The organism is Serratia sp. H1w (assembly GCF_000633355.1).
Lineage (GTDB): Bacteria > Pseudomonadota > Gammaproteobacteria > Enterobacterales > Enterobacteriaceae > Chania.
On record NZ_AYMQ01000031.1, the window covers coordinates 57672 to 102392 of the forward strand.

Sequence of the window (44721 nt, forward strand, 5' to 3'; positions counted from 1 at the left end):
CCTCGTCCCCAGGTGATGTAGCGCATGGCTGGCATCTGATTGGGACGAATAGCATCCAAAAAGTATCCGGAGTTGATGAACACTTCATCACAGTTGGATACTAGGCGGTGCCTCACTCCACGTGTCGCCCGATGCTTGATAAAGTCGCTTGCGCGTCTGTTATCGGTTTGGTTGGACGATAGGCACCATTTCTTAGGCATCATTCGGAGGCTTATGAGGCGCTGTTCCGTCTAAGACGTGGCCAATCATAAAAAGGTGAATGAGCAACTGATAGACATAATGCACCATCCGTGCCAACTTTATAATTAAATTTTCAATTTACTGATTTATAACATAAATTAATTTTAAAGCAGTTTATTCCCCTTAACTAACTCGGCTGCCTATGGGCAATAATCCGCCTTACCGTCGTCAAATCACGACAACTTAATTCAAACGTTTTAACTACCATAAAAATCAACGAGTTAAATGTCACTTTTTAGAGACATGCAATATAGCGTTTGTCTCAAAACACCGACATAGACACTAACCAATTAAAAAATAAAGAAATAAAAAAGGGCACCCACAAGGTGCCCCAGTAAAATAGACATCAACTTCAGGTCAAATCACCCCAGTTGCTTGCGAGCGTTGCGGAACATGCGCACCCAAGGGCTATCCTCGCCCCACTCCTCTGGATGCCAGGAGTTACTGACGGTACGGAATACGCGTTCAGGATGCGGCATCATGACGGTGGCGCGGCCATTGCTGCTGGTCACCGCCGTAATGCCGTTCGGGGAGCCATTCGGGTTGGCAGGATAGGCTTCGGTCACCTGGCCATGATTATCGACAAAGCGCAACGCCACCAGGCCATGATGTTCCAGCGCCGCCAGATGCGCGGCATCACGCACTTCCACATGGCCTTCACCATGAGAAACCGCAATTGGCATCCGCGAGCCGGCCATACCCTGCATAAACAGCGACGGACTGCTGGCAACTTCCACCAGGCTGAAGCGCGCCTCGAAGCGATCCGACAGGTTGCGCACAAAGCGCGGCCAATGTTCCGCCCCCGGGATCAGTTCACGCAGGTTGGACATCATCTGACAACCGTTGCAAACGCCCAGCGCCAAAGTCTGTGGACGATGGAAGAAATCAGCAAACTCATCGCGTACGCGCTCGTTGAACAGAATCGATTTCGCCCAGCCTTCTCCCGCGCCCAATACGTCGCCGTAGGAGAAGCCACCACAAGCCACCAACGTGTGGAACTCTTGCAGATCGCGACGGCCAGCCAGCAGATCGCTCATGTGCACGTCAACCGCATCGAAACCGGCACGGTGGAACGCCGCCGCCATCTCAACGTGGGAGTTAACGCCTTGCTCACGCAATACCGCCACCTTAGGACGTGCGCCCTTGGCGATATATGGTGCCGCGATGTCGTCATCCGTTGCGAAGGTCAGCTTGACGTTCAGACCCGGATCGCGTTCATCCTGCTTGGCCTGATGCTCCTGATCGGCACACTCCGGGTTATCCCGCAGGCGCTGCATCTGCCAGGTGGTTTCAGCCCACCAGGTACGCAGGGTGCTGCGGCTTTCGCTGTACACCGGTTTACCAGCGCTGGTGATAACAAAACGATCGCCATTCAGCGCCTGGCCGAGATGATGTACGTTATCCGTCAGGCCATGTTGGGCAAACACTTGCTGTACGGCAGCCAACTGCGCGGCTGGCACCTGGATCACCGCCCCCAGCTCTTCGTTGAACAAGGCAGCCAAAGCGTCAGTACCCAGCGCCTGAATATCCACTTCTACGCCGCAATGGCCAGCAAACGCCATCTCGGCCAAGGTAACCAACAGGCCGCCATCGGAACGGTCGTGATAGGCCAACAGCGCCCCATCAGCAACCAGTTGCTGCATCGCGTTGAAGAAACCGGCCAGTTGCTCCACGTTGCGCACATCCGCTGGCTTGTCACCCAGTTGACGATAGACCTGGGCCAGCGCCGTTGCGCCCAAGGCATTGTGGCCATTGCCCAGATCGATCAGTAACAGTGCACTATCACCCTTATCGGTACGCAGTTGCGGCGTCACGGTGTGGCGCACATCTTCGACGCGGGCAAACGCGGTGATCACCAGCGACAGCGGTGACGTCATTTCCCGTTGTTCATTGCCTTCCTGCCAGCAGGTTTTCATCGACATGGAGTCTTTGCCCACCGGAATAGTGATACCCAATGCAGGGCAAAGTTCTTCGCCTACCGCCTTCACCGCTTCATACAAGCCGGCATCTTCCCCTGGGTGACCCGCCGCGGCCATCCAGTTGGCGGAAAGTTTCACTCGCTTGAGCGAACCAATTTCCACTGCTGCCAGGTTGGTCAGCGCTTCTCCAACCGCCAGGCGGCCAGAGGCGGCAAAGTCCAGCAAGGCGACGGGAGCACGCTCACCAATCGACATAGCTTCGGCATAATAGCTGTCCAGGCTGGCGGTGGTGACCGCACAGTCGGCAACCGGGATTTGCCACGGGCCAACCATCTGATCGCGTGCAACCATGCCGGTGACGGTACGGTCACCAATGGTGATCAGGAAGGTTTTCTCCGCTACAGCTGGCAGATGCAGCACACGCTTGACCGCATCGGCAATGGTGATACCGGCACGCTGCAACACTTCGCCACTTGCCTGTTGACGTTTCACGTCGCGAGTCATTTTTGGCGTTTTGCCCAGCAGCACTTCCAGCGGCATGTCGATCGGCTGATTGTCAAAGTGACGATCGTTAAGCGTCAAATGCAGCTCTTCCGTCGCTTCGCCAATCACCGCAAAAGGGGCGCGCTCACGGCGGCAGATCTCTTCAAAGGTCGCCATCTGCTCAGGCGCTACCGCCATCACATAGCGCTCTTGGGATTCGTTACACCAGACTTCCAGCGGGCTCATGCCCGGCTCGTCGTTCAGAATGTCACGCAATTCGAAACGGCCACCACGGCCACCATCACTAACCAGTTCTGGCATCGCGTTCGACAGGCCACCCGCTCCCACATCGTGAATAAACAGGATCGGGTTGCTCTCGCCCATCTGCCAGCAGCGGTCGATGACTTCCTGACAGCGGCGTTCCATTTCCGGGTTATCACGCTGTACCGAAGCAAAATCGAGATCGGCGTCAGACTGGCCAGAAGCCATTGATGAAGCAGCCCCGCCGCCCAAACCGATGTTCATCGCTGGGCCACCAAGCACCACCAGCTTGGCACCTACGGTGATTTCACCTTTTTGCACGTGGTCGGCGCGGATATTACCCAGGCCACCAGCCAACATGATCGGCTTATGGTAGCCACGCAGCTCAACGCCGTTATGGCTGTTGACGCGTTCTTCATAGGTGCGGAAGTAACCGACCAGCGCCGGACGACCAAATTCGTTGTTGAACGCCGCGCCACCCAATGGGCCTTCGGTCATGATATCCAGCGCGGTGACGATGCGATCCGGTTTGCCAAAATCCTGCTCCCAAGGCTGTTCAAAGCCCGGAATACGCAGGTTGGAAACCGAGAATCCGACCAGGCCGGCTTTCGGCTTCGCGCCTCGACCCGTGGCACCTTCGTCGCGGATCTCACCGCCAGACCCCGTCGCCGCACCTGGCCAAGGCGAGATCGCCGTTGGATGGTTGTGCGTTTCCACCTTCATCAGGATATGTGCCTCTTCCTGATGATAGTCATACAGACCGCTTTGCGGCTCGGCAAAGAAACGCCCAACCTGTGAGCCCTCCATCACCGCTGCGTTGTCTTTATAAGCAGAAAGGACGTAGTCCGGCGTCTGCTCAAAGGTGTTTTTGATCATTTTGAACAGCGACTTCGGCTGCTGTTCGCCGTCGATGATCCAGTCGGCATTGAAAATCTTGTGGCGGCAATGTTCGGAGTTGGCCTGAGCGAACATATACAGCTCAATATCCGTTGGGTTGCGCCCCAACTCGCTAAAGGCAGCCAGCAGGTAGTCGATCTCATCCTGTGCCAGCGCCAGCCCAAGTTTGGTGTTGGCCTGTTCCAGCGCGCTGCGGCCCTGCGCCAGGATATCTACCGTCTGATACGGGGCAGGTTGATGATGAGAGAACAGTTTTTCTGCCTGTTGCAGCTCGCTGAACACCGTTTCCATCATGCGATCGTGCAGCAGGGTGGCAAGCTGTTGCCACTGGACTTCGGTCAGCGTCGACGCAGTGACATAAAATGCCAGGCCACGCTCAAGACGGATCACCTGCGTCAGACCACAGTTATGGGCGATATCGGTGGCTTTGGAAGACCAAGGCGAAATGGTACCCGGACGCGGCGTGACCAACAGCAGGCGGCCTTGCGGAGCATGTTCAGCGAGAGAAGGGCCGTATTTGAGCAACCGTTGCAGCTTGGCCTGCTCTTCGGCGCTTAACGGTGCGCTGACATCGGCAAAGTGAACGTACTCGGCATAGATATCGCCGATCGGGAGTTGGGCATCCTGGCAGCGGGACAGTAGTTTGGTAATACGAAAAGCCGACAAAGCGGGCGAACCACGCAGTATTTCCATAATCAAAGTTCTCTCGTCTTCGAAGCAACTGGGTTCAGCACTTCATTGGGCGCAACAGGGGAAAACGCGCGCCATTATAGAGAATCCGCGCCGCCGACGAAACCGTTTGCGTAGCTATTATTGATAAAAGCTTTTTCGGCAGCCGGATCTTCATAACGTATCAATAAAGTTGCGCGCTGGCGTAATGTTGCGCAAAATGCCCCGGCACTGGTGATTTAACCATGAAAAAAACCTTATTGCGGTCAACATAAAGTGTGCATCTATTTGAGATAACTATTTGAAACGCCTAAAAGTAAATTACATTCTGATCGGTGTTGTGGCCTTGCTGCTGGCGCTTGCCCTGTGGCCCAATATCGCCTGGCGTGCTGGGGAAGGAGGCCAACTCGAGGCGATCAAATCGCGGGGCGAACTGCGTGTCAGCACGTTAAATTCACCGCTAACCTATTTCACGACTCCGCAGGGGCCGAGTGGCCTTGACTACGAATTGGCCAAAAGCTTTGCCAACTACCTGGGGGTCAAGCTGGTGGTGATCCCGCACCAGAATATCAACGACCTGTTTGACGATCTGGATGATGACAATGCCGATCTGCTCGCCGCCGGGTTGATCTACAACTCGGATCGCCTCAGCCGTGCCAGCACCGGCCCGGCGTATTATTCCGTTTCCCAACAGTTGGTTTACCGGCTGGGCACCACGCGGCCAAAAACCTTTGCCGATATCAAAGGCAAACTGGCTGTGGCCTCCGGCTCGGCGCACGTCAGCACGCTAAAGCAGCTCAAGCAAAGCAAATACCCCGACCTCAGTTGGGAAGCGTCAAGCGATCAGACCTCTAAAGAGCTGCTGGAGCAGGTGGCCGATGGCAAGCTGGATTACACCATTGGGGATTCCGTCACCATTGCTCTGTTACAGCGTATCCATCCACAACTGGCCGTCGCGTTTGACATTACCGATGAAGAGCCGGTGACCTGGTACCTGAAGCGCAGCAACGACGATAGCCTGTACGCAGCGCTGCTGGATTTTTATAGCCAGAGAGTAGAAGACGGTACGCTAGCGCGGTTGGAGGAGAAATATCTGGGGCACGTGGGCAGTTTTGACTACGTCGATACCAAGACTTTCCTGTCCGCCATCGACTCGGTGTTGCCCACTTTCCGCTCGCTGTTTGAAAAGTACGCCAGCGAGATTGACTGGAAGCTGCTGGCCGCCATTGCCTACCAGGAATCCCACTGGAACCCGCAGGCCACCTCCCCTACCGGCGTCCGTGGGCTGATGATGCTGACCAGGGCCACTGCCGATGGCCTGGGCGTCACCGACAGGCTCGATCCGGAACAGAGTATTCAAGGCGGGGCGCTGTATCTGCAACGTCTGATGGATAAGGTGCCAGACACGGTGCCGGAAGATGAGCGGATCTGGTTCGCACTGGCCGCCTATAACATGGGCTGGGGCCATATGCTGGACGCACGTAAACTCACCAAAAACCAGCAAGGCAATCCCGATAGTTGGGTCGATGTGAAACAGCGCCTGCCGATGCTTAGCCAGAAGCGCTACTACCCGTCACTCACCTATGGCTATGCCCGTGGCCGCGAAGCTTATAACTACGTGGAGAACATCCGTCGTTATCAGGTCAGCCTGGTGGGTTATCTGTTGGAAAAAGAGAAGAAGGCGGCAGAGGCGATGAAACAGGCCGAACTGGCGCAAGGCTATCCGGCCGTCGAGGCCAAGCTGGCGCTTGCCCAGTGATTATTGCGGGTCTTTGCCAGCCCGCTGTGCCAACTTCAGTGCTTTTTTCTGATCGCGCCGCATACGGAAAAAGTTGCTGAGGGTAGCGGCGCACTCTTCAGCCAATACCCCCGACACGATCTCTACCTGATGATTCATACCCGGATGGCGCAGAATATCCACCAGCGAACCGACCGCCCCGGTTTTTTCATCGGCCGCGCCGTAAACCAAACGACGGATGCGGCTATGCACCATGGCCCCGGCACACATTACGCAAGGCTCCAGGGTGACATACAGCGTGGCATTCAGCAGGCGGTAATTCTGTAATACCGCCCCCCCCTGCCGCAGCGCCATGATTTCAGCATGGGCAGTGGGATCGTGGCGGCCAATCGGTCGGTTCCAACCTTCGCCAATCACCTGATTGTCCAGCACCAGCAGCGCACCGACCGGCACCTCACCTTCTTCCTGCGCACGCAGAGCCAGGCTTAACGCCTGACGCATCCAATACTCGTCATTATATTCATTCACCACATCAATCCTCGTGCGCATCGCGGCGGGCATTATACACAGTAGCTCCTTTTGCCGCAGCCACTCGGCCATGTTGCTGCAAATAAGCTTGAAAAACCGATAACCGACCATGACTGTCGGCCGCTTAAAACTCCACCAACAAACCCATAACATCACTATTAGTGATGATTAAATTTTACTCACTCCTTATGATTTCAGAAAAATGTTATAAATCGCTGTAAAATCAAGCTGTAAAATTAAGCAAATTTTTCCTAGCTAAATTGTGATAGATCATATTCCCTTAAGCATTAGCGCAGTAAGGTTTACCTCACGCGAAAAGCCTTTATAAGGAGTAGGTTATGGCTGCCTCAACATTCTTTATCCCTTCCATCAACATGATTGGTTCCGGTTGCCTGGAAGACGCGGCAAAAACCATGCAAGAGCATGGTCTGCGTCACGCCCTGATCGTAACCGACAAGGTTCTGAACGGCATTGGCGTCGTGGCTCAGGTACAAGCCCTGTTAGCGGCACAGAACATTGAAAGCTGCGTCTATGACGGCACGCATCCCAACCCGACCACGGAAAACGTGAAGCAGGGTCTGGCACTGTTGCGCGAACATCACTGCGACTGTGTCGTCTCTCTGGGCGGTGGTTCACCGCATGACTGTGCGAAAGGGATTGCTCTGGTTGCCGCCAACGGCGGGGAAATCAAAGACTATGAAGGGGTGGATCGCTCCGCCAAGCCGCAACTGCCGGTAGTCGCCATCAACACTACCGCAGGCACCGCTTCGGAAATGACGCGTTTTTGTATCATTACCGACGAAGCGCGCCACATCAAAATGGCCATTGTCGATAAGCACGTTACCCCGATCCTGTCGGTCAACGATCCTCATCTGATGGCCGGTATGCCAAAAGGCCTGACCGCCGCCACCGGTATGGATGCCCTGACCCACGCTATCGAAGCCTATGTCTCCAGCGCCGCCAACCCAATCACCGATGCCTGTGCGCTGAAAGCCGCCACCATGATTGCCGAGTCGTTACGCGATGCGGTCAACGATGGGCAAAACATGCAGGCGCGTGAGAACATGGCCTATGCCCAGTTCCTGGCCGGTATGGCCTTTAATAACGCTTCATTGGGTTACGTGCATGCGATGGCACACCAGTTGGGTGGCTTCTACAACCTGCCGCATGGCGTCTGTAACGCCGTGCTGCTGCCGCACGTGCAGGAGTTCAATACTCAGGTTGCCGCAGGCCGTCTGAAAGATATTGCCGCTGCGATGGGGGTAAATGTTGCTGGCCTTAACGATGAGCAAGGCGCTGCCGCTTGTATCGCCGCCATTCGTCAACTGGCGAAGGATGTGGGCATACCTGCCGGTTTACGCGATCTGCAGGTCAAGGAAGAAGACTTTGCAACGTTAGCGACTAACGCCCTGAACGATGCCTGTGGATTCACCAATCCAATCCAGGCCAGCCATGAGCAGATCGTGGCGATCTTTAAAGCGGCGATGTAACCGCCTGCAGGCTCCCTCTTTGTTGGAGGGAGCCGCTACTTAATCCAACTGTTGTAACTCGCCTTCTTTACCCACCCGCCAGCGATGCTCGCAAAAATAGAGCAAGGGGTTATCCTGCTTGCTGTCGCTGTAGCCACTAAACAGTTTCAATGGCACACCAAGACGCTGCTCCAGCTGCACCACCTTTTGCACGCCAAGACAGCGCATGGGCAATACCCATCCCCCGTTGCGACGCTCAATGCGGCTACCGACCAGCCGTACCCGTGGCAAGAACGCCGAGTCCCGATAAACCTGCTCCACCAGCCGCTCCGGCGAACCGGTGATCAGCCAGACCTGAGCATCCTGGGCATCCAGATATTGGCGCAGACGCATCTGCACCACCGGAAACGCGGTAACCTTACGGCGAAAATAGTCGACAAATTTCGCCTCCAGCGCTTTCAGCCGGGCCTCCGAACGGCCAAAGGTCATTGCCCACAATAGCAGGCTCATGGGCCAACGCGTCGCGCGCCCACCGATCAACATGCCCAATCCGATAATGGGCAACAGCGGTACGACCAGCACCAGGTTCAGCGGCAGATGTCGTAGCAAATAGCGCAGGAAACTGCCAAACATGTCTTCCTGGTGCAAAGTGCCGTCCAGATCGAAAAACACTACGCGCTGGGCCTGTGCAACCGGTTTGTCAGTCAAGCGTTACTCCTCAGGATCGTTGATCCATATTAAGCGGCGTCCGGTGATACACCACCACCTTACCCGATCTCACAAAATTATCACTGCGCGTTTTGCCCACTGGCGTGGCAGAATGCTGGCTGGCTCAAAGGAAAACACTTATGAGTACCCTTCTTCGCATTCGTCAGATATACCCTACGCTGGCGCAAAACGATCGCAAGCTGGCAAACTTCCTGCTGAACAACGCTGAGCAGGTCAGCCACCTCAGTTCACCAAAGCTGGCTCAGTTGGCCGGTGTCAGCCAATCAAGCGTCGTCAAATTCTCCCAGAAGCTTGGATATAAGGGCTTCCCAGCGCTAAAACAAGCGTTGGGAGAGACACTGGCCCAGCCACAGGTGGAGCCAGTGGTAACCGTGCATAACCAAATCCTGAGCAGCGATCCGCTCAAGGCCGTCGGTGAGAAGCTGCTGGTGGAAAAGCAGGCTGCATTGCGAGCCACGCTGGATATCAACAGCGAACAACGACTGCATACCGCCCTGGAGATGATACGTACAGCACGGCGGGTGATCTTGGTTGGCATTGGTGCTTCCGGGCTGGTGGCCAAAGATTTTGCCTTCAAGCTGATGAAAATTGGGGTGATGGCGGTGGCGGAGGCAGATATGTACGTTCAGTTGGCCACCATACAGGCGATGAGCAAAGAAGACCTGCTGCTGGCAATTTCATTTAGTGGTGAGCGGCGTGAGATCAACCTGGCCGCCGAAGAAGCACGCATTGCCGGGGCCAGAGTGTTGGCGCTGACCAGCTTCTCTCCCAACGGCTTGCAACAGCGCGCCGATCACAGCCTGTATACGATTGCGGAAGAACCCAATATCCACAGCACCGCGATCTCTTCCAGCACGGCGCAGTTCGCCCTGACCGATCTGCTGTTTATGGCGTTGATCCAACACGATCTTGCTCGCGATCGCCTCCGCCGGAGCGAACAGTTAGTGAAAAAGATGGTGTAAGGCGTATAATCTGCGCTCCGCAAAATGCCCCTGTAAATAATGAGAGAGTTGCCATGGCCCTGCTAATCACACGCAAATGTATCAACTGCGATATGTGCGAGCCGGAATGCCCGAACCAGGCGATTTCGATGGGGGATGAGATTTACCAGATCGATGCCAATCGCTGCACTGAATGCGTGGGGCATTACGAAACCCCAACCTGCCAGCAGGTGTGCCCGATCGATAACACCATCATTACCGATCCGCAGCACACAGAAAACCAGGAACAGCTGTGGGACAAGTTTGTCGTGCTACATCACGCCGATAGCCTGTAACGCCACTAACCCTCTCCCACAGGATGAGGGGAATGAATGTGCTACATAATTAACGGGCGCAGCATGCGGCGCCCCTACGCAGATACCTGACTCCAGTACTGTGCCAGCCCCCTCTTCATATTGGAGAGAGGGGAAATGTCACCCTTCGATAATCACCGTGGCACAGGCATAGCGACGCTCATCGGCGAGAGAAACGTGGATCGACGTCACCCCCATCTCCTGCGCCAGTTCAGCGGCGCGTCCATGCAGGCGGATATTAGGTTTCCCCAGCCCATCATTGAACACTTCGAACTGATTGAACGCCAGGCCGTTGCGAATACCGGTGCCGAACGCCTTGGCGGCAGCCTCTTTAACCGCAAAGCGTTTCGCCAGGAAGCGTACCGGCTGCTGATGTTGCTGATACACTTCCCATTCCGCCGAGCTCAACACCCGACGAGCCAGACGGTCGCCACTGCGTTCCACCACCGCTTCGATGCGTGCCATCTCTACGATGTCAGTCCCCAAGCCCAGTACCGCCATTAGCGACGCGCTTCCCGCATCAGCAGTTTCATATCCGCCACCGCAGCCGGTAAGCCGTTCATCACCGCCTGGCCGATAATGGCATGGCCGATGTTCAGCTCATGCATCTCTGGCAGCGCAGCGATCGGCTGCACATTATGATAGGTCAAACCGTGGCCCGCATTCACCTTCAGACCTTTACTGGCCGCGTAGGTTGCCGCTTTGGCAATGCGCTTGAGTTCGGTTTGAATGGCCAGATCGCCCTGCGCTTCAGCATAGGCACCGGTGTGGATCTCGATATAAGGTGCACCGACGGCTACCGCCGCGTCGATCTGGCGATGATCGGCATCGATAAACAACGAAACCAAAATCCCCGCCTGTGCCAGACGTTCAACCGCCACCGCCATTTTGTCCTGCTGCCCGGCCACGTCCAGCCCGCCTTCGGTGGTCACTTCCTGACGCTTTTCCGGCACCAGGCAACAGAAGTGGGGTTTCAGCTCAATGGCGATATCCAGCATTTCATCGGTCACGGCCATTTCCAGATTCATCCGTGTCTGGATGGTTTGACGCAGGATACGCACGTCGCGGTCGGTGATATGACGGCGATCTTCACGCAGGTGAACGGTGATACCATCGGCCCCCGCCTGCTCGGCAATAAATGCCGCCTGCACCGGATCCGGGTAGTTGGTTCCACGCGCGTTACGTAACGTGGCAATATGATCGATATTGACGCCCAACAGTAAATCAGCCATGACAACCCTCTACTCAAACATTTTCAGTAGCAGCAGTTTACACGGGCTGGCAAAACGGCAAAAGCAGAAACCGCTTAGGCTTCGTCGACGGGGGTATCGGGTTGTTTGCGTACGAACTGGCGAAACAGCTCGCGGCTCTTGATCGGCTTACCGCCGAGATAGGGTTTTAGCGCCATGCGAGTGAAGCGCTTGGCTGCGCGCAGAGTGTCTGCATCAGGGAATTGGCGTTCATCCAGTGCACGGAGTTCACGGCCGGTAAAACTGTAGTGATCTACCACCAGGCTGGCGATAAAGCCTTTCTCCTCGCGATAGCGATAGGTCATGCCATCATCCACCGGTTCACCGCTGCCAGCACAATGGAGGAAATCCAAGCCGTAACCCAGATGCCCCAACAGCGCCAACTCAAACTGCCGTAAAGCATGTTCCGGGGAACTGTCTTCCGCAGCTAATGCCTGCAAGCATTGCAGATAATCGAAGAACAGAACCGAATAGTTGCCTTCCTGCTCCAGCACCCGTGACAACAACTCATTCACGTAAAGGCCGCTGTAAAGCATCATGCCACTGAGTGGTAAACCGAGGGAAACCGCTTCAGCGCCGCGCAGCGTTTTAACTTCACCACGACCGCCCCAGCGTACTAACAGAGGAGTAAAGGGTTGCAAGCAACCCTTTAGATTGGAACGGCGACTACGCGCGCCTTTCGCCAGCAAGCGCACCCGCCCATGGCCTTCCGTGAACAGATCCAGCATCAGGCTGGTTTCACTAAAGGGCCGTCCATGCAGGACGAAAGCGCGCTCCCAACCATCCATAGGTGGTATTATTTCAGGTCGTCGGTATAGCCCAGGCTTCGCAGCGCACGTTCATCGTCCGCCCAGCCCGATTTCACTTTCACCCACAGTTCCAGATGCACTTTAGCTTCAAACATCTGTTCCATGTCTTGGCGGGCTTCAGTACCAATGGTCTTGATCTTCGACCCTTTGTTGCCGATCACCATCTTCTTCTGGCCTTCACGCTCAACCAGGATCAGACCATGTATGTTATAGCCGCCGCGCTCGTTCGGTACAAACTGTTCGATCTCGACCGTCACCGAGTAAGGCAGTTCCTCACCCAGGAAACGCATCAGCTTTTCACGGATGATTTCCGACGCCATAAAGCGCTGGGAACGGTCGGTGATGTAATCGTCCGGGAAGTGGTGTTCCGCTTCCGGCAACACTTTGCGTGCGATAGCCGCGATAGTATCCACGTTCATGCCTTTTTCGGCAGAGATCGGCACCACATCGAGGAAATTCATCTGCTGGCTGAGGAACGCAATGTGCGGCAACAGCTTGGATTTGTCGGTAACGTTATCCACTTTGTTGATCGCCAACAGTACCGGGCATTTCAGGCTGCGCAGCTTGTTGACCACCATTTCATCATCGGCAGTCCAGTTCGTGCCTTCCACTACAAAGATCACCAACTCGACGTCGCCGATTGAGCTGCTGGCAGCTCGGTTCATCAAACGGTTGATGGCGCGCTTTTCTTCGATATGCAGACCCGGGGTGTCGACGTAAATGGCCTGATAAGCGCCATCGGTATCAATACCCATAATGCGGTGACGGGTCGTCTGTGGTTTACGCGAGGTGATGGAGACTTTTTGCCCCAGCAGTTGGTTCAGCAACGTGGATTTGCCCACGTTGGGACGACCTACGATCGCAATAAAACCGCAGTATTGTTTCTCTTCGCTCATTCAAGCTCCAGCTTTTTCAGCGCTTGTTCCGCTGCCGCCTGTTCGGCTTTACGGCGGCTTGAACCGGTGCCCACCACGGGCTCGCTCAAACCACTCACCTGACAGTGGATAGTAAACTCCTGATCGTGCGCCTCACCGCGAACTTGCACCACCAGATATGAAGGCAATGGCAGATGGCGACCTTGTAAAAACTCCTGCAAGCGGGTTTTCGGGTCTTTCTGCTTATCACCGGGGCTGATTTCGTCCAACCGGCTACGATACCAGTCCAAAATCAGGCGCTCGACGTTTTGAATATCGCTATCCAGGAACACACCGCCAATCAGTGCCTCCACCGTATCCGCCAGGATCGACTCGCGGCGGAATCCACCACTTTTCAGCTCGCCCGGCCCAAGGCGCAAACACTCGCCCAGATCGAACTCGCGGGCCATCTCAGCCAACGTATTGCCTCGCACCAGCGTGGCACGCATGCGGCTCATATCTCCCTCGTCTACGCGAGGAAAACGCTGGTAGAGCGCATTGGCGATGACAAAACTAAGGATCGAATCACCCAGAAACTCGAGACGTTCATTATGTTTACTGCTGGCGCTACGGTGAGTTAACGCTTGCAGTAAGAGCTCCTGCTGTTGAAAAGTGTAGCCCAGCTTCCGCTGCAGCCTGTTTATTACGATGGGGTTCATGAGTTACCAATAGATCAAGAATGCGTCAAAAACTTGCAGCATACGGAACAGGCCTGCTTTGCCAAAAGCCAATCCAAAGCTGTTTCGTTTGCAGTGGCGCCATAAGGGGCCAACTTTTTATCGCTCGAGGGGCTATTCTACAACGAGTGGAAATATAATGCTGCGTTTTTCCCGTCGTCTTTCAAGCTGCAGCGTTGTTACCTGCACTATCTCACCCCAGTCACTTACCCAAAAGTAAGCTCCTGGGGATGAGATAGCTTGTTGCCTAGCTGCAGCTCGAAATCCATAGGGAACTTCGCCATATAAACTGCAGTTTGCAAAATACTATTAGTGAATACCACCAATACGGCTCAATCTGACGCCCGTTGGCCATTCACCTTCCTGCTTTTCAAAACTCATCCAGATCGCCGTGGCTTTACCTACCAGATTCTTCTCAGGTACGAAACCCCAATAACGGCTGTCGGCGCTGTTATCGCGGTTATCACCCATCATGAAGTAATGGCCTGCTGGCACTACCCACTCGGCCAACTGCTGGCCTGCCTGCTGATAGTAAGCACCGACCTGATCTTGTGCGCCCGGCACGGTCAGAATACGGTGAGTCACGTTACCCAGAGTTTCCTTACGTTCAGCCAGACGAACACCACCCTGTGGTACGTTTTCGTCCAATGGCATCTGGAAGAAGCCATTGCTGGTCTCGCCCATACCGCTGCGGGTAAACATCTGGACAAAATCGCTCGGTTGCATATCGCTGTAAGTGACTGCCAATGCAGTATCGCACGCTTGGCCGCTATTACAGTTTTCTTGCACCGTTACACGCTTATTCACCGGATCATAGGTCACGCGATCGCCCGGCAGGCCAATCACGCGTTTGATATAATCCAGTTTGGTGTCGCGTGGATATTTAAATACCGCAATATCGCCGCGCTTGGGATGACCGGTTTCAATTAGCGTAGTCTGGGTGATCGGATCCTTTATGCCGTAGGCAAATTTTTCCACCAGAATGAAGTCACCAATCAACAGCGTCGGCATCATCGAGCCTGAAGGGATCTGGAACGGCTCGTAAATAAACGAACGCACCACAAACACCAACAGCAATACCGGGAACACCGAAGCCCCGGTTTCAACCCAACCCGGCTGCCTGGCCACTTTCGCCAAGGCGGCTTCGTCGACCGTACCGGTCGCCTGTGCATTGACCGCCGCGATTTTCGCCCGACGTGCCGGCGCCCATTTAAAGCGCTCAAAGCACCAGATGATCCCGGTTACCAATGTGGCTAATGCCAGGATCAAGGCAAACATATTCGCCATGCAAACTCCCTAGTTACACGAGCTTTCGCTCTTACTTACCGTCTTTACCCACGTGCAGAATGGCCAGGAATGCTTCCTGCGGCAACTCAACGTTACCCACCTGCTTCATGCGTTTTTTACCGTCTTTCTGCTTCTGCAACAGTTTCTTCTTACGGCTGACGTCGCCGCCGTAGCACTTGGCCAAGACGTTTTTACGCAGCTGTTTTACCGTTGAACGCGCGATAATATGCGTGCCGATCGCCGCCTGGATCGCAATGTCGAATTGCTGGCGTGGGATCAGTTCTTTCATTTTCTCGACCAGATCACGGCCACGATACTGTGCGTTATCACGGTGAGTGATCAGCGCCAGTGCATCGACACGTTCGTTGTTGATCAACACGTCAACACGCACCATGTCCGAGGTCTGGAAACGCTTGAAGTTATAATCCAGCGACGCATAACCGCGCGAGGTGGATTTCAGACGGTCAAAGAAGTCTAGCACCACTTCGGCCATCGGGATTTCGTAAGTCAGCGCCACCTGGTTACCGTGGTAAACCATGTTGGTCTGTACGCCACGCTTCTCGATACACAGCGTGATCACGTTGCCCAGATATTCCTGTGGCATCAGCATGTGACACTCGGCAATCGGCTCACGCAGTTCAGCGATGTTATTCAACGGCGGCAGCTTGGATGGGCTGTCGACGTAGATGGTTTCGTTGCCGGTGGTTTCGACTTCGTACACTACCGTTGGTGCCGTAGTGATCAGCTCCAGATCGTATTCACGCTCCAGACGCTCCTGAATGATCTCCATGTGCAGCAGACCCAGGAAGCCACAGCGGAAGCCGAAGCCCAACGCGGTAGAGCTTTCTGGCTCATAGAACAGGGAGGCGTCGTTCAGGCTCAGCTTGCCCAGCGCATCGCGGAAGGCTTCATAGTCGTCGGAACTGATCGGGAACAGACCAGCATACACCTGTGGCTTCACTTTTTTGAAGCCTGGCAGCATTTTGTCTGCTGGCTGACGAGCCAACGTCAAGGTATCGCCCACTGGCGCACCGAGGATATCTTTAATCGCGCAGACCAACCAACCCACTTCGCCGCAGTTCAGCACATCGCGATCGACACGTTTCGGGGTGAAAATCCCCAGACGGTCGGCGTTATAGGTTTGGCCGGTACTCATGACCTTAACTTTATCGCCTTTACGCAGGGTACCGTTTTTCACCCGGATCAGGGAGACAACGCCGAGGTAGTTATCAAACCAGGAGTCGATGATCAGCGCTTGCAACGGTGCATCACCATCGCCTTCTGGCGGTGGGATATCACGCACCAGACGTTCCAGCACTTCTGGCACGCCAACGCCGGTTTTAGCCGAGCAGCGCACCGCATCCGTGGCATCAATACCCACGATATCTTCGATTTCCTGTGCGGCGCGATCCGGATCGGCAGCTGGCAGGTCAATCTTGTTCAACACCGGCACCACTTCCAGATCCATGTCCAGCGCGGTATAGCAGTTGGCCAGGGTCTGAGCTTCTACGCCCTGCCCGGCATCCACCACCAGCAATGCGCCTTCACAGGCGGCCAGTGAGCGGGAAACCTCATAGGAGAAGTCAACGTGCCCAGGGGTGTCGATAAAGTTGAGGTGGTAAACCTGACCATCAAGGGCTTTATAATCGAGCGTCACGCTCTGCGCTTTGATGGTAATACCACGTTCGCGTTCCAGATCCATCGAATCCAGCACCTGTGCGGCCATTTCACGTTCGGTCAGGCCGCCGCAGATTTGGATAATACGGTCAGACAGCGTCGACTTGCCGTGGTCAATGTGGGCAATGATAGAAAAATTTCTTATGTGTTTCATTTAATTAGTTTTTCTGCCTTGGTATTTCTGAATTACTCGCCTATGGAACCCGCATGGACATAAAGCGACGGTGAATGGGTCGGCTATTTTTCGCCTGAATCGCAGCATTCTACATGCCACAACCCTGAAAACCTAGCGATCGGTGCAGTGAAGCTATTCGATTATACGTAGTTTAGTGTTGCAGAGCGTCGCAGTTGATGAAAGCAGATATTAACGCGGCCTAAGCCCGATAAAAATTGTGGATTAATAGCGCCAACCATCTTGCCCAGGTCACATTTACCCGCTGGTAATACATATTGCGCGATTACGCAATAAACCCAATCTTAATTATCTGATAAATAATATTTTTATCAATAACTTACATTTACGCCGCCACACCTCCGCTTTAGGAAAAGCCCCATATACGCCTCTGGTTCCCCTCGGTTACAAGTGGCAGGAACTTTGGATAAAAATAGACTTCAGGGCACTACGACATCGGCAAGCCCACCAGAGTTCACCAGCATCTCCTCTGAACATTGATTAGAAGGTTTACCATGATCGATAAAGGGCAAATGCTGAGCCGGCACGATTTTTCCAAGGTCAACTGGGGCATTTTGGCAGCGGTAGCGCTGCTGTTCACTCTCGGTGCGGCGCTGTTATTAATGCCGTTATTGAGCAACATGGAAGACCGAAACGTTCTGACCTTACTACAAACCGGCGCGGCTATCATTCTGTTGGGCAGTATTTTGCTGGCATTGCGCCAGTACCTGCGGCCAATGCTGACCTATCGTCTGTATGAGCACGGCGTACGCGTGCTGGATCACCGCAGCCATAAAGAACGGTTTATTGCGTTTGAAAAGATTGCCGATATCTACCGCTCTCACGGTAGCAGGCTGCTTGGGGGGCTGAGCGACACCATGGCGTTTCGCACCACGGAGGCGGCGTTCTGGTACAGCATCAAGAGCAATGTTTCACACTCCCAGCAACTGATTGAAATGCTGATCCAACGACAGATCCAGCAACGTGGGCCGCAGGCATTAAATTCGCTCTATCAAGGGGAGAAGTTGACGTTTGGCTATCTCAATAGCGGCAGGCGTTGGCTTGAGCCGTGGCGGGTGAAGCCGATTCAAACATTACGGCTTAGCGCGACAACGCTGAGTACCTCTCAGACGCAGGTGCAGATCGAAAAGATCCACCGGCTGGAGAAAAATGCGCAACGGGGTACCCTTCGCCTGTTCGATTTACAAGGCAACGAGCTGTTTTCGCTGTGCTATTACTCGCTGTTCAGCGCCGATCTGTTTATTGCGCTGATGGAGCATATGATCGGCAACCGCATCCCCGCCTACAACAACCCAGCGATGACGCGGCCACCCTATTAAATCGGGGATTCGGTTTCGGTATGTAAACGCAAGGCACCGGGCGGCAAACCGATTTGCAGCACCACGGGTTGGTAATTGGCCTGTTCACCAAGGCGTTTTGCCAAGCTACGTGCAATCAGGAAGGCTAGGCCACCCCCTAAAATTGCACCGAGCGCTGCGGCAGCGTCGCTACCCAAAAACCATTGCAACAGACCACCGCCGAGCATCATACCAAATAGCGGGGTCAAATAGACCAACATTGCCGAGCGTAACAGGCTGCCTTCGGCGATACCGACTTCAACGCGCTGGCCGGGCTCAAGAGGCTGGGCGATGGCCACCTGCAAGTGATGTTCACTTTCAGGCACCAGCTCATCGAAGGCACGAGCACCACAGCCAGAGCGCGCGGTACAGCTGCCACAGCCAGCTTTAGGCTCACAACGTAGCTGCGCCACGCCCTGTTGCCACGAGATCACCGTGGCCCACTCTTTCATCATTGTGGCGCTACCTTGAAAGTAATGCTGTCGGCAATGCGTTTGGCCGTTGAGGGCGGTAATTCCCCGACCACGGTAATTTCATTGCCATTACGAATTTCGGTTTGGATGGTACGGCGGCCCTGACGATAAAACTGTTGGCTGGCATTGCTGCCCGAAGGGCTGATATTGACCGAGAAGCTGAACAAGCCATCGCTATACAGGCGTGATTCAACGGGTACCGCTACATTCGGCAATTTGCGGCGATTGCGCGCCACCTCATTCACGCCAGCAGGCAACCAACCGGCCTTCCAGGCCAGCTTGACGTCCTCAGCCGCAGGCAAGGTTAATAGCGGTGGCAGATTAGCCTTGAGCAAAGGCTGCATGACAGTCTTCACCTGATCGCCCACGACGACCGAGATAACCCGATACTGCTCCAGCGTTTCGCCATCGCGATCGAGCAGATCGACCCGCAGCGGCAGCTTGGTTTCCATATCCATCCACACCACGTAGCTGTAACGGGAGCCGTCACGAGACACAACGCGGTAGACGTCACAGGCCCGATCGGAAATGCGGGTGCGGCCAACGGAGATGAAATCGTAGTATTTCGCCAGATAGTCGAAATCGGCAAACACGATGGCGGGCAAGGCGTCGACGATATGATCGCCAGACAGCGTGAACGGTTCCAGACCAGGCTCAAAATAGCTGATCCCACCACCACGTTGCAGCACTTCCCGGCGCGGGCCATCCATATGCAGCAACTGCCCCAACGGCTGTTGGTCGATCACCGCATGGCGATAGCGTAACGACTCTATCCCCTGCTTGCTGATGCTGATATAGGCGAGTTCGTAGTTGAGTGAACGGCTGGCACTGCTCATTTGTTGCAATAACGCCCCGGACGCAGGTTCCTGCGCCGAGGCGATATTTGCATTGAGCAGGCTGCCCGTTAAAAGACAAACGGAGAACCAGATTTGCTTCATTACTGCTGTTGCATTCCTAAAGACTGAGTTCCAGGAACCTGAATAGCCGCCTGCTGAGGCCTGCTTTGTTCAAGTTGCAGTTGATCGGAGTGCAAACGACGTTGCAGCTCATAATCCTGCAGCATGGCATTGATGCGTTTGCGCTGTTCCTGCACCTGCTGCTGTTGACCACTGCCGGTGGAGAAACTGTCTGCCGGGACGCCCAGGCTGACCGGGGAGGCTGCCCCCATGATCGGCATAGTGTTAAACGCAGGGCCTTCAGCAACGCCTGACTGTACAGCAGGCTGATTGTACTGTTGTACACCCACGATCACTGCCAGAGAAACACAAGCGGCCACGCCGACCTGCGTTAGCTGACTAGCCCAAGGACGCACCTTGTGCCAGAACGGCAGTTTACCCCAGGTATGAGGTTGCGGTTGAGATTCGGGGATTGCCGAAGGAACCAGACGAGCGGGCTCTTTTTCCAATGCGGCAGCAACACGGTCTGCGATATCGAAATGCATGACTTGTCCGATATTACCCCGTAACGTGTCACGGATCAGGTGATAGCTCTGCCAGCTTTGCTGAAGTGCTTTATCTTTACCCAATGAACTCAGCAGCTCATTGTCGAGCATTTCACCATCCATCAGAGCGGAAAGCTTTTCTTTCTGCATGCCTAAGTACCCTTCCAGTGTCCGCTATCGCTAACGTTGGATCAGCGGTTGAACTTTATTATCGATAGCCTCCCGAGCACGGAAAATACGTGACCGTACGGTTCCGACCGGGCAATCCATGATGGCGGCTATCTCTTCGTAGCTTAGACCATCCAACTCCCGCAGGGTAATCGCCATGCGAAGATCCTCTGGGAGTGACTCAATGGTACGGAAAACTATCTGTCTCAGTTCTTCTGACAACATTAAGTTCTCAGGGTTCGAAATTTCTTTCAGTGCACCCGCACTTTCGTAATTTTCGGCATCATTGGCATCCACATCGCTTGATGGTGGGCGCCGCCCCTGAGCAACCAGGTAATTTTTTGCTGTATTGACAGCAATTCGATACAACCAGGTGTAAAAGGCGCTATCACCACGGAATGACTCCAGTGCGCGATAAGCTTTAATAAACGACTCCTGCACCACATCCGGCACGTCGCCCTGTGGTACGTAGCGCGAAACGAGACTCGCCACTTTATGCTGGTAACGAATCACCAGTAAGTTAAACGATTTCTGATCGCCCTTTTGGACCCGCTCAACCAGAACCTGATCCGTTAACTGCTCGCTCATCCGAGGTAAACTCTCCCCAAATCTATCTCCACGCGTGAAATTGTACCGCCAGCCATACATTATTTTCCTGAGCAAGCACTCGCTTGGAGTTCATACGGAACGCTAAGTTCCATATCGCCATTGTTTTTTTGTTGATGTCACCTTGTCCGTGGCTTTTGCCCGGACAAGTAGGCTAACATGAATTTCACTCTTCTTCTGCACACATCATACGTTATGCAACCATCATCTGAACATGTTAGCGATGTACTGATTGTCGGCAGCGGTGCTGCCGGCTTGTCCCTGGCGTTGCGTTTGGCGCAACATTGCAAGGTTACTGTACTCAGCAAAGGTCCGCTCAATGAAGGCGCCACCTTTTATGCCCAAGGCGGGATTGCCGCGGTGTTTGATGAAACGGACAGCATCGCCTCGCACGTTGATGACACGCTGATCGCCGGTGCCGGCCTGTGTGATAAAGACGCCGTCGAGTTTATTGCCGGCAATGCGCGCCACTGCGTGCAATGGCTGATCGATCAGGGCGTCCTGTTCGACACCGAAACCAATTCCCAGGGTGAAGAACGCTATCACCTAACGCGCGAAGGTGGCCACAGCCATCGGCGCATCCTGCACGCCGCCGACGCCACAGGCAAAGAAGTAGAGACTACCCTGGTAGCGAAAGCAAGTGCTCACCCCAATATTTGTGTGATGGAACGGCGCAATGCGGTCGACCTGATCACCTCCAACAAGATCGGCTTGCCGGGCACCAAGCGCGTAGTGGGCGCTTACGTCTGGAACCGTGAGCGGGAGCAGGTGGAAACCTATCGCGCCAAAACGGTGGTGCTGGCTACCGGCGGAGCGGCCAAGGTTTATCAATATACCACCAACCCGGATATCTCTTCGGGTGACGGCATCGCCATGGCCTGGCGCGCAGGTTGCCGGGTCGCCAACCTGGAGTTCAACCAATTCCATCCAACTTGTCTGTTCCATCCACAGGCGCGTAACTTCCTGCTGACCGAAGCCCTGCGCGGCGAAGGTGCCCATCTGAAACGCCCGGACGGCAGCCGCTTTATGCCAGACTTTGATCCGCGTGGCGAACTGGCTCCGCGCGATATCGTCGCCCGCGCCATTGACCATGAGATGAAGCGCCTGGGTGCGGACTGCATGTATCTGGATATCAGCCACAAACCGGCGGAATTCATCACGCAACACTTCCCGATGATCCACGAAAAGCTGATGACGCTGGGCTTTGACCTGACCAAACAGCCAATCCCAATCGTACCTGCCGCGCATTACACCTGTGGTGGCGTGATGGTCGATCAACATGGTCGCACCGATCTGGATGGGCTATATGCCATCGGCGAGGTCAGCTACACCGGCCTGCACGGCGCCAACCGTATGGCGTCCAACTCACTGCTGGAATGCCTGGTTTATGGCTGGTCCGCCGCCGAAGATATTCTGACGCGACTCCCCGCCATCAAACTGGCCAAACAGTTACCGCAATGGGATGAAAGCCGGGTGGATGACTCGGATGAACGCGTGGTGATCCAGCATAACTGGCACGAACTGCGGCTGTTCATGTGGGACTACGTCGGTATCGTGCGCACCACCAAACGGCTGGAGCGGGCACTGCGCCGCATCAATACGTTGCAGCAGGAGATCGACGAGTATTACGCCAACTTCCGTATCTCCAACAACCTGCTGGAACTACGTAATCTGGTGCAGGTGGCGGAACTGATTGTGCGCAGCGCGATGGAGCGCAAGGAAAGTCGTGGGTTGCATTACACGCTTGATTACCCAGACATGTTGCCCGAGCCGAAACCCACTATCCTGCAACCCTGAAGGCTTAGTAGTTCAGATAGAAATCGGTAATCAACTGGCGGAACTCGGTGGTGTAGCTGCCATCCGCCAGTTTTATTGCCAATTCAGCCTCTTGTTTCACCATCGGCTGACGAGCTAATGCCAGCATCATACGATGTTTTGGCGTATCGGCCCGGTCACTGATATTCAGCCGCCGTGCGGTGTGCCAGCCACGTTGGTGGGCATTCACTTCAAAATCTTCACCGATCGCATAAGGCAGCACCACGCAGAACTGCCCCTCCGCCACGATCAGCCGTTCAGCGCTATCCAGCAAGGCATCGTGAGTCAGGGTTTCGGTATAGCGGGCGTTGGTACGGGCCAAATCGCGACAGGCAACGGAAGGCTCAAAATACGGCGGATTGCTGACGATCAGATCGTAACAATGCGCATGTTGCTGGGCAAAATGATGGATATCCTGGGCATAGACCTGAATTTTTTGCGGCCAAGGTGATTCCAGCACGTTATCACGCGCCTGCAAGGCGGCATCGTTGTCCAGTTCGACTGCATCAATAGCGACCTCGCCGGCTGTTCGCTGCGCCAACATCAGAGCAATCAGTCCACTACCGCAGCCAATATCCAGCACTCGCTGCACGTTATCCACGGCAGCCCAGGCACCGAGTAACACCGCATCGGTTCCCACCTTCATCGCGCAACGATCGTGGGCAACAAAGAACTGCTTAAAGGTAAAACCGCCGCGACGCGGGGTCGATTTCGTTTTAATTTGATTACTCACAATAGCCACCAGCAGACAAAACTGGCGTAGCATAAGGCAATCTGATTTAGGGTAAAAGTTAAAAAGGGTGAACCCTGCGGCCATCCCGTCTATAATCGGCGCCCCAAGTAGAGGTAGATAATGACAGCAACCAATTTTTCCGAACTCGAACTCGATGAGCGCCTGATCCTCGCTTTGCGTGATAAAGGCTACGATCGCCCCACCGCTATCCAGGCCGAGGCGATCCCGCCAGCCATGGACGGGCGCGACGTATTAGGTTCGGCACCGACCGGTACGGGCAAAACCGCCGCATTCTTGCTGCCGGTTCTGCAGCACCTGCTGGATTTCCCACGTAAGAAATCGGGCCCACCGCGCGTGTTGATCCTCACCCCGACGCGTGAGCTGGCTATGCAGGTGGCCGATCAGGCACGTGAATTGGCTGCGCATACCTCGCTCGATATCGCCACCATCACCGGCGGTGTGGCTTATATGAACCACGCCGAAGTCTTCAGCGAAAACCAGGACGTGGTCGTTGCCACCACTGGCCGCCTGCTGCAATACATCAAAGAAGAAAACTTTGACTGCCGCGCGGTAGAAACGCTGATCCTGGACGAAGCCGACCGCATGCTCGATATGGGCTTTGCGCAAGACATCGAAACCATCTCGGCCGAAACCCGCTGGCGTACCCAGACGTTGCTGTTCTCCGCAACGTTGGAAGGCGAAGCCATCCGCGAGTTTGCCGAACGCATCCTGAAAGATCCGGTTGAAGTTGAAGCCGATCCGTCACGCCGCGAACGTAAAAAAATCCTGCAATGGTATTACCGCGCCGATGACGTGAAGCATAAAACCGCCCTGCTGGTGCATTTGCTGCAACAGCCGGACGTGCAGAAGTCGGTGATCTTTGTACGTAAGCGTGAGCGCGTGCATGAGCTGGCAGCCTGGCTGCGTGAAGCGGGCATCAACACCTGCTATCTCGAAGGCGAGATGGTGCAGGCCAAGCGTAACGAAGCGGTAAAACGCATGATGGATGGCCGCGTTAACGTACTGGTCGCCACCGACGTTGCGGCACGCGGGCTGGATATTCTGGATATCACCCACGTGTTCAACTTCGATATGCCACGCACTGCCGACACCTATCTGCACCGTATTGGCCGTACTGGCCGTGCCGGGCGCAAAGGTACCGCTATTTCGCTGGTAGAGGCGCATGACCATCTGCTGCTGGGCAAAGTAGGCCGTTACCTCAATGAGCCACTGAAAGCCCGCGTGATTGAGGAGCTGCGTCCTTCCACCAAGGTACCTAGCGAGAAGAGCAACGGGAAACCTTCGAAGAAAGTGTTAGCTAAACGCGTTGAAGACAAGCTGAAGAACAAAGAGAAGGTCAAGGTGAAGGTACGCCATCGCGACGCGAAAAACGTCGGTAAGCGCCGCCAGCCGAAAGCCAAGCCAGAGGCTTAATTCCTACGTTGCAATCCCCTCTCCCTAACCCTCTCCCACAGGGAGAGGGGACTGAACGTGCCACATCTTAACGACAGTATTCATCCTCGACGCCCCCCTGCTACAGATTAGCTTCCGTACCTAACCACAACACCGGACTGGCTCCCTCTCCCCTGAACAAGTACCCATGTGATCCCCATTTCGTACCGTGGGAGAGGGTTGGGGTGAGGGGCGATCAAGAATTTTAACCATAGAAAAAGGGAGCCGAAGCTCCCTTTTGTTTACCTCACCTGAAATTACAGGCTTTCGGTAAAGGTACGTGCGATAACGTCACGCTGTTGCTCAGGCGTCAGTGAGTTGAAACGCACCGCATAGCCAGACACACGAATGGTCAGCTGTGGGTATTTTTCCGGGTTCTTGACCGCATCTTCCAACGTTTCGCGACGCAGCACGTTTACGTTCAGGTGCTGACCACCTTCAACGCGCACGGTAGGTTGCATTTCCATCGGCACTTCACGGTACTCGATCTGGCCCAGTTCGCTGACAGGCACGATCTGATCTTCCGCATAATCCGCTTTGGCACACACACAGCGCGCTTCTGATTTCTCATCATCCAGCAGCCAGAAAGAGTTCACCAGTGCTTGATTGTTCGCTTTAGTGATTTGAATACCAGTAATCATTTTGTTGCCTCCGTAACAGGGAGAAAAATTTCTACGTTGCCGGAAAACTCGGTTTGGCTTCCGGCCATTTGGTAAAACCAATGTTGTCTTGTTGTTCTGTATACCAGTCAAACCGGGTCGATTCTTTGACTAAAATCAATTTTTAAGGGGCATCCAAATGAACGCCAGAGGCAAATTTATGTTTTATATCAATTTTACCCTTTTGTTCCTTAAAATTATTTTTGTAAATTTTAAAAAATATTTGTAATCCTCGCTCACCATAGCGATCGAAAAAGCGGGTTTCGCCGAGCGGAGGTTAACGGTAAGCTATGCGCAATGAATTGCTAACAAAAACAAAGGAGAGTGCTTATGTCTACCTCCCTCACCTGGCATGACGTCATCGGCAAAGAGAAAGAGCAGCCCTACTTTCTGGATACACTCGCCTTTGTTGCCAACGAGCGCCAGGCTGGTAAGACCATTTATCCACCACAGAAGGACGTGTTTAACGCTTTCCGCTTTACCGAATTGGCGGACGTCAAAGTGGTGATCCTCGGGCAAGATCCCTATCACGGCCCGAACCAGGCTCATGGCCTGTCGTTTTCCGTGCTCCCAGGCATCCCTGCGCCGCCTTCACTGGTCAATATGTATAAAGAGCTGGTAACGGATATCCCCGGCTTTGAACGCCCGACACACGGTTGCCTGCAAAGCTGGGCCGAGCAAGGCGTACTGCTGCTCAATACCGTGTTAACCGTTGAGGGTGGCCGGGCGCATTCTCACGCCAACCTGGGCTGGGAAACCTTTACCGACAAGGTCATAGCCGCACTAAATGAAAACCGCGAGGGCGTGGTGTTCCTGCTATGGGGTTCGCACGCACAAAAGAAAGGGAGTTTTATCGATCGTCAGCGCCATCATGTGTTGAAAGCGCCGCATCCCTCTCCGCTTTCTGCCCATCGCGGTTTCCTGGGTTGTCACCACTTTTCACAAACCAATCAGCTACTGGAACAACAAGGGTTGGCACCGATTGACTGGGTGCCGCACCTGCCGCAAGCCTGATCCAGGCGTGAAAAAGGCACCCGCGGGTGCCTTTTTCCTTCACCAGGTCTTATCAAGACTTGGCTTTGGAAACCGCTACCATCGCCGGGCGCAGCAGGCGGCCATTCAGCGTATAGCCTTTCTGCATCACCATCATGACATGGTTCGGCTGATGGTCGGCTGATTCCATCAGGCTCATCGCCTGGTGCACGTCCGGGTTGAATGGCACGTTGAGTTCACCCACCACTTCGATACCATACTTGCGTACCGCGTCAAGCAGTGACTTCAGCGTCAGCTCAATCCCTTCGATCATCGCGACCAGTTCAGGGTTGTTCTTGTCCGCCAGCTCCAGCGCACGCTCCAGGTTGTCGATCACCGGCAGCAAATCGCCTGAGAATTTTTCCAGCGCGAAGCGGTGTGCCTTCTCAACGTCCAGCTCGCTACGACGGCGAACGTTTTCCATTTCGGCTTTGGCACGCAGCAGGCTATCACGCTCGCGTTGCTGAGCTTCGGCCAGTTGGGTTTCCAGCTCGGCAATGCGTTCATCGCGCAGATCGGCGCCGGCCGCCATGGCTTCTTCGTGCTGTGCTTGCTGTTCCATTTCTTCCGAGGCTTGCTCGTTTGGCGTCTTCTGTTCTTTACTACTCATGAATATCTCCGCGTTTTAGCATTAATCTCGCAACTTGGCTTATTATGGGGATCAAAACCGGGGTTTCAAGTCAACCGGTCACAATGTGGGGCATAAACCGTCCCTGGTGAGGAAAATGGCAGCAATGAATAAAAAATTTGCATGTATTGGCATTGTTGGGCACCCGCGTCACCCTTCTGCTCTGGCCACCCATGAGATGTTATACGAATGGTTGGTTGCCCGTGGCTACTCGGTGATCCTTGAACGCCAGATTGCCCACGACTTAGGCATGAAAGACGCCGACACCGGCAGCCTGGCAGAGATTGGTCTGCGGGCGGATCTCGCCGTCGTGGTCGGTGGTGATGGCAATATGCTGGGCGCCGCACGCGTATTGGCGCGTTATGACATCAAAGTGATCGGGGTTAACCGTGGCAATCTCGGTTTTCTGACCGATCTCGACCCGGATAACGCGCTCCAGCAATTGGCGGACGTGCTGGAAGGGGAATATATCGACGAGAAGCGCTTCCTGTTGGAAACCATCGTCCATAAAGAGCACCAGCAATGCCGCGTTAGCACCGCGATTAACGAGGTCGTGTTACACCCCGGCAAGGTGGCACATATGATCGAGTTTGAAGTCTACATTGACGATCGCTTCGCCTTCTCGCAGCGTTCCGACGGCCTGATCATCGCCACACCAACCGGCTCCACCGCCTACTCGCTTTCCGCAGGCGGCCCCATTTTGACCCCGTCGCTGGAAGCCATTGCGCTGGTGCCGATGTTCCCGCACACGCTTTCCGCCCGGCCGCTGGTGATTAACGGTGACAGCACGATCCGCCTGAAGTTTTCCCATATCGGCAGCGATCTGGAAATCAGCTGTGACAGCCAGATCGCCCTGCCTATCCAGGAAGGCGAAGAGGTTCTGATCCGGCGCAGCGACTTCCACCTAAACCTGATCCACCCCAAGGATTACAGCTATTTCAATACGTTGAGTACCAAATTGGGCTGGTCAAAAAAATTATTCTAAAAATAGCGCCAACCGCTTTACTGTATATAAAACCAGTTTATACTGTATGAAATCACAGCTATGTGTTTATGAACAGGAAGGTCCCTATGTTGGCGCAATTAACCATCAGCAATTTTGCTATCGTTCGTGAGTTGGAGATCGACTTTCAAGCGGGTATGACGGCGATCACCGGTGAAACCGGTGCCGGTAAGTCGATTGCTATTGATGCGTTAGGCCTCTGCCTCGGTAATCGCGCCGACGGCAACGTGGTTCGTCTGGGGGCCTCCCGTGCCGATATCTGTGCCCGCTTCTCACTGGCTGATACCCCATCCGCCCGCGAATGGCTGGAACAGAATCAGCTGGATGACAGCAACGAGTGCCTGCTGCGCCGCGTCATCGGTACAGACGGCCGTTCGCGTGGCTTTATCAACGGCACCGCCGTCCCGCTTTCCCAACTGCGGGAACTGGGACAACGGCTGATCCAGATCCACGGCCAGCATGCCCACCAACTGCTGCTCAAACCCGAACACCAAAAACAGCTGCTGGATGCCTATGCGGGCGAACCCGCTTTACAGGCGGCCATGCACCAGGCCTACCACCAATGGCACCAAAGCTGCCGGGAGCTGGCACACCATCAGCAGCAATCTCTCGAGCGCGATGCCCGCAAGCAACTGCTGCAATACCAATTGAAAGAGCTGAACGAGTTCGCCCCTCAAGCCGGTGAATTTGAGCAGATCGATAGCGAATACAAACGCCTGGCTAACAGCGGCCAGTTGCTGACCCTCAGCCAGCAAGCGTTGCAATTGCTCGCCGACGATGAACAACACAACATGCTCAGCCAGCTCTACACCACCAAGCACCTGCTGCTGGATCTGATCGGTATGGATGAGAAACTCAGCGGCCTGCTGGATATGCTGGAAGAAGCCTCGATCCAAATCAGCGAGGCCAGTGACGAGCTGCGCCATTACGCAGACCGCATGGATCTCGATCCTAATCGCCTGCATGAGCTGGAACAGCGCCTGTCACGCCAGATAGGCCTGGCACGTAAGCACCATGTTTCACCAGAAGAGTTACCCGTCCTGCATCAACAACTGCTGGACGAGCAACAACTGCTGTCCCAACAGGCCAGCGATCAGCAACACCTGAGCGAAGCCGTCAATCTGCATCATCAACAGGCGCTGGCTCTGGCTGAACAGCTGCACCAGAAACGTCAGCACTACGCGGCCGAGTTAACCACCCTGATCACCGAAAGCATGAATGCGCTCTCGATGCCGCACGGCAAATTTAATATCGATGTACGCTTTGAACCGGAATACCTGAGCAGCGAGGGGGCCAGCCGCGTTGAGTTCTGCGTCTCCACCAACCCAGGGCAACCGTTGCAACCGCTGGCAAAAGTGGCCTCCGGTGGCGAGCTATCGCGCATCGCATTGGCGATCCAGGTCATTACCGCACGTAAAATGGAGACCCCGGCGCTCATCTTCGATGAAGTGGACGTCGGCATCAGTGGCCCAACGGCAGCCATCGTTGGCCGCCTGCTGCGCCAGCTTGGGGAATCAACCCAGGTGATGTGCGTGACTCACTTACCGCAGGTTGCCGGTTGTGGTCACCAACATTTCTATGTCAGCAAGCAAACCGACGGCACGGTAACCGAAACCCAGATGTCGCCATTGGATAAACGAGCACGTCTGCAAGAGTTGGCGCGGCTGCTCGGCGGTAGCGAAGTCACAAAAAATACGCTGGCAAACGCAAAAGAATTGCTGGCCGCATAACTTTTTTACTTTCCTGAGGTCATATTGGAGCCCTGTAAAGGTTCCCAACTGCTGCAAGGTCTATTATCATCGGCATCCTATGCCCTAAAGGAATGTGATTACTATGCGCTGTAAAATGCTGACAGCTGCCGCTGTGGTTCTTGTGATGCTGACCGCAGGCTGTTCTACTTTCGAGAAGATCGTTTACCGGCCGGATATCAACCAGGGTAACTACCTGACACCTACCGACGTGGCAAAAATCCACAAGGGAATGACGCAACAACAGGTTGCTTACACATTGGGCACACCAATGATGCAGGATCCGTTTGGCACTCAGACGTGGTTCTACGTGTTCCGCCAAGAGCCAGGCCACGAGAAGATCACGCAGCAAACGCTGACGTTGACGTTCGACAGCGCAGGCGTGTTGACGGATATGCAGAATAAACCGGCGTTGACAGATCAGTAAGCCGTGCCGGAGCTGTCATCCGGCCCGTGAGGAAGAGTGAAATCCTCCACGACAGTCGTAGGCTGCAACTCGGAAGACAACATTCTGATGAAGATAAGGCGCATTAAGCGCCTTATTTTTTTGCCTTTTCCGCGCGCTGGCGACGCAGCTCCTTCGGATCGGCCAGCAATGGCCGGTAAATCTCTACCCTGTCACCGTCATTAAGCACATCGCCCAACTTGGCTGGTCGGCTGTAGATGCCTACCTTGTTGCTGGCCAGATCGATATCGCTACGTAGCTCTAGCAGCCCAGAAGCGAGGATAGCCTGCTCAACGCTGCTGCCTGCAGCCAGCTTAACCTGGCGCACGTACTGACGTTCAGGTAACGCATAGACCACCTCAACGCGTATCTCAGACACTGTAGACCTCTTTGGCGCGCTGGGTGAACGCTTGCACCATATTGCCGGCCAACTCTTTAAACACTTTACCGAAGGCCAATTCGATCAGCTTGTTGGTGAACTCAAAATCCAGGTGCAGCTCAACCTTGCACGCCTCGGGGCTTAGCGCGGTGAACTGCCAACCGCCCATCAGCTTGCGGAACGGGCCATCAACCAGTTGCATGTTGATACTTTGGTTGTCCAGCAGCGTATTGCGCGTGGTGAAGGTTTTGCTGATACCGGCTTTTGCCACCTCCACCGCGGCGGTCATTTCATTAGGGGAAGCGGCTATCACCCGGCTGCCGGTACATCCTGGCAGGAAATCGGGGTAAGAATGAACATCATTAACCAACTGATACATCTGCTCGGCGCTGAATGGCACCAATGCAGATCGACTGATCTGGGGCATAACATTTCCTGAGAGGCAAAAAACGTACAGATAATACCATTTATCTGGCGTCAGACAAAAAATCTGCTACGCGCTGACGTGGCTAAAAAATGCGAGAAATTGCGCAGGTGCTGAGTGGGAAAGGATTTCTTTCGCTGCGCCATCCAGTATAATGACCGCACTATGACAAAGAAAAAAGCATACAAACCCGGTTCCGCGACCATTGCACAAAACAAGCGAGCACGTTTCGAATACTCCATTGAAGAGGAAATCGAGGCGGGTTTGGCGCTGCAAGGTTGGGAAGTAAAATCACTGCGTGCTGGCAAAGCTAACATCAGCGACAGTTATGTGATGTTCCGCGACGGTGAAGCCTATCTGTTTGGCGCCACCATTTCGCCGCTGAACGTCGCTTCGACTCATGTGGTATGCGATCCAACACGTTCCCGTAAACTGCTGCTGAAAAAACGTGAGCTAGACTCACTGATTGGCCGCGTAACCCGCGATGGTTATACCGTGGTTGCCCTCTCCATGTATTGGAAAAATGCCTGGAGCAAGGTGAAGATCGGCGTAGCCAAAGGCAAGAAAGAACACGATAAGCGCGATGACATCAAAGATCGTGAATGGCAGACGGCGAAAGCCCGTATCATGAAGCATGCCAATCGTTAAGCCGCTGGCTTAACAGGGTAATCTTCTGGTATACTGCACACAGTACTTGGGGCTGATTCTGGATTCGACGGGATTTGCGAAGCCCTAGGAGCATGCCGAGGGGCGGTTTGCCTCGTAAAAAGCCGCAAAAAAATAGTCGCAAACGACGAAAACTACGCACTAGCAGCTTAATACCCTGCATAGAGCCCTCTCTCCCTAGCTTCCGCTCTTAAGACGGGGATAAAGAGAGGTCAAACCCAAAAGAGATCGCATGGAAGTCCTGCCTGGGGCTGAAGTGCTAAAATTAATCAGGCTAGTTTGTTAGTGGCGTGTCCATCCGCAGCTGACCGGCGAATGTAAAGATTGGACTAAGCATGTAGTGCCGACGGTGTAGTAATTTCGGACGGGGGTTCAAATCCCCCCAGCTCCACCAAATAATGATCCGGGTATTACCAGATAAGTCCGGAGAAGTACGGAAAGCCCGCATCCCACCTAGGTTTGCGGGCTTTTTTGTGTCTGTAGTAGTCCGAGGATATCCGGCTGAATCCGGTATTTATTGGTATACGTTTAGGTATACGCTAAAATGTATGCCAATAACGTATACCAATAGACGGAAGAACCCACGCATGGCGCGCACTACACGCCCCCTCACGCATACCGAAGTACAAAAAGCCAAAGCCACTGAGAAAGACCTAACCCTACATGACGGTGACGGTTTGTTCCTGCTAGTCAAAACCTCCGGAAAGAAACTCTGGCGTTTCCGTTACCTTCGCCCTGGCACCAGCTCACGCACTATGATCGGCATCGGTGCATACCCTGCCCTTTCCCTAGCCGATGCCCGGCAGATCCGCGCAGAGAAACTCGCCATACTGGCAAAAGGGATTGACCCACAGGCCAAAGAAGCCGAAGAGGTAGAACAGCAACAGATCGCCCAAGAGAGCATTTTCCTTAACGTGGCAAAGCAGTGGTTTGCATTGAAGCAAGCCCACGTGAGCGCGGATCACGCGAAAGATATCTGGCGTTCCATTGAGAAAGATATTTTGCCCTCCCTGGAGAATGTCCCTGTTCAGGAAATTAAGGCTCGCTTGCTGATCCAGGTGCTGGAACCTATCAAGGCTCGAGGCGCACTAGAGACTGTTCGCCGATTAGTACAGCGTATCAACGAAATCATGATCTACTCCGTCAACACCGGCTTGATTGAGGCTAACCCAGCCTCTGGTATTGGTAATGCATTTGAACGCCCTAAAAAGCAGCATATGCCGACTATACGCCCCGAAGAACTGCCTAAGCTGATGCGAACTATCTCGATGAGTAATCTATCGATACCAACGCGCTGTTTGCTGGAATGGCAATTGCTAACGCTGATACGGCCTGCAGAAGCCTCGGCAACCGCCTGGGCCGAGATCGATATAGAGAAAAGGGAGTGGTGCATACCGGCAGAACGTATGAAGGCAAAGCGCGATCATATCGTTCCACTCTCAGACCAAGCGTTAGAGATACTCGAAATCATGCACCCTATCAGCGGTAGGCGTGAGCATGTGTTCCCAAGCCGCAACGATCCACGCAAGCCGATGAACAGCCAGACGGCAAATGCAGCCTTAAAGCGTATTGGCTATGGCGGCAAGCTTGTGGCTCATGGGTTACGGTCTATCGCTAGCACGGCTATGAATGAGGCTGAGTTTAATGCTGATGTGATTGAGTCAGCGCTAGCCCATTGTGATAAGAATGAGGTTCGCCGGGCCTATAATCGTTCTACATACCTTGAGCAACGGCGGGAATTGATGAATTGGTGGGGAAAAGAGGTATACGCCAAAAATTAAATCATAAAATATTTATTAAACCACCAGAGTGCTCTCTGGTGGCCATTATTTATGCCACCCAATTATTTTTAACTTCATCAAATTCATCTGATGAGTTGCATATTAACTTCCAATCAAGAATAACCTCAGGAATTATTTCACCTTTGTCTACAAGATAACGATGAATATGCGAAGCAAGTTTTGCTGCGCTAACACGTTTTTCAAGCCTAGCCACCTCTGTCTCCATATTTATATCTTCATGCATAATTTTCTCTAACCCAATTACTAGAGAGTCCATTAGGATTCTACTTTTAACAACAGAGCTTTCAGCTATATATTCAGCTATGAAAATAATGCAGTCAGACAAGCATGGCCCACAGTTCCATTTTATCTTTTCTACCAAGCAATCTATAATTTTATCGTAATAGATACTATTATCATGAAGGATATATAAGGATCTAATTGCACCTTGAATTATTTTTTCTTCAGTGGAGATAATTGCATCACAAACATCATCAATCATAGCAATGCGCGCTGGTGAATCATTAATAAAAATAGATATCAAAGCCGGCATGACTACCAGCCCATCATTATTCATCTTTTTCAATAAAGTAACAATTCGCTCTTTAACCGAAGTGGTTATGTCATCTAGACTATGTAATGATAGACTAGTTACTATGCTTACTATATTTAAAAGACGGGATTCAAACTCTTCTTTAATATCCTTATAATCTGCGCCACTTAAATATCCTCTGTCACATTCAAACCATTCCTCTAACTGACAGACTAACATATCTATTTCTTCATGTGAAAAAACCATAGCTGCCGACGCACCTATAAATTCCATGCAATAACGGGATCTCCCATTGGTGATCGTGATTCCTTTCTCTCCTGAATTATTATGGATAGGGAATTGATATTTATTAAGATACTCCATCATATTTTTAGCCACATCTATTCCCGCAGGATGGAGGTTCTTTATAAAATAGAATCTGTAATAATCAACATCTTTAGGGAATCCAAATTCATCCGTTTTTGACCAAATAGCTTTAATTAGTTTTTTTATGTCAGATTTATTAAGAAAACCTAATTCATGAAGAATAATCATTTTAGTTGATGAAATACGTCTGGATTGCTCATTGCCACTTTTTATATACTCAACGTCCTTTTTAAAAAGAGCGCTGGGTAACGTTCTAATAATATCTGATACGGCATTTCTTTTCAAATATACTAAGTATTCGAATGGATTAACAAAATCATGCGGTGATCTGTCATCACCTTTCTTGGCAGAGGGAAATTTAATAAAAAGAGGTATTAACTCTATTTTTTGCTCTGTACTTAAACTTTTTATCGCTCGCGCAATAAGATTTTTTACTGAACCATAATTATTGAAGTTAGTTGAATTAAATATGTCACTTAGAAATTCAAAGATTTCTTTTTTCTTTTCAAATGAACATTTAGCAACCAATCTCGATAAAATTTCTGGTATAATATTAAATAATGAAAATTCTATTTGCGTGCATTGCTTTGATTTAAATCCTGTAGTCTTATGATAGATTTCTTTAAATTTAATTAAATAACCTTCAAGTATCTCGTTAATTTTATCACGATTTAACTCTCTTAGATGAGAACGGTTGTATAATCGTCCTATAGATCTTTCATCAGCTATTCTAAGTAATGAGAACAATGCCCACTCAGGACAATATTCGTATATACCAACAGAGGCATTAATAGCCGTAGACTTTGAAATTGTTAACATTGGCGGTATACGGAATGGTAAACCGATCTCTTCAGCAAAGAGGAGGAAGTTAAAGGCATAACTAACTATATTATCTTTCGCGTTAGAGAGGAAACTAATCGTAGAACTCCTCCTACCAAGGTCAAAATCATATTGACCATTAGATTCTTTCCCCCTTGATATTTGCTCTAATCTTATTTCAAAAAATTTCATTTCATTAATAGGGTCACATCTATATTGAGAGAGAACAGCTAACCTTTCAGTATAATCATTTACACTCTCCTCTTTGTTTGAACGCCATAGGCTATTTTTTAACAGCCGAGTTAACAGCATAATATAAGATTCTTGGGAATAGTTCGCATAGTCATAACCACTAGGCATTAAACGGTTACTTCTTCTTATTGTTGCCAAAGAGCTTTCTAAAATAGAAATGGACTCATCAACCATTCCGAATTCGGCAAGTAAACCAGCTCGTTTCGCTTCATGGAATGGAAGTTGAGCATTCCTTTCCCAACTTGATATTTTGCTTATAGCCTCATCTATATCTAAATTATAATATGAAAAAATAACATTTTCATATTCATAGTCAGCATATATCTCGGGTGATAATTTACTCTTTGACTCAATTATTATCACCGACAGACGTAACCATTCATTTTTTAATCCCTCTTGCCTACAATACCTCATAAGATTAATTATCAAAAAAGGAAAATACTCATTTAAACCATCAATATATAAATTCGCATCATTTTTTTCAGCAAGATATAATCCCTCATACCTATCAATAATAATAAATATTCTCTTAGCCAAATCATCAAATATCGGCATAAGCGATTTGTTTATTCGCCATACTATTTCATATGCGATTTTAATGTCTTCATTGCCGTCCCAATCATCATGTAGTGAAAATATCTCTAACCAATACTCTGTCTCACTCCATAACCTACGTCTGTTATCTTCTGGAACTATGCACCAATTGGGGAATGACTCTCTATCTCTGCTCCAAGATGTAATAACTTCCTTAATCCCTTCCTTCTTTTGCTCTATTGAACCTGTTCTTAATGGTGGGTTAATATGATCAGATGTAGGCCATTTTAGGTTAAACTCTTCTTTTTTACTTTTAATAAGAAAATCAAAAAAACATTCATAAGATTTATAATGACTGACATTATCAACCAAATAATTCAAGTCAACTATAACTATATTTCTCCGTTCTAATAACTTCCTTTGAGCTTCGTTAAATGAAAACAAACCAATCAAGAATATTTTTGGCGAATTCTCACTTCCTAAGTTATCCCTAATCCATCCAATCCAGTTCAAGAAGTTCGGATCATCCCCAGAAAAACCGATAAGACACAGTGTATTTTCAATCAGCGATTGTTGCACTGTATTAACGAATGTCGAAAAATCTATAGGGTAACGCCTGTAGTCTTCTTCTGTTATTATAAAAGGTCTTTCCGATGGAAAACTCCCATGCAATTTAATTATTCTTGGTTTTTCTGCATTCATTAAATCATTTTTATTTACAACTAAATCGTACTTTCTTGACTCGACAAAAACACTGGCTCTTTCAAGAAGAGTGTCGTAATTTGTAGTAAATACATCAACCCACGGCAAGCTAAGTAACTCTTTATGCAATTGTGACGGTTCATACTCTTTATCAGGAATATTTTCTTGAATAATCTTATCTAACACATTCCTGCCAAAAGCAGCTTGAACTTCATCACCAAGTTTTAACACATTCGAGTAACGATTTAGATTACTTTCACAATAAACTTTCTCATAGAATAGTTCTCCTAGGTCATTCCACATGGGAAATTTCCGAGCCTTGTTGCTAGTTGGTTTAGCGTTCCTACTAAACCCCGCACCGACTAGAACAGCAGCATGCCCATCCCAAAGCCTAGACGCAATGTCGTTTAAAAGCGGAATAATTTTTTTACGATTATTAGTACTCATCCCTTCTCCTTATCTATGTATTTCTTTAGATTATATTCTTTTACTCTGTTTAGGCCATCCCTTCTCATTTATTAACTGGCGCGCAATGCTATCCCCGCCTCGCCTGCCCGCTTTATGTGTCGCATTTCATGCAGATGCATAGCGGGCTTGAAGCCGCGCCAGCACTGGGGCGAGGTAGGCTAAACACGCTCATTATACGCATGCAAAATCATGCACTCTATGCATGCACGCGCAGTTTGAGGCAGGCTAGCCAGAAAAAAGGCTGGTTTTGGGAGAGCCGTGGAAAACAAAAAAACGCATCTTGGTAAAAGATGCGGGGATGGTTAATCAATGCAGGTGATTATTATTGCCGTAACGGTTTAACGTTCGACGTTCCGGCGGGGGCGGTGCCGGAATAGTTTCCGGTGGAGAGGGCCGTCGTATAACATGCTCAATACTTTCCCGCGTTTTAAAGGTGCTAGAACAGTCGATATTCTGGCACTGGTAATACGCCTCTTTGGTCTGTTCAGTTAAATACCGGCTGGTGCGGGTATGTGAACCACTGCGGCAAAAGGGACAACGCATCATGATTTAATCCCCCGTTCCTTAAATTTCTTGCGTTTTTCCGCTATTTCCGTTGCCAACTGCCAGCGTTTAACTGGGCTGTCGCGCAGCGCCGGTAATACCCCCGTTTCCTCGGGCTGTGCCAGTCCGATTTCACTCAGCATCGGGTGCTCAATGTTCTTTTGCGCCGTAGCCGTAATAACATGCGCAGTCAGCGCCCCCAATACGCGCTGTTCAATCACTCTCATCGGGTTATCGTGGTAAACACTGTAGGCTTTCTTTGCCAGGGAGCAGGCATTGACAACATCGGCGCTCAAGAGCGCTTTCCCCAGGGCGTCCACGGCCTGAGCCATTGCGTGCTCGGCAAAGGCGTTCAAAGCCTCTCGGTGCGCGTCGACCAGCTTGGGTGCCGTCGTTCCACAGCAAAGGTGGAGGTACATTTTATCCACCTCCATTTCTTCAATCAGGCCGTCGAACTCTTTGGTCAGTTCCCGCTTGGAGATCCGGCTGTGGTGCTGTGCTTGCAACTCCGGGGTCATTTCCCCACGCAGTTTGCGGAACAGGGTGCGCCACTGGCTTTCCGCTTCGTGACTTTCTACCTCGGTGTCTTTCTTCTGTTGATGGCAACGGGCGATGCCTGTTACGACCTCCGTTAGCTCCTGGGCGTTTTTGTCGTGGGCGGCGCGGGCATCACGCAGCGCTTGCAGCTTTTGGGTGATGGACTTGGGTAGCGTGGTGCTCATGGTGGTGTCTCCGGTGTTCGTCAATGTGTCGCCATTCTGTTGATAACCGCACAACATCGCTATCAATGCCCGTTGGATCACCGGCAGGACAACACCCCGTGAAATTGCCCAGAAAATCATCACCAAGATTTTAGTTTTTATATAAACTATTAACTACTGTTCACTTTAATAAAAAATAGAGTTAAATCAGTAAGTAAAGTAGTGAACAGTTGACTTAAAACTCATCACTCACTGTTCACTACTGTTCACCCTGCCCAAAATTGACCTTTTCCCTGGCTAGCCTCTTCATCGTCTTTTCAAACGTTTTTACCTATTGATTATTATTTATTTACCACTATTTCTTTCTGATTGAACTCTTCCTCCCCTTCCTCATCCCTCATCACTATTAATCACATAATGTGTATGTTTTTCAGTCAATTGCGTAATCCACCACACAACAAACCCTTGTTGCCATCATGAAAAATATTCACATAATAGGGCGCTACCACACGAGTCCACACAGTCCCGGTGAGTCACCACCGGATATAAACGAGGTAGCATAACCATGCTTGCAGTTGCCACACCGTCCCGTTCTACCCCCGCGCCAACCCTGACCGAGCCAACGTCCCGCGATCGCTTTATGCGCCTGCCTGAAGTGCTCTATACCACCGGCCTTTCCCGCTCCACCGTGTATGAAATGATTGGGCGTTCACAGTTCCCAAGCCAGATTTCCCTGGGCGGTAAGAATGTTGCCTGGCTTGAGTCTGAGGTTGAAGAATGGATGGCTGAACGTATCGCCAACCGTCACCCGGAGGCCGTAGCATGATGCTCCTGACGCTCGGCCAACAAACCTTTAGCCTGGATCACGGCGATGCCCTGTTTGTGGCAGAAGCTATCCTGATGCTGCGCAAGAACCCTAAAATGGCCCTGTCTGAACGCCACAGCGCCAAGCATGGCGTGATTGCCCTTACTTGCCAGGGGCCCTCGATTTACCACCGGCCCCAAGTGCGCCATGTACCGCTTTCCAACGCCGCCGACAGCTACAAAACCTCTGACCTGACAGACTGTTGATCACTATGCGATCGATTGAACATCCGTATGCGTTTTCTGGCTTGCCCTGGCGGCAAGCCCTACGTTATAGTCCTTGCGCTGTCGCACAATCGGCAGCCGGGCGTGAGAACCCGTGTTACTTATTGGCGACTCAACACGCGCCTAGCGTGTTTTTTTATGTCGTGGCCTTGGTGCGCTCATTTTTTGCACAGTGGTTTTTATGCTACTGTAGCGATCAAACAATGGTGGCTCAGGCGGGGCAGCCTTCGGGCTGGCCGGTTTCCAATAAGGCCGGTTTCTCACCCCCGTCTGGGCTACCACCCTTGCGTGAGAACTTAGGTGGTAGCAATAACCAATACTTATTGGAGGCTGCCACCATGGCTACTACCCTCACCCCGTCACACCCGCAATTTGTCTTCCTGTTTGCTGCCGTGCGCCGCAACACCACCACATTACAGCCCTGCATGCTGCGTACCGTCGCCGATTGTGAGCAAGCCGCCCGTCGCGCCCTGGTTCGTGATTACGTGCTGTCCTTCGCAGGCCGTCTGCCTGTCGCGGAGGTGGCATGAATACCCTGGCCGCCCGTTTCTATAGCGATACCCACTACCCGATCCCGCACGCCGATTTCCTGCGCTTGCAGCATGCACACTCTGTCGGGGTATTGTTCCTCGATATGCTCGATCAGATGAACTGCTGCGGCCAACGCCCGGACAGCTTCCAACAAGATGCTCTAGCTTCCGTGGTGGCGGTACTGACCGACCAACTCGGACAGGTGGTCACCACCTGCGAATCCCATATCAATCACAACCTGGAGGCGACCGCCGCATGAACACACTCAATCAATCCTGCCTGCCTATTGAAGTGCGTACAGCGGTGTATCGCCGTGCGGTGGCGCAAGCCTATCTCGATACCTGCGCCTTTTATGGGCTTAGTCTCGGTTACTCGCTGGATGAATTGCAAATGACCATCGCCATGCAGTTGGAAGGCTACTTTGTTGGTCAGCATGGCCCGGAAGAGGGTATGGACATGGCGTGTGCCATGTTGGGTGATATGGTGCAGCCGGATATCCTGGTCGCTCCTCCCCGCCTGACGCCGTTAGGGCAAAAGATGATGGATGAACTGTGCTGTGACCAGCTCGCCGCCACCGCTAATACGACCGTGCATTAAGGGAGCGACGATGATGCTATTAAACGTTTCACATACCTCACGTGCAGCAACCGGCCAATGGCCGGTATTACTTCCTGCCCTGGGCATTCACATCACCGCCGGGAGCCGGGAGCAGCCTTGCCCGGTCTGCGGCGGCAAAGACCGTTTTCGCTTCGACAACCAGCAAGGACGTGGAACCTGGTTCTGTAACCAGTGTGGCGGCGGGGATGGTCTGTCACTGGTCGAAAAGGCGCTGGCGGTGACCACCAAAGAGGCCGCTAACAAGGTGGCCGGGGTATTGGGTAACACCTCACACGCCCCATTACCGGTGCAGGATAGCCAACAGGATAAAACTCAGGCCCGGCAACAGGCCGCCGAACAGGCCCGCCAACTGTTGGCCGCCGCAGTCCCCCAGGCAGGCAATGCCTACCTTACCCGCAAAGGCTGGCCGGATGTGGACACCCTGACCTTACAGGGCAAGCCCCTGCGCGTGGGCGGTATCACTTACCAACCCGGTGACCTGCTGTTACCGCTGACCAATGCCGCCGGGGAGGTGGTCAACGTCCAGTTGATCAACACAGCAGGCGACAAGCGCACCCTGGCCGGAGGGCAGGTCAAAGATGCCTGCCATTCTCTGCCCGGGCCGGATCACGCGGTGATCTGGTTAACGGAAGGCTACGCGACCGGGCTGACCGTGCATCAACTGACCGGGGAAAGCGTCTGTATTGCGCTCAGTGCCAATAACCTGCCCGCCCTGGCCCAACAGTTGCGCGCACAATACCCGGATGCCTTGCTGTTGCTGGCCGCCGACAATGACGAGAACGGCACCGGCCAAACCCGCGCCACTGAGGCGGCCCAACTGACCGGCACTAAATTGGCATTACCGCCAGTGGCCGGCGATTGGAACGATCTCTATCAGCAACAGGGCAAACTCCCTACCCTGGCACAGTTGCAGGCGTTTAACCCACCGCAGCACCCTAGCCCGTTCGACACCCTCAGCGATGCCGACCTGAAAGCCATGAGCGCCAGTGAGAAAGCCGCACTGCTGGCCGAACACTACCAGCACTTGCTGGCGGTGCCGCCGGTGGGGGAAGATTTGTGCCGCTACGAGAACGGCGCATGGCAGGTATTGCCTTACCGGGTACTCAGCCGGGAAATTGCCGCCCTGTTCCAGAAAATCCGCGCCCCGTTCTCTGCCTCCGGGATCGGCAGCGTCCTGGATACACTTAAACTGATGGTGCCACAGATGGGCACCCCGGCCCGCCAGTTGATCGGTTTTCGTAATGGGGTGTTTGATACCGTCACCGGCACTTTCAGTGCCCACCAGAAAACCCACTGGCTGCGCACTGTGAACAGCGTGGACTACACGCCATCCAAGGCCGGGGAAAATCTGGCCGACCACGCGCCCTACTTCTGGCGCTGGCTGACGCGGGCCGCCGGGCAGCAACCCGATAAACGGGAACGTATCCTCGCGGCGCTCTTTATGGTGCTGGCAAACCGCTATGACTGGCAGATGTTCCTGGAAGTGACCGGGCCGGGCGGCAGCGGTAAGAGCGTGATGGCCTCGATCGCCAGCCTGCTGGCCGGGAAAGACAACACCACCTCGGCCTCTATCGATACGCTGGAATCCTCGCGGGATCGGGCCTCGGTGGTCGGGTTCTCGCTGATAATCCTGCCTGATCAGGAGAAATGGAGCGGTGACGGGGCGGGTATCAAGGCGATCACCGGCGGTGATGCCGTCGCCATCGATCCGAAATACCGTGATGGCTACTCCACCCATATTCCGGCGGTGATCCTGGCGGTGAACAACAACCCGATGCAATTCAGTGACCGCAGCGGTGGCGTATCCCGTCGCCGGGTGATCCTGCCGTTTCCGGAGGTGATACCGACCCATGAGCGAGATCCGCAGCTCCTGACCAAAATCACCGGTGAACTGGCGGTGATTGTGCGCCACCTGATGCAACGCTTTGCCAACCCGAACGACGCCCGCGATCTGCTCCAGGCGCAGCAACACTCGGATGAAGCGCTGGAGATCAAACGCAGTGCCGATCCGCTGGTTGATTTTTGTGGCTACCTGCTGGAAGAGAGTGAACCCCACGGCCTGTATATGGGGAACGCCAATATTGTGCCCGCCAACCCGCGCAAATATCTGTATCACGCTTACCTCTCTTATATGGAGGCGCGAGGGCACAAATACCCGTTAAATCTGACCGCGTTCGGGCGGGCTATCCCGCAGACCTTGCGCGAATACGAGATCACCTTGCTTAAGCGCAAGACCAATCAGGGGATACAGACCAACCTGGTACTGAGTGAGGATTGTGAGGCCGATTGGCTGCCTAAGTGTGAAGCCCACTGAGTGAACGCGGTCACGATCGTTTTCACCGATCAATACGCGGCTATTGATCTGCCGAACCCATTGGACGCTGCCGCAGTGAGGCATTTATAGTCCCTTGTATAAACTGCATACAGTCCAACACCAGGGAAAATGTATCGGTTATCCTTCCGGCCCGTTTGCGGGCCGTTCGCTCCCCCATTCACTACAACAGCAAAACCGGCTCCGGCCGGTTTTTTTGTGCTTGCCGATCGCCACTGTTCACGCTGGAGTGAACAGTTGTGTACAGTTCCCAGATAACTCACCACCATTTAACATAATGATTTATATATAAAATTCAAAAAGTGAACAGTGTGACCAGTTTTTCTATAAATCTTTTTTTGTGGCAACGTTCCGGCTGGTTTTGTGTTCGCGGATCGGGACTGTTCACACTGGAGTGAAGAGTTGTGCACAGTTCCCGGAAAACTCATCACCCTTTAATGCAATGATTTATATAGATAAAATTAAAAAGTGAACAGTGTGACTAGTTTTTCTATAAATCTTTTTTTCTAAGCACTACGGCAGTTCAGAGTTATGATGGCTTAGTATTCACTTAGGGAATGCCTCAACATGATGGAACGTACGAAAAAAACACTTTTGGATGGATTAGAACACCATGGCTTCAGTGTATTAGCTCAGACTTGACTTGACACGGCTATGGCACAGAGCAAAACCCAATCTGACAGGCAGCTCTGTGCCAGGAGCGGACATTAGTAAAGATGCTAGTTTATATTTAACAAAAAAGTCATAAAGGCACTGCAATAAATTAGTGACAATGAGTTGAAAAATAGGCAGAATCAGATTAATTTCTTATTCAATTAATATAAAAGGCTAGAGTCCCAACACATTTAGGAGAATATTTAATGATACTGTATAAATATGTCGATTTATGCACTGGAATGAAAATTGTAAGAAACCCTTCAGTAAAATTCACACATCCTTACGATCTTAATGATCCATTCGAAATAACCTCTTCATTTTATGAGGCTGATGACCATGACTACTCACATAAAAATAATTACTCAAATCTGCTTAAATTAACATCTAGTTATGGAGTCCTTTCATTATCAAGAGCGCCGCTAAATGCTTTAATGTGGGCACATTACGCACGGGGGAAACGACATGGGGATAGTAAATTCATTCATTTTGGAGAAAACAATACAACTCACGGGGGATTAGTCATAGGAATTGATGCTGACAAGGCCGGGCTAAACGATGAAGGAAATAATATAATACCTGCAAAATTTGGTAGTGTAATTTACACATCGACAAAACCAACTTCGAGATTCAATGATTCAGAAAATATAAATATCATTGAGGGAATGGTAACTCATTATGATTATAAATACTTAGAGGCACTACAAAGGATGTTTTGGTCATGTATTCAATGTG

General features: G+C 52.4%; 41 protein-coding genes, 1 other RNA gene and 1 pseudogene. 21 read left to right on the forward strand and 22 right to left on the reverse strand.

Features of this window, described 5'->3' with window-relative positions; genetic code table 11:
- Positions 1-602: 602 nt before the first annotated feature.
- On the reverse strand, positions 603-4496 hold the full coding sequence (gene purL, locus U869_RS0104995) for a phosphoribosylformylglycinamidine synthase (protein ID WP_198530672.1): 3894 nt from the start codon (positions 4494-4496) through the stop codon (positions 603-605).
- A 274-nt stretch (positions 4497-4770) separates the two neighbouring features.
- Here purL and mltF point away from each other — a divergent pair, with 274 nt between their 5' ends.
- Positions 4771-6228 (forward strand): membrane-bound lytic murein transglycosylase MltF, encoded by a 1458-nt coding sequence (gene mltF / locus U869_RS0105000; RefSeq protein ID WP_025119832.1) that lies wholly within the window; start codon positions 4771-4773, stop codon positions 6226-6228.
- Here the strand turns inward: mltF and tadA are convergent, their stop codons facing one another.
- Positions 6229-6735: a tRNA adenosine(34) deaminase TadA gene (gene tadA / locus U869_RS0105005; RefSeq protein WP_025119833.1), complete on the reverse strand. Its 507-nt coding sequence runs from the start codon at positions 6733-6735 to the stop codon at positions 6229-6231. It abuts the gene before it with no gap.
- A 338-nt stretch (positions 6736-7073) separates the two neighbouring features.
- Between tadA and yiaY the strand changes: the two genes are divergently transcribed.
- The gene (gene yiaY / locus U869_RS0105010) at positions 7074-8225 is read left to right on the forward strand and encodes an L-threonine dehydrogenase (RefSeq protein WP_025119834.1); all 1152 of its coding nucleotides are present in this window, start codon (positions 7074-7076) and stop codon (positions 8223-8225) included.
- Positions 8226-8264: 39 nt separating this feature from the next.
- On the opposite strand, the gene yfhb is transcribed toward yiaY, so the two are convergent.
- On the reverse strand, positions 8265-8912 hold the full coding sequence (gene yfhb, locus U869_RS0105015) for a phosphatidylglycerophosphatase C (protein WP_025119835.1): 648 nt from the start codon (positions 8910-8912) through the stop codon (positions 8265-8267).
- Between the two features lie 140 nt (positions 8913-9052).
- On the opposite strand from yfhb, the gene U869_RS0105020 reads away from it, so the two are divergent.
- A complete protein-coding gene (locus U869_RS0105020; protein WP_025119836.1) occupies positions 9053-9895 on the forward strand; it encodes a MurR/RpiR family transcriptional regulator in 843 nt (280 codons plus the stop codon).
- A gap of 53 nt (positions 9896-9948) precedes the next feature.
- Positions 9949-10209 (forward strand): YfhL family 4Fe-4S dicluster ferredoxin, encoded by a 261-nt coding sequence (locus U869_RS0105025; protein ID WP_025119837.1) that lies wholly within the window; start codon positions 9949-9951, stop codon positions 10207-10209.
- A gap of 138 nt (positions 10210-10347) precedes the next feature.
- Here U869_RS0105025 and acpS read toward each other — a convergent pair whose 3' ends face one another.
- The 7 genes from acpS to lepA all read right to left on the reverse strand — a co-directional run bounded on the left by acpS (position 10348) and on the right by lepA (position 16995).
- Complete coding sequence (gene acpS, locus U869_RS0105030; RefSeq protein ID WP_025119838.1) at positions 10348-10728, reverse strand: holo-ACP synthase; 381 nt, start codon at positions 10726-10728, stop codon at positions 10348-10350.
- The gene (gene pdxJ, locus U869_RS0105035) at positions 10728-11459 is read right to left on the reverse strand and encodes a pyridoxine 5'-phosphate synthase (RefSeq protein ID WP_025119839.1); all 732 of its coding nucleotides are present in this window, start codon (positions 11457-11459) and stop codon (positions 10728-10730) included. The genes acpS and pdxJ overlap by 1 nt, the downstream gene beginning before the upstream one ends.
- 74 nt (positions 11460-11533) lie before the next feature.
- Positions 11534-12265 (reverse strand): DNA repair protein RecO, encoded by a 732-nt coding sequence (gene recO, locus U869_RS0105040; RefSeq protein WP_025119840.1) that lies wholly within the window; start codon positions 12263-12265, stop codon positions 11534-11536.
- A gap of 8 nt (positions 12266-12273) precedes the next feature.
- Positions 12274-13182 (reverse strand): GTPase Era, encoded by a 909-nt coding sequence (gene era / locus U869_RS0105045; protein WP_025119841.1) that lies wholly within the window; start codon positions 13180-13182, stop codon positions 12274-12276.
- On the reverse strand, positions 13179-13859 hold the full coding sequence (rnc, locus tag U869_RS0105050; RefSeq protein ID WP_025119842.1) for a ribonuclease III: 681 nt from the start codon (positions 13857-13859) through the stop codon (positions 13179-13181). The genes era and rnc overlap by 4 nt, the downstream gene beginning before the upstream one ends.
- Positions 13860-14186: 327 nt before the next feature.
- On the reverse strand, positions 14187-15164 hold the full coding sequence (gene lepB / locus U869_RS0105055; protein WP_025119843.1) for a signal peptidase I: 978 nt from the start codon (positions 15162-15164) through the stop codon (positions 14187-14189).
- Positions 15165-15195: 31 nt separating this feature from the next.
- On the reverse strand, positions 15196-16995 hold the full coding sequence (gene lepA, locus U869_RS0105060; protein WP_025119844.1) for a translation elongation factor 4: 1800 nt from the start codon (positions 16993-16995) through the stop codon (positions 15196-15198).
- A gap of 533 nt (positions 16996-17528) precedes the next feature.
- On the opposite strand from lepA, the gene U869_RS0105065 reads away from it, so the two are divergent.
- Positions 17529-18353: a DUF6585 family protein gene (locus tag U869_RS0105065; protein ID WP_025119845.1), complete on the forward strand. Its 825-nt coding sequence runs from the start codon at positions 17529-17531 to the stop codon at positions 18351-18353.
- Here the strand turns inward: U869_RS0105065 and rseC are convergent.
- Genes rseC through rpoE form a run of 4 tightly spaced genes read right to left on the reverse strand, consistent with a single transcriptional unit; the run spans position 18350 to position 21041 of the window.
- Entirely contained in the window at positions 18350-18826 is a 477-nt protein-coding gene (gene rseC, locus U869_RS0105070) for a SoxR-reducing system protein RseC (protein ID WP_025119846.1), read from the reverse strand. The genes U869_RS0105065 and rseC overlap by 4 nt on opposite strands.
- Entirely contained in the window at positions 18823-19782 is a 960-nt protein-coding gene (gene rseB / locus U869_RS0105075) for a sigma-E factor regulatory protein RseB (protein ID WP_025119847.1), read from the reverse strand. Before rseB ends, rseC begins: the two co-directional genes overlap by 4 nt.
- Positions 19782-20435, reverse strand: a complete 654-nt coding sequence (gene rseA, locus U869_RS0105080) for an anti-sigma-E factor RseA (protein WP_025119848.1) — start codon at positions 20433-20435, stop codon at positions 19782-19784. The genes rseB and rseA overlap by 1 nt, the downstream gene beginning before the upstream one ends.
- Positions 20436-20465: 30 nt before the next feature.
- Positions 20466-21041 carry an RNA polymerase sigma factor RpoE gene (gene rpoE / locus U869_RS0105085; protein ID WP_012146382.1) on the reverse strand — a complete coding sequence of 192 codons (576 nt, stop codon included), beginning with the start codon at positions 21039-21041 and terminating at the stop codon, positions 20466-20468.
- 213 nt (positions 21042-21254) lie between these two features.
- Between rpoE and nadB the strand changes: the two genes are divergently transcribed.
- On the forward strand, positions 21255-22856 hold the full coding sequence (gene nadB, locus U869_RS0105090; protein ID WP_025119849.1) for an L-aspartate oxidase: 1602 nt from the start codon (positions 21255-21257) through the stop codon (positions 22854-22856).
- 4 nt (positions 22857-22860) lie between these two features.
- Here the strand turns inward: nadB and U869_RS0105095 are convergent, their stop codons facing one another.
- Positions 22861-23640, reverse strand: coding sequence for a tRNA1(Val) (adenine(37)-N6)-methyltransferase (locus U869_RS0105095; RefSeq protein ID WP_025119850.1), 780 nt, complete (start codon positions 23638-23640; stop codon positions 22861-22863).
- 87 nt (positions 23641-23727) lie between these two features.
- Here U869_RS0105095 and srmB point away from each other — a divergent pair, with 87 nt between their 5' ends.
- The gene (srmB, locus tag U869_RS0105100) at positions 23728-25041 is read left to right on the forward strand and encodes an ATP-dependent RNA helicase SrmB (protein WP_025119851.1); all 1314 of its coding nucleotides are present in this window, start codon (positions 23728-23730) and stop codon (positions 25039-25041) included.
- A gap of 275 nt (positions 25042-25316) precedes the next feature.
- Here srmB and grcA read toward each other — a convergent pair whose 3' ends face one another.
- Positions 25317-25700: an autonomous glycyl radical cofactor GrcA gene (grcA, locus tag U869_RS0105105; RefSeq protein WP_025119852.1), complete on the reverse strand. Its 384-nt coding sequence runs from the start codon at positions 25698-25700 to the stop codon at positions 25317-25319.
- A gap of 348 nt (positions 25701-26048) precedes the next feature.
- Between grcA and ung the strand changes: the two genes are divergently transcribed.
- Positions 26049-26732 (forward strand): uracil-DNA glycosylase, encoded by a 684-nt coding sequence (gene ung, locus U869_RS0105115; protein ID WP_025119853.1) that lies wholly within the window; start codon positions 26049-26051, stop codon positions 26730-26732.
- Between the two features lie 52 nt (positions 26733-26784).
- Here ung and grpE read toward each other — a convergent pair whose 3' ends face one another.
- A complete protein-coding gene (grpE, locus tag U869_RS0105120) occupies positions 26785-27360 on the reverse strand; it encodes a nucleotide exchange factor GrpE (protein WP_025119854.1) in 576 nt (191 codons plus the stop codon).
- A gap of 124 nt (positions 27361-27484) precedes the next feature.
- Between grpE and nadK the strand changes: the two genes are divergently transcribed.
- From nadK to bamE, 3 genes are all read left to right on the forward strand, one after another.
- Positions 27485-28363, forward strand: a complete 879-nt coding sequence (nadK, locus tag U869_RS0105125; protein WP_025119855.1) for an NAD(+) kinase — start codon at positions 27485-27487, stop codon at positions 28361-28363.
- 86 nt (positions 28364-28449) lie between these two features.
- Positions 28450-30111 carry a DNA repair protein RecN gene (gene recN / locus U869_RS0105130; RefSeq protein WP_025119856.1) on the forward strand — a complete coding sequence of 554 codons (1662 nt, stop codon included), beginning with the start codon at positions 28450-28452 and terminating at the stop codon, positions 30109-30111.
- 103 nt (positions 30112-30214) lie between these two features.
- A complete protein-coding gene (gene bamE / locus U869_RS0105135; RefSeq protein WP_025119857.1) occupies positions 30215-30556 on the forward strand; it encodes an outer membrane protein assembly factor BamE in 342 nt (113 codons plus the stop codon).
- A gap of 112 nt (positions 30557-30668) precedes the next feature.
- Here the strand turns inward: bamE and U869_RS0105140 are convergent, their stop codons facing one another.
- Complete coding sequence (locus U869_RS0105140; RefSeq protein ID WP_025119858.1) at positions 30669-30953, reverse strand: RnfH family protein; 285 nt, start codon at positions 30951-30953, stop codon at positions 30669-30671.
- On the reverse strand, positions 30946-31380 hold the full coding sequence (locus U869_RS0105145; RefSeq protein WP_025119859.1) for a type II toxin-antitoxin system RatA family toxin: 435 nt from the start codon (positions 31378-31380) through the stop codon (positions 30946-30948). The genes U869_RS0105140 and U869_RS0105145 overlap by 8 nt, the downstream gene beginning before the upstream one ends.
- A 162-nt stretch (positions 31381-31542) precedes the next feature.
- Here U869_RS0105145 and smpB point away from each other — a divergent pair, with 162 nt between their 5' ends.
- From smpB to U869_RS0105155, 3 genes are all read left to right on the forward strand, one after another.
- Entirely contained in the window at positions 31543-32025 is a 483-nt protein-coding gene (gene smpB / locus U869_RS0105150) for an SsrA-binding protein SmpB (protein WP_021178921.1), read from the forward strand.
- 48 nt (positions 32026-32073) lie between these two features.
- Positions 32074-32437, forward strand: a transfer-messenger RNA (tmRNA) gene (gene ssrA, locus U869_RS30450).
- A gap of 193 nt (positions 32438-32630) precedes the next feature.
- Positions 32631-33824 (forward strand): integrase domain-containing protein, encoded by a 1194-nt coding sequence (locus U869_RS0105155; RefSeq protein WP_025119860.1) that lies wholly within the window; start codon positions 32631-32633, stop codon positions 33822-33824.
- A 49-nt stretch (positions 33825-33873) separates the two neighbouring features.
- Here the strand turns inward: U869_RS0105155 and dsr2 are convergent, their stop codons facing one another.
- The 3 genes from dsr2 to U869_RS0105165 all read right to left on the reverse strand — a co-directional run bounded on the left by dsr2 (position 33874) and on the right by U869_RS0105165 (position 38903).
- On the reverse strand, positions 33874-37497 hold the full coding sequence (dsr2, locus tag U869_RS0105160) for an anti-phage defense-associated sirtuin Dsr2 (protein ID WP_025119861.1): 3624 nt from the start codon (positions 37495-37497) through the stop codon (positions 33874-33876).
- 327 nt (positions 37498-37824) lie between these two features.
- Complete coding sequence (locus tag U869_RS30455; RefSeq protein WP_071998200.1) at positions 37825-38064, reverse strand: ogr/Delta-like zinc finger family protein; 240 nt, start codon at positions 38062-38064, stop codon at positions 37825-37827.
- Positions 38061-38903 (reverse strand): NAD-dependent aldehyde dehydrogenase, encoded by an 843-nt coding sequence (locus U869_RS0105165; RefSeq protein WP_232785326.1) that lies wholly within the window; start codon positions 38901-38903, stop codon positions 38061-38063. The genes U869_RS30455 and U869_RS0105165 overlap by 4 nt, the downstream gene beginning before the upstream one ends.
- A gap of 424 nt (positions 38904-39327) precedes the next feature.
- On the opposite strand from U869_RS0105165, the gene U869_RS0105170 reads away from it, so the two are divergent.
- From U869_RS0105170 to U869_RS32130, 7 genes and pseudogenes are all read left to right on the forward strand, one after another.
- Positions 39328-39588, forward strand: a complete 261-nt coding sequence (locus U869_RS0105170; RefSeq protein ID WP_025119863.1) for an AlpA family transcriptional regulator — start codon at positions 39328-39330, stop codon at positions 39586-39588.
- Positions 39585-39833 (forward strand): hypothetical protein, encoded by a 249-nt coding sequence (locus tag U869_RS0105175; protein ID WP_025119864.1) that lies wholly within the window; start codon positions 39585-39587, stop codon positions 39831-39833. Before U869_RS0105170 ends, U869_RS0105175 begins: the two co-directional genes overlap by 4 nt.
- Positions 39834-39838: 5 nt before the next feature.
- Positions 39839-40381: a host cell division inhibitor Icd-like protein gene (locus tag U869_RS0105180; RefSeq protein ID WP_025119865.1), complete on the forward strand. Its 543-nt coding sequence runs from the start codon at positions 39839-39841 to the stop codon at positions 40379-40381.
- Positions 40378-40641, forward strand: a complete 264-nt coding sequence (locus tag U869_RS0105185; RefSeq protein WP_024530887.1) for a hypothetical protein — start codon at positions 40378-40380, stop codon at positions 40639-40641. The genes U869_RS0105180 and U869_RS0105185 overlap by 4 nt, the downstream gene beginning before the upstream one ends.
- Entirely contained in the window at positions 40638-40979 is a 342-nt protein-coding gene (locus U869_RS0105190) for a DUF5375 family protein (protein WP_025119866.1), read from the forward strand. The genes U869_RS0105185 and U869_RS0105190 overlap by 4 nt, the downstream gene beginning before the upstream one ends.
- Before the next feature lie 10 nt (positions 40980-40989).
- On the forward strand, positions 40990-43314 hold the full coding sequence (locus U869_RS0105195) for a primase-helicase zinc-binding domain-containing protein (protein ID WP_025119867.1): 2325 nt from the start codon (positions 40990-40992) through the stop codon (positions 43312-43314).
- 878 nt (positions 43315-44192) lie between these two features.
- A pseudogene (locus U869_RS32130) lies at positions 44193-44721 on the forward strand (DUF2971 domain-containing protein); the annotation flags it as partial.

Coding starts and splice junctions, on each gene's coding strand:
- yiaY (WP_025119834.1), top strand. CDS start 7,074: ATGGCTGCCTCAACATTCTTTATCCCTTCCATCAACATGATTGGTTCC.
- U869_RS0105020 (WP_025119836.1), top strand. CDS start 9,053: ATGAGTACCCTTCTTCGCATTCGTCAGATATACCCTACGCTGGCGCAA.
- U869_RS0105025 (WP_025119837.1), top strand. CDS start 9,949: ATGGCCCTGCTAATCACACGCAAATGTATCAACTGCGATATGTGCGAG.
- acpS (WP_025119838.1), bottom strand. CDS start 10,728: ATGGCGGTACTGGGCTTGGGGACTGACATCGTAGAGATGGCACGCATC.
- pdxJ (WP_025119839.1), bottom strand. CDS start 11,459: ATGGCTGATTTACTGTTGGGCGTCAATATCGATCATATTGCCACGTTA.
- recO (WP_025119840.1), bottom strand. CDS start 12,265: ATGGATGGTTGGGAGCGCGCTTTCGTCCTGCATGGACGGCCCTTTAGT.
- era (WP_025119841.1), bottom strand. CDS start 13,182: ATGAGCGAAGAGAAACAATACTGCGGTTTTATTGCGATCGTAGGTCGT.
- rnc (WP_025119842.1), bottom strand. CDS start 13,859: ATGAACCCCATCGTAATAAACAGGCTGCAGCGGAAGCTGGGCTACACT.
- lepB (WP_025119843.1), bottom strand. CDS start 15,164: ATGGCGAATATGTTTGCCTTGATCCTGGCATTAGCCACATTGGTAACC.
- lepA (WP_025119844.1), bottom strand. CDS start 16,995: ATGAAACACATAAGAAATTTTTCTATCATTGCCCACATTGACCACGGC.
- U869_RS0105065 (WP_025119845.1), top strand. CDS start 17,529: ATGATCGATAAAGGGCAAATGCTGAGCCGGCACGATTTTTCCAAGGTC.
- rseC (WP_025119846.1), bottom strand. CDS start 18,826: ATGATGAAAGAGTGGGCCACGGTGATCTCGTGGCAACAGGGCGTGGCG.
- rseB (WP_025119847.1), bottom strand. CDS start 19,782: ATGAAGCAAATCTGGTTCTCCGTTTGTCTTTTAACGGGCAGCCTGCTC.
- rseA (WP_025119848.1), bottom strand. CDS start 20,435: ATGCAGAAAGAAAAGCTTTCCGCTCTGATGGATGGTGAAATGCTCGAC.
- rpoE (WP_012146382.1), bottom strand. CDS start 21,041: ATGAGCGAGCAGTTAACGGATCAGGTTCTGGTTGAGCGGGTCCAAAAG.
- nadB (WP_025119849.1), top strand. CDS start 21,255: ATGCAACCATCATCTGAACATGTTAGCGATGTACTGATTGTCGGCAGC.
- U869_RS0105095 (WP_025119850.1), bottom strand. CDS start 23,640: ATGCTACGCCAGTTTTGTCTGCTGGTGGCTATTGTGAGTAATCAAATT.
- srmB (WP_025119851.1), top strand. CDS start 23,728: ATGACAGCAACCAATTTTTCCGAACTCGAACTCGATGAGCGCCTGATC.
- grcA (WP_025119852.1), bottom strand. CDS start 25,700: ATGATTACTGGTATTCAAATCACTAAAGCGAACAATCAAGCACTGGTG.
- ung (WP_025119853.1), top strand. CDS start 26,049: ATGTCTACCTCCCTCACCTGGCATGACGTCATCGGCAAAGAGAAAGAG.
- grpE (WP_025119854.1), bottom strand. CDS start 27,360: ATGAGTAGTAAAGAACAGAAGACGCCAAACGAGCAAGCCTCGGAAGAA.
- nadK (WP_025119855.1), top strand. CDS start 27,485: ATGAATAAAAAATTTGCATGTATTGGCATTGTTGGGCACCCGCGTCAC.
- recN (WP_025119856.1), top strand. CDS start 28,450: ATGTTGGCGCAATTAACCATCAGCAATTTTGCTATCGTTCGTGAGTTG.
- bamE (WP_025119857.1), top strand. CDS start 30,215: ATGCGCTGTAAAATGCTGACAGCTGCCGCTGTGGTTCTTGTGATGCTG.
- U869_RS0105145 (WP_025119859.1), bottom strand. CDS start 31,380: ATGCCCCAGATCAGTCGATCTGCATTGGTGCCATTCAGCGCCGAGCAG.
- smpB (WP_021178921.1), top strand. CDS start 31,543: ATGACAAAGAAAAAAGCATACAAACCCGGTTCCGCGACCATTGCACAA.
- U869_RS0105155 (WP_025119860.1), top strand. CDS start 32,631: ATGGCGCGCACTACACGCCCCCTCACGCATACCGAAGTACAAAAAGCC.
- dsr2 (WP_025119861.1), bottom strand. CDS start 37,497: ATGAGTACTAATAATCGTAAAAAAATTATTCCGCTTTTAAACGACATT.
- U869_RS30455 (WP_071998200.1), bottom strand. CDS start 38,064: ATGATGCGTTGTCCCTTTTGCCGCAGTGGTTCACATACCCGCACCAGC.
- U869_RS0105165 (WP_232785326.1), bottom strand. CDS start 38,903: ATGATTTTCTGGGCAATTTCACGGGGTGTTGTCCTGCCGGTGATCCAA.
- U869_RS0105170 (WP_025119863.1), top strand. CDS start 39,328: ATGCTTGCAGTTGCCACACCGTCCCGTTCTACCCCCGCGCCAACCCTG.
- U869_RS0105175 (WP_025119864.1), top strand. CDS start 39,585: ATGATGCTCCTGACGCTCGGCCAACAAACCTTTAGCCTGGATCACGGC.
- U869_RS0105180 (WP_025119865.1), top strand. CDS start 39,839: ATGCGATCGATTGAACATCCGTATGCGTTTTCTGGCTTGCCCTGGCGG.
- U869_RS0105185 (WP_024530887.1), top strand. CDS start 40,378: ATGAATACCCTGGCCGCCCGTTTCTATAGCGATACCCACTACCCGATC.
- U869_RS0105190 (WP_025119866.1), top strand. CDS start 40,638: ATGAACACACTCAATCAATCCTGCCTGCCTATTGAAGTGCGTACAGCG.
- U869_RS0105195 (WP_025119867.1), top strand. CDS start 40,990: ATGATGCTATTAAACGTTTCACATACCTCACGTGCAGCAACCGGCCAA.